This window comes from Pseudomonas sp. RIT-PI-q, assembly GCF_001297125.1.
GTDB lineage: Bacteria > Pseudomonadota > Gammaproteobacteria > Pseudomonadales > Pseudomonadaceae > Aquipseudomonas.
The window spans coordinates 341,217-398,887 of record NZ_LHPC01000017.1; the positions used below are offsets into that span (position 1 = coordinate 341,217).

General features: G+C 60.7%; 49 protein-coding genes (1 of these 49 only partly in view). 30 read left to right on the forward strand and 19 right to left on the reverse strand.

Features of this window, described 5'->3' with window-relative positions; genetic code table 11:
• Nucleotides 1-313: 313 nt before the first annotated feature.
• Nucleotides 314-967, forward strand: coding sequence for a type 1 glutamine amidotransferase (locus tag AEQ67_RS05450; protein ID WP_059402866.1), 654 nt, complete (start codon nucleotides 314-316; stop codon nucleotides 965-967).
• A gap of 150 nt (nucleotides 968-1,117) precedes the next feature.
• Here the strand turns inward: AEQ67_RS05450 and AEQ67_RS05455 are convergent, their stop codons facing one another.
• A complete protein-coding gene (locus AEQ67_RS05455) occupies nucleotides 1,118-1,552 on the reverse strand; it encodes a rhodanese-like domain-containing protein (protein WP_059402867.1) in 435 nt (144 codons plus the stop codon).
• A gap of 101 nt (nucleotides 1,553-1,653) precedes the next feature.
• On the opposite strand from AEQ67_RS05455, the gene ftrA reads away from it, so the two are divergent.
• Complete coding sequence (ftrA, locus tag AEQ67_RS05460) at nucleotides 1,654-2,682, forward strand: transcriptional regulator FtrA (protein WP_059402868.1); 1,029 nt, start codon at nucleotides 1,654-1,656, stop codon at nucleotides 2,680-2,682.
• 64 nt (nucleotides 2,683-2,746) lie between these two features.
• Here the strand turns inward: ftrA and cobF are convergent, their stop codons facing one another.
• Complete coding sequence (gene cobF, locus AEQ67_RS05465; RefSeq protein WP_059402869.1) at nucleotides 2,747-3,502, reverse strand: precorrin-6A synthase (deacetylating); 756 nt, start codon at nucleotides 3,500-3,502, stop codon at nucleotides 2,747-2,749.
• Complete coding sequence (locus tag AEQ67_RS05470) at nucleotides 3,502-4,074, reverse strand: histidine phosphatase family protein (protein WP_059402870.1); 573 nt, start codon at nucleotides 4,072-4,074, stop codon at nucleotides 3,502-3,504. The genes cobF and AEQ67_RS05470 overlap by 1 nt, the downstream gene beginning before the upstream one ends.
• Nucleotides 4,075-4,649: 575 nt before the next feature.
• Here AEQ67_RS05470 and AEQ67_RS05475 point away from each other — a divergent pair.
• The 3 genes from AEQ67_RS05475 to AEQ67_RS05485 all read left to right on the forward strand — a co-directional run bounded on the left by AEQ67_RS05475 (nucleotide 4,650) and on the right by AEQ67_RS05485 (nucleotide 8,086).
• Nucleotides 4,650-5,663, forward strand: a complete 1,014-nt coding sequence (locus tag AEQ67_RS05475) for an arginine N-succinyltransferase (RefSeq protein ID WP_059402871.1) — start codon at nucleotides 4,650-4,652, stop codon at nucleotides 5,661-5,663.
• Nucleotides 5,664-5,724: 61 nt separating this feature from the next.
• Nucleotides 5,725-6,759, forward strand: a complete 1,035-nt coding sequence (gene astA / locus AEQ67_RS05480) for an arginine N-succinyltransferase (RefSeq protein ID WP_059402872.1) — start codon at nucleotides 5,725-5,727, stop codon at nucleotides 6,757-6,759.
• 457 nt (nucleotides 6,760-7,216) lie between these two features.
• Nucleotides 7,217-8,086, forward strand: a complete 870-nt coding sequence (locus AEQ67_RS05485) for an isocitrate lyase/PEP mutase family protein (protein WP_059402873.1) — start codon at nucleotides 7,217-7,219, stop codon at nucleotides 8,084-8,086.
• 159 nt (nucleotides 8,087-8,245) lie between these two features.
• On the opposite strand, the gene AEQ67_RS05490 is transcribed toward AEQ67_RS05485, so the two are convergent.
• Together AEQ67_RS05490 and AEQ67_RS05495 are read right to left on the reverse strand one after the other, a co-directional pair.
• Nucleotides 8,246-9,487 carry a M20/M25/M40 family metallo-hydrolase gene (locus tag AEQ67_RS05490; protein ID WP_059402874.1) on the reverse strand — a complete coding sequence of 414 codons (1,242 nt, stop codon included), beginning with the start codon at nucleotides 9,485-9,487 and terminating at the stop codon, nucleotides 8,246-8,248.
• 202 nt (nucleotides 9,488-9,689) lie between these two features.
• Complete coding sequence (locus tag AEQ67_RS05495; protein WP_059402875.1) at nucleotides 9,690-10,763, reverse strand: diguanylate cyclase; 1,074 nt, start codon at nucleotides 10,761-10,763, stop codon at nucleotides 9,690-9,692.
• A gap of 275 nt (nucleotides 10,764-11,038) precedes the next feature.
• Here AEQ67_RS05495 and AEQ67_RS05500 point away from each other — a divergent pair, with 275 nt between their 5' ends.
• The 3 genes from AEQ67_RS05500 (at nucleotide 11,039) to hglS (ending at nucleotide 15,185) form a co-directional block, all read left to right on the forward strand.
• Complete coding sequence (locus AEQ67_RS05500) at nucleotides 11,039-12,493, forward strand: flavin-containing monooxygenase (protein ID WP_059402876.1); 1,455 nt, start codon at nucleotides 11,039-11,041, stop codon at nucleotides 12,491-12,493.
• Nucleotides 12,494-12,515: 22 nt separating this feature from the next.
• Nucleotides 12,516-13,457, forward strand: a complete 942-nt coding sequence (locus AEQ67_RS05505) for an alpha/beta fold hydrolase (protein WP_059402877.1) — start codon at nucleotides 12,516-12,518, stop codon at nucleotides 13,455-13,457.
• A 348-nt stretch (nucleotides 13,458-13,805) separates the two neighbouring features.
• Nucleotides 13,806-15,185: a 2-oxoadipate dioxygenase/decarboxylase HglS gene (gene hglS, locus AEQ67_RS05510; RefSeq protein ID WP_059402878.1), complete on the forward strand. Its 1,380-nt coding sequence runs from the start codon at nucleotides 13,806-13,808 to the stop codon at nucleotides 15,183-15,185.
• A 157-nt stretch (nucleotides 15,186-15,342) separates the two neighbouring features.
• On the opposite strand, the gene AEQ67_RS05515 is transcribed toward hglS, so the two are convergent.
• Nucleotides 15,343-16,020 carry a type 1 glutamine amidotransferase domain-containing protein gene (locus tag AEQ67_RS05515; RefSeq protein ID WP_059402879.1) on the reverse strand — a complete coding sequence of 226 codons (678 nt, stop codon included), beginning with the start codon at nucleotides 16,018-16,020 and terminating at the stop codon, nucleotides 15,343-15,345.
• A 135-nt stretch (nucleotides 16,021-16,155) separates the two neighbouring features.
• Here AEQ67_RS05515 and AEQ67_RS34805 point away from each other — a divergent pair, with 135 nt between their 5' ends.
• Nucleotides 16,156-16,395, forward strand: a complete 240-nt coding sequence (locus tag AEQ67_RS34805; protein WP_152974803.1) for a hypothetical protein — start codon at nucleotides 16,156-16,158, stop codon at nucleotides 16,393-16,395.
• 68 nt (nucleotides 16,396-16,463) lie between these two features.
• Nucleotides 16,464-16,985: an Hcp family type VI secretion system effector gene (locus AEQ67_RS05520; protein ID WP_059402880.1), complete on the forward strand. Its 522-nt coding sequence runs from the start codon at nucleotides 16,464-16,466 to the stop codon at nucleotides 16,983-16,985.
• A gap of 471 nt (nucleotides 16,986-17,456) precedes the next feature.
• Here AEQ67_RS05520 and AEQ67_RS05525 read toward each other — a convergent pair whose 3' ends face one another.
• From AEQ67_RS05525 to AEQ67_RS05545, 5 genes are all read right to left on the reverse strand, one after another.
• Nucleotides 17,457-18,041, reverse strand: coding sequence for a hypothetical protein (locus tag AEQ67_RS05525; protein WP_059402881.1), 585 nt, complete (start codon nucleotides 18,039-18,041; stop codon nucleotides 17,457-17,459).
• A gap of 134 nt (nucleotides 18,042-18,175) precedes the next feature.
• On the reverse strand, nucleotides 18,176-18,418 hold the full coding sequence (locus AEQ67_RS05530) for a hypothetical protein (protein WP_059402882.1): 243 nt from the start codon (nucleotides 18,416-18,418) through the stop codon (nucleotides 18,176-18,178).
• A gap of 189 nt (nucleotides 18,419-18,607) precedes the next feature.
• Complete coding sequence (locus AEQ67_RS05535) at nucleotides 18,608-19,678, reverse strand: lipocalin-like domain-containing protein (protein ID WP_059402883.1); 1,071 nt, start codon at nucleotides 19,676-19,678, stop codon at nucleotides 18,608-18,610.
• On the reverse strand, nucleotides 19,668-22,139 hold the full coding sequence (locus AEQ67_RS05540; RefSeq protein ID WP_059402884.1) for an ABC transporter permease: 2,472 nt from the start codon (nucleotides 22,137-22,139) through the stop codon (nucleotides 19,668-19,670). The genes AEQ67_RS05535 and AEQ67_RS05540 overlap by 11 nt, the downstream gene beginning before the upstream one ends.
• A gap of 1 nt (nucleotide 22,140) precedes the next feature.
• Entirely contained in the window at nucleotides 22,141-22,809 is a 669-nt protein-coding gene (locus AEQ67_RS05545) for an ABC transporter ATP-binding protein (RefSeq protein ID WP_059402885.1), read from the reverse strand.
• A gap of 137 nt (nucleotides 22,810-22,946) precedes the next feature.
• On the opposite strand from AEQ67_RS05545, the gene AEQ67_RS05550 reads away from it, so the two are divergent.
• Nucleotides 22,947-24,920 (forward strand): alkyl/aryl-sulfatase, encoded by a 1,974-nt coding sequence (locus AEQ67_RS05550; RefSeq protein WP_059402886.1) that lies wholly within the window; start codon nucleotides 22,947-22,949, stop codon nucleotides 24,918-24,920.
• A 637-nt stretch (nucleotides 24,921-25,557) separates the two neighbouring features.
• On the opposite strand, the gene AEQ67_RS05555 is transcribed toward AEQ67_RS05550, so the two are convergent.
• The 5 genes from AEQ67_RS05555 to AEQ67_RS05575 all read right to left on the reverse strand — a co-directional run bounded on the left by AEQ67_RS05555 (nucleotide 25,558) and on the right by AEQ67_RS05575 (nucleotide 32,716).
• Nucleotides 25,558-26,943 (reverse strand): DUF1254 domain-containing protein, encoded by a 1,386-nt coding sequence (locus AEQ67_RS05555; protein ID WP_059402887.1) that lies wholly within the window; start codon nucleotides 26,941-26,943, stop codon nucleotides 25,558-25,560.
• On the reverse strand, nucleotides 26,940-28,289 hold the full coding sequence (locus AEQ67_RS05560; RefSeq protein WP_059402888.1) for a DUF1254 domain-containing protein: 1,350 nt from the start codon (nucleotides 28,287-28,289) through the stop codon (nucleotides 26,940-26,942). The genes AEQ67_RS05555 and AEQ67_RS05560 overlap by 4 nt, the downstream gene beginning before the upstream one ends.
• A 157-nt stretch (nucleotides 28,290-28,446) precedes the next feature.
• A complete protein-coding gene (locus AEQ67_RS05565; RefSeq protein ID WP_059402889.1) occupies nucleotides 28,447-29,784 on the reverse strand; it encodes a DUF1329 domain-containing protein in 1,338 nt (445 codons plus the stop codon).
• A gap of 11 nt (nucleotides 29,785-29,795) precedes the next feature.
• Entirely contained in the window at nucleotides 29,796-31,622 is a 1,827-nt protein-coding gene (locus tag AEQ67_RS05570; RefSeq protein WP_059402890.1) for a DUF1302 domain-containing protein, read from the reverse strand.
• 254 nt (nucleotides 31,623-31,876) lie between these two features.
• Nucleotides 31,877-32,716, reverse strand: a complete 840-nt coding sequence (locus AEQ67_RS05575) for an AraC family transcriptional regulator (RefSeq protein WP_059402933.1) — start codon at nucleotides 32,714-32,716, stop codon at nucleotides 31,877-31,879.
• Between the two features lie 94 nt (nucleotides 32,717-32,810).
• Here AEQ67_RS05575 and AEQ67_RS05580 point away from each other — a divergent pair, with 94 nt between their 5' ends.
• Nucleotides 32,811-33,734, forward strand: a complete 924-nt coding sequence (locus AEQ67_RS05580; RefSeq protein WP_236710276.1) for a LysR family transcriptional regulator — start codon at nucleotides 32,811-32,813, stop codon at nucleotides 33,732-33,734.
• Between the two features lie 128 nt (nucleotides 33,735-33,862).
• Here AEQ67_RS05580 and AEQ67_RS05585 read toward each other — a convergent pair whose 3' ends face one another.
• Complete coding sequence (locus AEQ67_RS05585) at nucleotides 33,863-34,777, reverse strand: LysR family transcriptional regulator (RefSeq protein WP_059402892.1); 915 nt, start codon at nucleotides 34,775-34,777, stop codon at nucleotides 33,863-33,865.
• A gap of 71 nt (nucleotides 34,778-34,848) precedes the next feature.
• On the opposite strand from AEQ67_RS05585, the gene AEQ67_RS05590 reads away from it, so the two are divergent.
• Nucleotides 34,849-35,892 (forward strand): AraC family transcriptional regulator ligand-binding domain-containing protein, encoded by a 1,044-nt coding sequence (locus AEQ67_RS05590; protein ID WP_059402893.1) that lies wholly within the window; start codon nucleotides 34,849-34,851, stop codon nucleotides 35,890-35,892.
• 124 nt (nucleotides 35,893-36,016) lie between these two features.
• On the opposite strand, the gene AEQ67_RS05595 is transcribed toward AEQ67_RS05590, so the two are convergent.
• On the reverse strand, nucleotides 36,017-37,714 hold the full coding sequence (locus AEQ67_RS05595; RefSeq protein ID WP_059402894.1) for a sulfatase-like hydrolase/transferase: 1,698 nt from the start codon (nucleotides 37,712-37,714) through the stop codon (nucleotides 36,017-36,019).
• A gap of 389 nt (nucleotides 37,715-38,103) precedes the next feature.
• On the opposite strand from AEQ67_RS05595, the gene AEQ67_RS05600 reads away from it, so the two are divergent.
• From AEQ67_RS05600 to AEQ67_RS05680, 17 genes are all read left to right on the forward strand, one after another.
• Nucleotides 38,104-39,456 carry a UDP-glucose dehydrogenase family protein gene (locus AEQ67_RS05600; protein ID WP_059402895.1) on the forward strand — a complete coding sequence of 451 codons (1,353 nt, stop codon included), beginning with the start codon at nucleotides 38,104-38,106 and terminating at the stop codon, nucleotides 39,454-39,456.
• Nucleotides 39,453-40,511, forward strand: coding sequence for an NAD-dependent epimerase (locus AEQ67_RS05605; RefSeq protein ID WP_059402896.1), 1,059 nt, complete (start codon nucleotides 39,453-39,455; stop codon nucleotides 40,509-40,511). The genes AEQ67_RS05600 and AEQ67_RS05605 overlap by 4 nt, the downstream gene beginning before the upstream one ends.
• Nucleotides 40,508-41,254 carry a sugar transferase gene (locus tag AEQ67_RS05610; RefSeq protein WP_059402897.1) on the forward strand — a complete coding sequence of 249 codons (747 nt, stop codon included), beginning with the start codon at nucleotides 40,508-40,510 and terminating at the stop codon, nucleotides 41,252-41,254. Before AEQ67_RS05605 ends, AEQ67_RS05610 begins: the two co-directional genes overlap by 4 nt.
• Complete coding sequence (locus AEQ67_RS05615) at nucleotides 41,255-41,902, forward strand: CpsD/CapB family tyrosine-protein kinase (protein ID WP_059402898.1); 648 nt, start codon at nucleotides 41,255-41,257, stop codon at nucleotides 41,900-41,902.
• A gap of 22 nt (nucleotides 41,903-41,924) precedes the next feature.
• Nucleotides 41,925-42,953 (forward strand): polysaccharide biosynthesis/export family protein, encoded by a 1,029-nt coding sequence (locus AEQ67_RS05620; RefSeq protein ID WP_059402899.1) that lies wholly within the window; start codon nucleotides 41,925-41,927, stop codon nucleotides 42,951-42,953.
• A gap of 17 nt (nucleotides 42,954-42,970) precedes the next feature.
• A complete protein-coding gene (locus tag AEQ67_RS05625; RefSeq protein WP_059402900.1) occupies nucleotides 42,971-44,563 on the forward strand; it encodes a GumC family protein in 1,593 nt (530 codons plus the stop codon).
• Nucleotides 44,548-45,648, forward strand: coding sequence for a glycosyltransferase family 4 protein (locus tag AEQ67_RS05630; protein ID WP_442965626.1), 1,101 nt, complete (start codon nucleotides 44,548-44,550; stop codon nucleotides 45,646-45,648). Before AEQ67_RS05625 ends, AEQ67_RS05630 begins: the two co-directional genes overlap by 16 nt.
• On the forward strand, nucleotides 45,645-47,012 hold the full coding sequence (locus AEQ67_RS05635) for an O-antigen ligase family protein (RefSeq protein WP_059402901.1): 1,368 nt from the start codon (nucleotides 45,645-45,647) through the stop codon (nucleotides 47,010-47,012). Before AEQ67_RS05630 ends, AEQ67_RS05635 begins: the two co-directional genes overlap by 4 nt.
• Complete coding sequence (locus AEQ67_RS05640; protein WP_059402902.1) at nucleotides 47,009-47,977, forward strand: glycosyltransferase family 2 protein; 969 nt, start codon at nucleotides 47,009-47,011, stop codon at nucleotides 47,975-47,977. Before AEQ67_RS05635 ends, AEQ67_RS05640 begins: the two co-directional genes overlap by 4 nt.
• On the forward strand, nucleotides 47,970-49,106 hold the full coding sequence (locus AEQ67_RS05645) for a glycosyltransferase (protein WP_059402903.1): 1,137 nt from the start codon (nucleotides 47,970-47,972) through the stop codon (nucleotides 49,104-49,106). The genes AEQ67_RS05640 and AEQ67_RS05645 overlap by 8 nt, the downstream gene beginning before the upstream one ends.
• Before the next feature lie 11 nt (nucleotides 49,107-49,117).
• On the forward strand, nucleotides 49,118-50,119 hold the full coding sequence (locus AEQ67_RS05650) for a polysaccharide deacetylase family protein (RefSeq protein WP_059402904.1): 1,002 nt from the start codon (nucleotides 49,118-49,120) through the stop codon (nucleotides 50,117-50,119).
• A complete protein-coding gene (locus AEQ67_RS05655; protein ID WP_059402905.1) occupies nucleotides 50,116-51,420 on the forward strand; it encodes a lipopolysaccharide biosynthesis protein in 1,305 nt (434 codons plus the stop codon). The genes AEQ67_RS05650 and AEQ67_RS05655 overlap by 4 nt, the downstream gene beginning before the upstream one ends.
• A complete protein-coding gene (locus AEQ67_RS05660; RefSeq protein ID WP_059402906.1) occupies nucleotides 51,417-53,336 on the forward strand; it encodes a hypothetical protein in 1,920 nt (639 codons plus the stop codon). Before AEQ67_RS05655 ends, AEQ67_RS05660 begins: the two co-directional genes overlap by 4 nt.
• Nucleotides 53,337-53,422: 86 nt before the next feature.
• Nucleotides 53,423-54,112: a GNAT family N-acetyltransferase gene (locus AEQ67_RS05665; RefSeq protein WP_059402907.1), complete on the forward strand. Its 690-nt coding sequence runs from the start codon at nucleotides 53,423-53,425 to the stop codon at nucleotides 54,110-54,112.
• A 4-nt stretch (nucleotides 54,113-54,116) separates the two neighbouring features.
• Entirely contained in the window at nucleotides 54,117-55,346 is a 1,230-nt protein-coding gene (locus AEQ67_RS05670; RefSeq protein ID WP_059402908.1) for a GNAT family N-acetyltransferase, read from the forward strand.
• Nucleotides 55,318-56,109 carry a ChbG/HpnK family deacetylase gene (locus AEQ67_RS05675; RefSeq protein ID WP_059402935.1) on the forward strand — a complete coding sequence of 264 codons (792 nt, stop codon included), beginning with the start codon at nucleotides 55,318-55,320 and terminating at the stop codon, nucleotides 56,107-56,109. The genes AEQ67_RS05670 and AEQ67_RS05675 overlap by 29 nt, the downstream gene beginning before the upstream one ends.
• Nucleotides 56,110-56,223: 114 nt before the next feature.
• Complete coding sequence (locus AEQ67_RS05680; RefSeq protein ID WP_059402909.1) at nucleotides 56,224-56,916, forward strand: GNAT family N-acetyltransferase; 693 nt, start codon at nucleotides 56,224-56,226, stop codon at nucleotides 56,914-56,916.
• Nucleotides 56,917-57,342: 426 nt separating this feature from the next.
• Here the strand turns inward: AEQ67_RS05680 and AEQ67_RS05685 are convergent, their stop codons facing one another.
• A protein-coding gene (locus AEQ67_RS05685; protein WP_059402910.1) for a class I SAM-dependent methyltransferase crosses the window boundary here: on the reverse strand, nucleotides 57,343-57,671 show its 3' portion. It continues 478 nt past the right edge of the window; 329 of the gene's 807 nt are visible here — the last part of the coding sequence; its start codon lies off the right edge, out of view; its stop codon occupies nucleotides 57,343-57,345.

Genomic DNA, 57,671 nt, shown 5'->3' on the forward strand with positions numbered 1-57,671 from the left:
GCTTTTATTGGCAGCGTTCGATTATCAGCGTTCGGTCGGTAGCTTGTGGCTGGTAAAGACCGAAGTGGCCGGCAGTCTAGAGGGGCTGCTGGAGGGCAAATTGCGTTTAAGCGACAAATACTTATAGAAAAGAGGTGGTTGTATGGCGCTGTTTAGAGGCGTGCGCCATGGCGGTGCAAGGAGTGTCAGACAATCCCTGATTTCAGACAAAACCTACAAGGTTTGGGGTGCTGATCCGACTGACGAGTCGCGCTGGCGATGAACCATTTTTTGCGGCACATTGCCCTCCTCCCAGCCCCACAAGAGAAACGTGATGCCCACGTTGAACCTGATCCAGCACCACCCTGCCGAAGGACCTGGCGCCATTGCCGAGTGGGCAGCGTCCCGAGGCCTGGCGCTGAACATCTTTCGCGCAGACCTTGGGCACTTGCCGCCAGTGGGTGCGGCGCCGGTAGTGCTGTTGGGCGGACCTTATGAATCCAATGCCGGGCCGGCGTGGCTGGAGGCCGAACGCCAGTGGCTGGCAGGCAGCCTCGATCAGGGCGCGCCGGTGTTTGCCATTTGCCTCGGCGCGCAGTTGTTGGCACTGGGTCTGGGCGGCAATGTGCGGCGGATGGCTCATACCGAAACGGGCTGGACCACCGTGACGTTCATTGAGGGCCAGACGCTGAAGGTGCTGGAGTGGCACGAAGACGCGATCGATCTGCCACCGAACGCGCAATTACTGGCTAGCAGTGATCAATGTGACCAGCAGATGTATAGCGTTGGTCCGACGCGAGTGGGATTGCAGTTCCATCCGGAGTGGAATGCCGAGTCGGTGGCCATTCTTAATCAACACTTTGCCGATGAATCGCCGTTGCCACGGGGTCAGCCGGACAGCGCCGCCTGCGCAGCCGTGTTCACGTGGTTGCAGGCGACACTGGATGAATGGTGGGCCGCTTCATCCCTGAAAACACCTTCCCTGTAACAGCTGGCGAAGCCTGCATTCGGCTGCGAAGCAGTCGTAAACCCGACTTGCACGGTTTTCCTGATGTACCGCGAGTGCTGATTTTGCGACTGCTGCGCAGCCGAACGCAGGCTTCGCCAGCTGCTACAGGTTATCGGCGCATGTCAGGACTTAGCATTCGCAACCTATGGGCGCCTTGGCGGGGTGTGCGGCTGCGACACTCAACTCAAACCCTTCATCCAGCCACCCGGTTACTCCACCGATCATTTCCTTGACCGGGTAACCCAGCGCCGCCAGCTTCACCGCGGCCTTGTTGGCACCGTTGCAGTGCGGACCGGCGCAATAGACCACGAACAAGCTGGTTTTCGGATAGGCCGCCAGACCTTCAGCGGTCAGCAGTCGTCCCGGAAAATTAATCGCTCCCGGCACATGGCCACGCTCGAACGCGAGCGGACCGCGCACGTCCACCAGGACAAAATCGACCTCATCGGCCTGTTGGCTGCCATAGACGTCGGAACAGTCGGTTTCGAAAGTCAGGCGGTTGCTGAAATGCATCAGGGCAATGGCCGATGGGGCTGCGGGAATTTCGCGGACCAGGCTGGTCATGGGTCGTACTCCAAAGTTTCGGTAGGTGTGAGAAGACTTTATCCGCCCGTCGCTTGACGCTACAGTGGCGTACCAGACACCCACCGGGAACTTTCCGCCAAATGCTGCCCACCCCTGGATTGGTCGCGATTCTGGCCTATGACGGCCTGTGTACTTTCGAATTCGGCATCGCCGTGGAGATCTTTGGCCTGGCGCGGCCGGAGTTCGATTTCCCGTGGTACGAACATCGGATCGCCGCTGTCGATCAGGGCCCGATGCGCGCCATGGGCGGCATTCACGTGCTGGCCGATGGCGGCATGGAACTGCTCGATCAGGCCCGGACCATCATCATCCCTGGCTGGCGCGACCGCCGTGCGCCGGTGCCCGAAGCCCTGCTCGCGGCCCTGCGCCAGGCCCATGCCCGCGGTGCGCGGTTACTGTCGATCTGCTCGGGCGTGTTCGTGCTCGCGGCCACCGGATTACTCGACGGTCACGGCGCCACCACGCATTGGCGCTATGCCACCGAACTGTCCGAACGATTCCCGAACATTCTGGTGGACCCGGACGTGCTCTACGTCGACTCGGGCCAACTGATCACCTCGGCCGGCAGTGCGGCAGGTATCGATGCTTGCCTGCATCTGGTCGCGCGGGACTTTGGCACCCAGGTGGCCAACGCGGTGGCGCGGCGCCTGGTGATGTCGCCGCAACGCACCGGCGGCCAGGCACAGTTCATTCCGACCCCGGTCAGTCCTACGCCGCGCAGCGATCTTTCGCGCGTGATGCAGTGGGCGCGCGAGCGCTTGCATGAACCGCTTGAAGTGCGCGAACTGGCCAGCGAGGCGGCTATGAGCGAACGAACGTTCCTGCGTCGTTTCACCGAAGCCACGGGCATGCCGCCCAAGGCCTGGTTGCAGCATGAGCGCCTTGGGCGAGCGCGTGAGTTGCTGGAGAGCACGAGCCAGAATACCGACCAGATTGCCGAGCGCTGTGGTTATCGTTCGGTGGAGAGTTTCCGGGTGGCGTTTCGTAGCGTGGTCGGGGTGCCGCCATCGGTGTACCGGGAGCGGTTTGGGCGGGAGGTTAAAGCGATTTTTTTAAGTGACTTTGCGGGCCCCTTCGTGGGCAAGCCCGCTCTCACAGTGATTTTGTGAACACTGGAGATCCAATGTGGGAGCGGGCTTGCCCGCGATGAGGCCAGACCAGACGCCGATTTTCTCAAGGTTTACGCAACAGATAGGTATCCATAATCCACCCATTCGCCAGCCTCGCAGCCTTGCGTACCCGCTCGATTTCATCCGCCACATCCTTGAGTTTGCCGCTGATGAGGATTTCATCCGGCGTCCCCAGGTAAGCCCCCCAGTAAATCTCTGTCTCCTGATCCGCCACTTGATGGTAGGAATCTTGCGCATCCAGCATCACCACCAAGCTGTCGGCATCGCTCACCTGCCCCGCCGCCAGTCGCCGGCCAGTGGTGATCTCGATCGAGCGACCGATGCGATTCAGCGGCACTTTATGCTGAGCCGCCAACGCCTGAACGCTGGTGATGCCGGGGATCACTTCAAAATCGAAGACGCAGCGACCTGAAGCCAGAATCGCCTGCAAGATCCGGATGGTGCTGTCGTACAGCGCGGGATCGCCCCACACCAGAAAACCGCCGCACTGGCCGTCAGTCATTTCCTCATTGATCAGCCGTTCGAAGGTCAATTGCTTGGCAAGGTTCAGATCTTCGACACTGCTCTTGTAGTCCACATCCCCGCGCTCGCGCTCCGGGCTGTGGGCTTCGACGAAGCGGTAATCGTGATCGGTGATGTAGCGCTCACAGATCTCGCGACGCAGGTCGATCAGCTTGTCTTTGCTCTGGCCCTTGTCCATCAGGAAAAACACGTCGACGAGGTTCAAAGCCTTCACGGCCTGCATTGTGATGTAGTCGGGGTTGCCGGCGCCGATGCCGATGACCAGAAGTTTTTTCATCAACATGTTCCCTCAGGGTCCGTACCCAAAAAGCGTAGCCGCCAGCGGCCGTTGAACCGCAATTCGATGGCCGACAGCGGTTCAACGTCGATAAGGTTGAACGCCGGGCTTTGCAGCACCTGCATCAGCGCAGCGCGCATGACAAACGGATGGGTGATGGCAACGACGTGCCCCGGTGTCGCCGTCAGTGTGGTCAGCCACGCGGCCACGCGTTCAGCGAGTTGCGCCACCGACTCGCCGCCGTGGGGCGCCGAATTCGGGTCATTGAGCCAGGCCTGCAGCGTTTCCGTTTCGGTTTTTTGCACATCGTCGATCCGCAGACCTTTCCAGCGTCCGAAATCGCAGTCACGCAGCGCCGCTGCAATCTCGACTTCGCTGCCAAACAATTCGGCGGTTTGCCGGGTCCGCAGTTCCGGGCCACACACGAGGCGTGGTGCCCCCTTGAATTGGCGACTACGGGAATTCTTTGCCGATAGCCAATCCATCTCCAAAGGCTCATCCGTAGGAAAACGCGCCAATTTTTGTGCGACGGTTCTAGCGTGGCACATCAGGGTCAAACGGGTTGCCTGCACGAAAGATCACTCTGTTGATAGGACGGGAAACCGGCATGCCGTCGATAATCGGGCAATTGTGCCGTAAGAAGCGCTGTTCAGGGGTGTTTCGTTTCAAACGGCAAGTCTGGCTCTCAAACACATTTCATCCGAGATAAAAGGCTAACTCCGATACCCCTATAGGCGATGGCCTACAAGCTCTGTCGACATGCGTGTAGCCCCCGTCATACGGGCATTTCGCCCCATTCCGGGGCCAAAAAAAAGCGCACAAAAATTCACTAGACATGGAGCGGGCGTTAAATAAATACTGGTTAAACGGAACATGAATCGAAACGACACACCCATCCAGCAAGGAGCCCGGATGCCCTCTCTCAGCGATATCGACCACGACCTCCGTTCTCCCAGAGCCAGATACCAGTCCGACCAGCACCTCAATAACCTGAGTGCGAGCATCGTGCTGCCCGTCTCAAATAACGACTGACAAAAAAGAGTGGCGCCTGACCCGTTCAAGCGACAGCCGATTCAACGCGTGGAAACCGACAGTGATAGTCAGGTTCGGAGCTAACCGCCGGACCCTTTGATACAGGAGTGCATCCATGCTGGCTTTACGTCCAGTCGAGTTAACCGACCTGCCCCAGTTGCAGCGGCTTGCTCGCGAAAGTCTGGTAGGCGTCACGTCCTTGCCGGACGATACCGAACGCCTACGCGAAAGAATTCTCGATTCCTGCGCCTCTTTCGATAAGGACGTCCAGGGTCACGGCCCGGAGAATTACTTCTTCGTGCTGGAAAATCTGAGCACCCGGCACCTGGTGGGTTGCTCGGAAATCCTTGCCACCGCCGGTTTCAGCGAGCCGTTCTACAGCTTGCGCAATCGGCATTTCACCAGCGCCTCGCGGGAACTGAACATCGAGCACGGCGTGCCCGCGCTGTCGTTGTGTCACGACCTCAGTGCTCACACCTTGTTGAGGGGGTTTCATATTGACGCGGCGTTGGTGCGAACGGCGTTTTCCGAGTTGCTGTCACGGGCACGACTGTTGTTCATTGCCGCTCATTCGCAGCGCTTCGCCGAAGCAGTGATCACCGAGATCGTCGGTTTCAGCGACGACGGGCGGTCGCCGTTCTGGGACGCCGTGGGCAAGCATTTTTTCGACCTGCCCTACGCCGAAGCCGAGCGGCTCTGCGGTCTGGAGAGCCGCACGTTCCTCGCCGAACTGATGCCGCAATACCCGATCTATGTGCCGATGCTGCCCCAGGCCGCACAGGACTGCATCGGCCGAATCCACCCCGATGGCCAGGAAGCCTTCGATATCCTCGAACGCGAAGGCTTTGAGACCAATAGCTATGTCGACCTGTTCGACGGCGGGCCGACGTTGTATGCGCGCACCTCCAACATCCGCTCGATTGCCCGCAGCCAGACCGGCACGGCACAACCGGGTTCGCCCATCGATGCCCGTGGCCGCTATCTGGTGAGCAACGACTCGCTGAAGGACTATCGCGCCATCGTCGCCGAACTGGACTACAACGCCGGGCAAAGCGTGGCGCTGAGCGATGAAATGTGCGCAGCCCTTCACGTGACCGACGGCAGCCCGATCCGGCTGATCGCCCTGTGAGCATCACCCGGCCCCGTGCCCAACGACGGCGCCCGAGCAGGCGCAAAGAAGGAGCTGCATCATGATTGTCCGCCCGGTTCACGTCACCGACCTGCCCGCCCTGCTGGCACTGGTGCGGCAGGCCGGTCGCGGGTTGAGCACCCTGCCGGCCAGCGAAGAACGCCTGGCCCACCGGCTGCGCTGGGCGCAACGGACCTTCGCCGAACAGGTCGAACGTGCCGATGCCGATTACCTGTTCGTGCTCGAAGACGACGATCAGCAAGTCGTGGGTGTCAGTGCCCTGTCGGGGGCGGTTGGCCTGCGCGAGCCCTGGTACAACTACCGGGTCGGGGTGACGGTCAGCTCGTCACCGGACCTGGGCATCCAGCGGCAAATCCCGACGCTGTTCCTGAACAATGAAATGACTGGGCAAGCGGAAATCTGCTCGCTGTTCCTGCGTCCGGATCAACGCCAGGGCAGTAACGGCAGGTTGCTGTCGTTGGCGCGCTTGTTGTTTGTTGCCGAGTACCCGCACCTGTTCGGCGACAAACTCCTCGCCGAACTGCGTGGCAGTGCCGGCGAACAAGGCTGCTCACCGTTCTGGGACAGTCTCGGCCGGCACTTTTTCAAGATGGATTTCAGCCATGCCGATCACTTGTCCGAGCTGGGCAACAAATCATTCATCGCCGAACTGATGCCACGCCAACCGCTCTACACCTGCCTGCTCACCGAACAGGCCCAGGCGGTGATCGGCAAGGCTCACCCCACCACCGAACCGGCCCTGAAAATCCTCACTGCCGAAGGTTTTGCCCACAAAGGCTACATCGACATCTTCGACGCCGGCCCGGTGATCGAAGCGCCGATTTCGAAAATCCGCACCGTACGCGACAGCCAGCCCCTGGTGCTGGCCATCGGTACACCAGACGACGAGGCGCCGGTGTGGCTGATCCACAATCGACGCCTGGAAAACTGCCGCATCACCGCCGCACCGGCGCGACGGGTGGGCTACAGCCTGATCGTCGACCGCCTCACCGCCAAACGCCTGCAACTGCAACCCGGCAACTCGGTACGCGCCGTGCCGCTGCTCAATCAACAGCAGCAAGCCGTGGCGGCGTGACATGTAACCGCTGCCGAAGCCTGCGTGACATGTAGCAGCTGCCGAAGGCTGCGTGACATGTAACCGCTGCCGAAGCCTGCGTGACATGTAACCGCTGCCGAAGCCTGCGTGACATGTAACCGCTGCCGAAGCCTGCGTGACATGTAGCAGCTGCCGAAGGCTGCGTCCGGCTGCGCAGCAGTCGTAAAACCTGACAGCCCGGTCTCTCAAACTGAAATCTGATTCCCTTATGCGCACTGGATTGCGAGCGCTGCGCACTCGAACGCAGCCTTCGGCAGCTGCTACATAGGGCGGTGTAATGGTCGGGATTTGCGTCAATTGTGTTAGAAAGCATCGTTGGCGATGAGGTTATTTTGTTAAATTCGTCATCATTCTCCCCCCGTCCACGTGATAGCCTTTTGTTCCTTCGGCGTTGACACTTTTGCTCAAGCCCTTCCATTCCATTGGTGGAACTCATATGTCCAGGCTTTCTCATCAAGATTTGCGCCGTAACTTTCGCGAGTTGTTTGCTTCCAACGCCTGCTACCACACGGCGTCGGTCTTCGATCCGATGTCGGCCCGCATTGCCGCCGATTTGGGTTTTGAAGTGGGGATTCTGGGCGGCTCGGTTGCGTCGTTGCAGGTTCTGGGCGCCCCCGACTTTGCCTTGATTACCCTCAGCGAGTTCGCCGAACAGGCCACCCGCATTGGCCGTGTGGCGCAATTGCCGGTCATCGCCGACGCTGACCACGGCTACGGCAATGCGCTCAACGTCATGCGCACCATCGTCGAACTCGAACGCGCCGGCATCGCCGCCCTGACGATTGAAGACACGTTGCTGCCGGCCCAATTCGGCCGCAAGTCCACCGACCTGATCGGGGTTGCAGAAGGTGTCGGCAAGATTCGTGCGGCGCTGGAAGCCCGGTGCGACTCGGAAATGGCGATTATCGCCCGCACCCACGCGGGGATTTTGCCGGTCCAGGAAATCATCAGCCGCACCCAGCAATATCAGGCGGCGGGCGCGGACGGCATCTGCATGGTGGGGATACAGGACTTCAATCATCTGGAACAGATCGCCGAGCACCTGAGCGTGCCGCTGATGCTGGTCACCTACGGCAACCCAGCGTTGCGCGACGACAAACGCCTGGCCGAACTGGGCGTGCGGGTCACCATCGATGGGCACGGTGCGTACTTTGCGGCGATCAAGGCGACTTACGACAGCCTGCGCGAGCAACGGCAGATTTTTACCGAAGCATCGGATTTGAGCGCGACCGAACTGACGCATACCTATACCCAGCCTGAGGATTACATCCGTTGGGCGGAAGAGTTTATGCGTGTTAAAGAGTGATGGTGCAGCAGGTCTAGCTGTGTTGGCTGACAGGACGCCATCGCGGGCAAGCCCGCTCCCACATTTGATCAATGGCGCACTGAAGATCCAATGTGGGAGCGGGCTTGCCCGCGATGGCGCCAGTCGCTACGCCGCTAAAACTTTGCCTAGACGCTTCGTTTACTTCTTCGCCAACTCCATAATCATCCGCGACAACAGATAAATCCGCGGCGCCACGCTCTCAACCTCGGCATATTCCTCGGGCGTATGAATATTGCCACCCACAATGCCAAACCCATCCAGCGTCGGCGTCCCCACACCCGCAGACAGGCTCGCATCCGCCGCCCCACCGCTCCCTTCCTCGGTCAACTTACGGCCAATCTCGCCATAAATCCCCTGCGCCATCGCCATCAACCGATCCGATTCCGGCGTCTGCGGCATCGGCGGCAAGCCGCGCTGAAGGGTGGTGGTGACTTCGGTATCGGCAATCAACTTGTCCTTCGAAACCCGCGCCAGATCCTTTTCGATCCGGTCAAACTCTTCCGGCACCGCCGCACGCACGTCGGCCTTGGCCGTGGCCTGGTCAGGAATCACGTTGGTCCGGTCGCCAGCCTTGATCACGGTAAAGTTGATGGTGGTTTTCTTCGCTTCATCGCCGAGTTTGCCGAGCTGCAAAATCTGGTGCGCCGCCTCCATGGCTGCGTTGCGACCCAACTCCGGCGCCACACCGGCGTGCGCAGCCTTGCCTTTGACTTCCACCACGGCGGTGGCGCTGCCTTTGCGCCAGACCACCAGGCCATCCGCCGGACGACCGGGTTCGAGGTTGAGGGTGACGTCGTGAGCCTTGGCGGTTTTCTTGATCAGGTCGGTGGCGACGTCCGAGCCGGTTTCTTCGCTGGCGTCGAGCAGGAAGGTGATCTGCGCGTAGTCCTTGAAGTCGAGGTTTTTCAGGACTTTCAGCGCATAGATCCCGGCGACGATACCGCCCTTGTCGTCCATCACACCCGGGCCGTAGGCGCGGCCGTCCTTGATGTGGAACGGCCGCTCGGCGGCGGAGCCTTCCTTGAACACGGTGTCCATGTGCGCCATCAGCAGGATTTTCGCCTTGCCGGTGCCTTTCAGGGTCGCGATTACATGGCTGCTCTTGTCCGGAGTGTTGGGCACCAGTTCGATGGTAAAGCCGAGTTTTTTCAGTTCATCGATGGCGATGTCGCGGACTTGAGTCAGGCCTGGCTCATAGCCGGAACCGGAGTCGATGTTCACCAGCCGTTCCAGCAGCTTCAGGGCTTCGCCCTTGTATTGCTCGGAATCGGCGAGGACTTGTTTGTGCGGTTCGGCGAAGGCTGCGGGAGCAAAGGCACCGAGGGCGAGGGTCAGGCCCAGACTGGTGGCCAGCAGGGAGCGAGGGAGTTTGAACGTCATGAATCGATCCTTGTTTCGTGTCGGGGAGTTCAAACCCTACATGACTGCGCCGGTCGGCTCTATACCGAAAGCGACGCATACAAACCTGATTGATCGAAGATCCCTTTGTAGGAGCTGGCTTGCCAGCGAAGGCGGTGTGACATTCACCATTGATGTCGCCTGAGATTCCGTCTTCGCTGGCGAGCCAGCTCCTACAGGGGGCTCAGACCGGATCGAGCAATTCGTGATGGGGCATGCCGTCGCCGCAACAGATGACCCGGTTGCGTCCGGTGGATTTGGCTTCGTACAGCGCCTGGTCGGCATCGTTGAGCCACAGGGTCGCGTCGGTGTGGGCCGGGTTGAAGGCGGCCAGGCCGATGCTCAGGCTGACTTTCAACGCCGGGTTTTGTTCGTAGCCCAGCGTGGCGAAGCGATCACGCAGGGCATCCATGGCGGCAGCGGCGCTATTGAGCGGAAGGTCCGGGAGGATCACGCAAAACTCATCACCGCCATAGCGGCCGGCGACATCGGCCGCCCGCAGGTTCTGCTTGAGCATCTTGCTCAACTGACGCAAGACAATATCCCCGGCGACGTGGCCGTAGGTGTCATTGATGGTTTTGAAATGGTCGATGTCGATCAGCGCAATCGCCCCGCCCTGATGCTGGCGTTGGCAACGCTGGAACTCGACTTCCAGTTGATCCTTCCAGGCGCCGTGGTTCAGCAGGCCGGTGAGGCTGTCGGTGCGGCTCAGAGCCAGCAATTCACGCTTTTGCCGACCGAGCATGTGCGCCTGGCGAAAGCAGATCCAGCCCAGCGCCAGCGGATACAAACCCATCAAGGGTAAACAGGCGTACAGCTGCAGTTGACTGGTTTCAGGAATAAACAGTGGAGTAAAAATCAGCCAGCCGACGCCGACTCCAAGAATCTGCGCGGCGGTGCCCGCCAGCAGGAACCGCACACCGCCGATGGCCACATTGTTCATCGCCAGCATGGAAATGGTGGTCGCGCTGGGCAGCGGATTGAAATGCATGGCGGCGACCCAGAAGCCACCCAGAAACGCATCGACCAGCAAATTGCGGTGTTCGGCGTGATAGGGAACCTTCGCCCGGCGCGCCCATTGATAGGCCAGGTGTGGCCAGATAAAGGCGTTGAGCAGCATCACCACCCACACCCACGGTGCCGGGTTGAGCGGGTACATCGCCGCGCCCACACAGAGCAGCCCGAGGGCCAACCCCAGGGTTCGCGATGTATAGAGCCTCCTGGCCAATGAAAATCCTTTTCCTCCGGTTTTTCCCATAGGGCCTCTGTGCCACTGAACGGAACCTGATAACACCGGGGCTGCGTGTGTGCTGGGAAGTCTATCAGGGCAACGTTAAATAGCCATCACCGGCCAGCAGTCTGAATACCGCGCTATGTGTAGGAGCGAGGCTTGCCCGCGAAGAACGATAACGCGGTCCCCCTGATAAACCGCGTTATCGTTCTTCGCGGGCAAGCCTCGCTCCTACAAAAGCAACCGCATCTTGGCTATACATGAAGAGAGGGTTCGATCAACAACGATGACAAAGGAAGCCCATGCAAACCTTTCAAGTGTTGATCATCGGCAGCGGTTTTGGTGGTCAGTGCGCGGCGATCAATTTGCTCAAGGCCGGCATCGGCGATTTTCGCCTGCTGGAACGGCGGGATTTTTTTGGCGGCACCTGGTGCCAGAACACCTACCCCGGCGCCGCGGTTGATGTGCCCTCGCCGCTCTATTCGCTGTCCTTCGCCCCCTACCGCTGGACGCAGATGTTCGCCGAACAGGCCGAACTGCACCACTACACCCAGTACGTGGTGGAGCGATTCGGCCTGCGCGACAAGGTGGAACTGGAGGCCAATGTCGAGCGCATCGAATGGGATGACGAACGCAAACACTGGGCAGTCCATACCGCCAGCAAAGGCACGTTCTACGCCCAGTTCCTGATCAATGCCACCGGGCCGCTGAGCCAACCGGTAGTCCCACGCTTCGAGGGTCAGGAGCGGTTTCAGGGCAAGACTTTTCACACCAACAACTGGGATCACGCCTACGACTATCGGGACAAACGCGTGGCGATTGTCGGCAGTGGCGCCAGCGCGGCCCAGGTCATTCCGGTGATTGCGCCGCAGGTCAAGCACCTGCATGTGTTCCAGCGCACACCGCATTGGGTATTGCCTCGCGCCGACCGTACGTTTGGTCGCTTCCAGCGCTGGCTGCTGGGCCTGAAACCGGCCTACACGCTGCTGCGCTGGATGATTTACTGGCAGTGCGAAAGCCGAGTCATTGCTTTCAAATACTCGAAACCGGCGATCCGCATCGTCCAGGGACACGCCTTGCGGTTTCTCAAACGGCAAGTGCCCGACCCGGCGCTCAGGCGAAAGCTGACACCGGATTACGCCATTGGCTGCAAACGAATCATCCTCTCGAACACCCTGTACCCGGCCCTCGGTCGCAGTAACGTGACGCTGCATAGCCGCGAGCAAGGCATCGCCTCGATCGATGAAACCGGGATTTTCACGCTGGACGGCCAGCACATCGACGTCGATCTGATCGTCTGGTCCACTGGTTACGACGCCACCGACGGGGTAATTTCCTACCCTGCCAGCGGAAAAAACGGCACCCGGCTCAAAGACGTCTGGGCCCAGTACCCGCGGGCCTATCTGGGCACCAGCCTGCCGGACTTCCCCAACCTGTTCATCGTCACTGGCCCGAACACCGGCATCGGCCACACATCAGCGCTGTTCATCATCGAATCCCAGATGAATTACATCCTCGATTGCATCCGTACACTGAAAGATCAAGGTTTGCGCAGTATCGAAGTACGCCCCGAAGCGGAACGTACCTACACTGAGATGATCCACCGAGAGATGAAACGCACGGTGTGGAAGTCCGGAGGCTGCCACAGTTGGTATCAAAGCAAGAGCGGTCATGTGATTGCCATATTTCCGGGGTTCAGTTTCAGCTATCACCGGTTGACCCGGGCGCTGAAACCCGCCGATCACATTTTGTCCTGATCTCGTAAAAGGAAGACGCCTGATGCTTGTGTTGGTTGTCGCAATCGCGGTATTCGCGGCCTGGAGCTGGTTGAGTTACCCGGCCATCGGGCATTGGCTCTATGACCTGAATATGGCCGTGGAGGCCAAGCTGTACCGGCTGCACAAGATTGTCGTGCCGATCGCTGAAATGACCGTCTCCACTTGGCAAGGCGGGCCCTACGAAGCTTCCAGCAGTGTGCTGATGCTCCACGGTTTCAGCGCCGACAAGAACATCTGGCTGCGCTTTGCCCGGCACTTTGTCGGCAACTATCGGGTGATCATCCCCGACATCGCCGGCCATGGCGAAACCGGCTTCAAGGCGGGCGGCGGCTACGACATTCCTTTGCAGGCCAAACGAATGATCCAGTTGCTCGACGTCTGCGGCGTCGAGAAAGTCCATGTGATCGGCAACTCCATGGGCGGCTACATGGCGGCGTGGCTTGCGGCCACGTACCCCGATCGCATTGTTTCGGTGGCCCTGATCGACCCGGCCGGTGTCACGGCCCCGGAAGCCAGCGACCTGGAGCGACATCTGGCCAAGGGACATAACCCGTTTTTGATTAACTCCCGGGAAGAGTTCCGCCGTTTCTACGCCATGACCATGGCTGAACCACCGTGGGTGCCAGGCGTGGTGCTGGACGCTATTGCCCAGCGTTATGAACAGTGCCGCGATGAGCTGGAAGAGATTTTCAACGACATCCGCAGCAGCCCGCCGATGGAGCCGAAACTCCCCGACATCAAGGCCCCGGCGCTGTTGCTGTGGGGGCACAAGGATCGCTTGATCGATGTCAGCAGCGTGGCCATCTGGAGCAAAGGCATCGCCGATCTGCGAGTGGAAGTCTGGGACCATATCGGCCATATGCCGATGGTCGAACAGCCGACGAGCACGGCACGCTTGTATCGGGAGTTTTTGGCATCGCTGCGTTCGGAACTGCCCGTGTAACCCTGTAGCAGAGCCTGCGAGGCTGCGATCGGCTCTGTAGGAGCTGTCGAGCTTGCGAGGCTGCGATCGGCTGCGCAGCAGTCGTGAAATCAGGCAGCGCGGTGTGTCAGGAAAACCGCGTGCTCAGGGTTTACGACTGCTGCGCAGCCGATCGCAGCCTCGCAGGCTCGACAGCTCCTACAGGTGATCGGTGATCGGTGATCAGGTGTTCAGGTGTTCAGGTGATCAGGTGTTACATCCAGCAGTCCTTCGCAGAATGAAGTCCGTCAGAAACTTCGTTTGTCGGCGCCGCTGAAGGCTGCGATCTTTTCCCACATCCTTTACGTCACCGCGCCAGGAATTTTTTTCATGAGCCACCCGAACTTCGTCAGCCCTGACCTCATCCGCCAACGCTTCTCCAAAGCGATGTCCGACATGTACCGCGAAGAAGTGCCGCTGTACGGCGCGCTGATGGAACTGGTGGAACAGACCAACCGCCATGTGCTGGAAAGCGATCCGCAAGTGGCTCAACAGTTGAACAGCACGGGCGAAATCCAGCGCCTGGACCTGGAACGTCACGGCGCTATTCGCGTCGGCACCGCTCATGAACTGGCAACCCTCGCGCGACTGTTCGCCGTCATGGGTATGCAACCCGTGGGTTATTACGACCTGACCCCGGCTGGCGTACCGGTGCACTCCACGGCTTTTCGCGCCGTGCATGAAGCGGCGCTGCAAGTCAGCCCGTTCCGCGTCTTCACCTCGCTGCTACGCCTGGAACTGATCGAAGACCTGGAACTGCGGTCCTTCGCCCAATCGGTACTGGATAAACGTTCGATCTTCACCCCCACGGCGCTGATCCTCATCGAACGCGCGCAAACCCAAGGCGGTCTCACCGAACAAGAAGCCGAGGATTTCGTCGTACAGGCGTTGGAAACTTTTCGCTGGCATCACAGCGCTACCGTTACCGCCGAGCAGTACCAGAAACTCAGCGCCCAGCATCGACTGATCGCCGACGTAGTGGCGTTCAAAGGCCCGCACATTAACCACCTGACCCCGCGCACACTGGACATCGATATCGTCCAGGCGCAAATGCCGGCCCACGGCATCACCCCCAAAGCGGTAATCGAAGGCCCACCCCGCCGCCAATGCCCGATCCTGCTGCGCCAGACCAGTTTCAAGGCGCTGGACGAACCGATTGCCTTCACCGATCAAGCCCAGACGCGTGGCAGCCACAGCGCCCGCTTCGGTGAAATCGAGCAACGCGGCGCCGCCCTCACACCCAAAGGCCGAGCGCTGTACGACCGTTTGCTGAATGCCGCCCGGGACGAACTCAAGGATTTCCCCAACGAAGCCAACGCCGAGCGCTACAACACGCTGATGGCCCAGCACTTTGGCGAATTCCCTGACACTTACGAAGGCATGCGCCGACAGGAACTGGCGTACTTTCGCTACTTCGTCACGGAAAAAGGCCGGGCGGCGGAAGAACTGAAAACCTCGTCGCTGGAAGACTTGCTCAGCGGCGGCTATTTGCAGGTTGAACCGCTGGTGTACGAAGATTTCCTGCCGGTCAGCGCGGCCGGGATTTTTCAGTCGAACCTGGGCGATGCGGCGCAAACCCACTACGGGGTGCATTCGAACCAGCAAGCATTCGAGAAGGCGCTGGGCCGGCCGACCATTGACGAGTTGGGGTTGTATGCCGAAACACAGCGGCGCTCGATCGAGCAGTGTTTCGCCGCATTAACCGCCTGAGACATAGCACGACTTGTAGCAGCTGGCGCAGCCTGCGTTCGGCTGCGAAGCAGTCGTCATATCGGCCCCTGCGGTCTTTCAGACAAACCGTGTTTGCCGGTTTTACGACTGCTGCGCAGCCGAACGCAGGCTGCGCCAGCTGCTACAGGTCCGGTGGTTAGCCGAGTTTGGCCAGGAGGGCTTTGGCGGTGGCCTCCGATGACGCCGGATTCTGCCCCGTCAGCAGCAGGCCATCAGCAACCGTGTAACTCACCCAATCCTCGCCCTTGGAGTAAATCCCGCCCTTCTCCTTAAGCATGTCCTCCACCAGGAACGGCACGACCTTCGTCAGTTGCACCGCCTCTTCCTCAGTGTTGGTAAAACCCGTCACACGCTTGCCTTTGACCAACGGCTGGCCGTCCGCAGCCTTGACGTGACGCAGCACGCCCGGCGCATGACAAACCGCCGCGACCGGTTTGCCGGCCTTGTAGAGCGCCTCGATCAGGGCGATCGAATTTTTGTCCTCAGCCAAATCCCACATCGGGCCATGGCCACCCGGATAGAAAACCGCGTCGTAATCTTCGGCTCTCACGCTGCTCAACAGAGCGGTAGATGCCAATGCTGACTGCGCGGCGGAGTCTTTGCGAAAACGCTCGGTGGCGGCCGTTTGAAAGTCCGGCTCGTCGCTTTTCGGGTCCAGCGGTGGCTGGCCACCTTTGGGTGAAACCAGTGTCAGCTGAGCACCCGCGTCCTTGAAGACGTAATACGGTGCGGCGAATTCTTCCAGCCAGAAGCCGGTTTTCTTGCCGGTGTCACCCAATTGATCGTGGGACGTTAGAACCATCAGAATTTTCATGTCGGGCTCCTTGAGTGCGGGGATGTTTGGTCATCTCGGGCTAACTTTGACCGCCAGGCTGCTCTGTTCGTTGCACCTGACAACATAGTCGTTCTGCGACTGTTTTTTGGTCATTGAGACGATTGGTCACTCGGTGTGACGGTTAATCCCCTTGATGCGCAAGAAGTTGCTGGGTGGGATCTGCGAAACGCTCTGTGCCACGGCTGGACACCCGGTTATGAGGCGCTTCAGCCGGGTGCGCAAGAAGTTGCGGGTGATGCGCAGGTTCTTGCGCATATTCAGGGAGATTTGCTGCGTAAATCTTTACAACAACAAAGAAAAACGTCTCAAACTACTGATTTATATAGCTTTAATCGATTATGGCACGAGCCTTGATAACAGTTAGGCACCCACCGGGCGATACCGGCCCCGGGTCCCTCACTTATTAAGCAAGGAGCGCATTCATGGCTACACCAGCGTATATGTCCATTACTGGCGAGAAACAAGGTCTGATCACAGCGGGCGCCTTCACCGCCGACTCTGTTGGCAATACCTACCAGATAGGTCACGAAGACCAGGTGATGGTTCAGGGGTTCAGCCACGAAGTGACCATCCCGCGTGATCCGCAGTCCGGCCAACCGACAGGTCAGCGCGTTCACAAACCTGTGGTGATCACCAAGGTGTTTGACAAGGCGTCCCCACTGTTGCTGGCTGCCCTGACGTCGGGCGAGCGTATGACCACAATCGAAATCAAGTGGTACCGTACCTCGGCTCAAGGCACCCAGGAGCCTTACTACACCACCACACTTGAAGACGCGATCATCGTCGACATCAAGGACTACATGCATAACTGCCAGGACCCGGCGAACTCGCACTTCACCCATTTGGAAGACGTGCACTTCACCTACCGCAAAATTACCTGGACCCACGAAGTTTGCGGTACTTCGGGTTCCGATGACTGGCGCACCCCGGCCGTAGCTGGCTAAGCTTTCGAAACCTTTTCAACCATCGACCAGTGTTGCTGGTCGATGTTGTTTTTGCGCTTTCAACCTGAATTAGCGGATTATTGCCATGACGATTCTCTCCGCTAAAAAGAAAGTCCTCCTTGCCGGCAGGTTTAATCCAGACAAATAAAAAATGGGCGACTTCGACGGTCGCCCATTTTTATGTCTGAAACTTTAAACACAGCGCTTCAGAGGAGGTGTTCGCCCAGTGTAATGGCCTGGCAATCCATGCACCGGTAAAGAGCCCTGACACTGGGCGAACGGGAGGTATTTTAATAGAAGTTGGCGGATATGTCCGTAGCACGAACATGAAATTTATCGACATCATGTTTAACAAAATGTCGGTCGAAATATCATTTCGATTAACTTTTTAAACCCACCAGTTCGACCATCAAAACTGATTGTTCTTGTACCAAAAACTGTACAAGAACAATCAATACGTAGAACTAATGATCAGCTTTCGTGCTGACTGGTCACTTTCAATATGTCGGTGTAAGTCACCACAACACTCTGCCCTACTTTCAGGTCTTTCAATTTCGCCTGAACTTCAGGCTTTTCGACGTTGACGACTTTGGACTGGCCAGCCGGGTTTTCGAAGGTCAGCTGGTTTTTCTTCAGGTCGATGTGGGTGATTTTCAGCTGCACCTGCACCTGACGGAAGGCTTCACCGCCGGGGTTCGGGTTGTCTTTGGTGGCACGAATGTCGCCGGCACGTTCGGTGGAGCCTGGCAGACCTTTGTCGACGTCGGTGTCGAGGAATGCTGCGACCGAATGGATGACCTCAACGTTGACCTTGTCACCGACTTTCAGGTTACCCAGGTCTTTGGCTTTGTCTGTCAGTTGTACGTGGACCTGCTTGCCTTCCGGCCCCTCAAGGACGACCTGATGGTTGGCGGCGTCGACCGCCAGGACTTTGGTGGTGACCTGATCGGCTACCACGACGCCAGACAGCGGGATGTCCGCAGCCATGGCGCTGAGGCTGGCGGTGGACAGCAAGGTAGCGAGGGTGATGGCTTTTGTCAGTGCGTGGAGTTTCATTGGCAATACATTCCCTGTGAATTGATGGCAGCAGAAGGCTCTGGCCCGAAGGTCAGCGCCGACTGTGCCGATGAGCATAGACGCTGTTCAGGGAGTGTTCGCGGTTTCTGGCGCGGTGGCTTCGCCGCTTCTGCTCACGCTTCGGGATCATCGACTTCCTGGGCGACATTCACCTCAGGCGAGTCTTTGTGCGATTGCTCCGCCTGGGTCTTGAGGGCCTGCCACTGTTCGAGGTCGATGGCGCCCTGCCCCAACAGATCGTCGGCCACCCGCAGCAATTCGCTGTAATGGGCGTCGGGGGATTGCTGCCAGTAGGCCTTGTCTTCGAACAGGCGCTGCCACGAAGCAAGGTCGGGTGGTTTGAGGTCGTCGCTCATCGAAAGGCTCCTGCGAGGTGTTCGTACGGTAGAGGCTTGCCCCGCGTGTGGAGTTCCGGTGTTTTCACCCCCCTGTAGGAGCTGGCTTGCCAGCGAAGGACGTTAACGATGACGCGTCTTGACAGGATAAACGTGGCGTATTTGAGATCTTCGCTGGCAAGCCAGCTCCTACAGGGGATGTGAGCGGCATTAATACCCGGTCATTTCCAGATAACCCTGCCCGCCATGGCTGCCGCTCAATTGCACCGGCCCTTCCCAATAAGGAATGCGCAAATCCATCCATGCCTTGGGGTTGAGGGCTGTGATGTTGATGTCGAGGTGCTTTTCGGGAATTTTGATCGACCAGCGTATGGGCATCGAGCGACCGGCAACGTTGGCGGTGTCTTGCGGGGTGAGGCTGATGTCGGCGGCGTGCAGTAACTGCGTCTGGCCCCGGGCGTCGATCCATGTACCGGTGAGGTACGGCGCGCCGTCCTTTTGCCGCATGCGGTAGAGCATCACCTGTTCGCCACTGTCCAGGTGCAGGGAAAACCAGTCCCAGCCTGACTGGTTGGCGGTCAACGGCTGGCTGCTCCACTCCCGGTCGAGCCACGCCGGGCCGCTGACCTGATAAACCTTGCTATCGATTTCCAGCGACCCGCTGGCCTGGAAAAACGGCTGGCTGTAGTAGTACGACGCCTGGCCCTGTTCGGACTTCTGGCTAAAACCCTTGTCGCCCTGAAGCACCAGTGGACGTGTCGAGGTCAGGTGCAATTGATAGCTGAAATGCTTGTCGCGGGCGCTGAGTTGCAGGTCTGCCAGAGGGTTCGCATCAGGTCCCTGACTGCTGAATCGCCAATCGTCGATCCACGCATTGAACGGCGCCCGGCTCACCCCGGCCTGCCCGATGCCACCACGGGCATAGCGCTCAGCGGCGTGATGCACCGTCGCCGACGTCACGGCCGCGTGACCCAGCCAGATCGTTTGATTACCCCAACCCGCCACCTCGGGAAGCGCTTTCAAGGCGCTGCGAAACAATGTCCATTGCACACCAAACTCGCGTCCCTGATCGTCCTTGAGGTTGGCAGTGACGTACCACCACTCGATGCGAAACCCGTCGTGAGGCCCGTGATCCGCCGGAAAGCTGAACACCCGGCCGGGCACCACCGGCGTAAACGCAGCGGCCTGATTGCCGAGCCCAGCGAAGCCTTTTTCGACAGGTGCCGAGTTGTCGCAGCCGCTCAACACGGCCAACAGCAATACACCGAGCTTAATCCTCATGAGCAAACGTCCTCAGCAGGTCGGCCGGTCGGGTGCGATACAACGTGTACAACGGCCACGCCGACGCCAGCAATGTCGCGAGCAACGCCAATCCCATCAACTGCAACAACTGCAACGGAAACACCCGCAACGGCAGGCGCCAGCCGAAGGCCTGGACGTTGATCACCGTGTCCAGGCACCACGCCAGCGCGATGCCCAACGGCAACGCCAACACCAGGGTCAGCACCGCCAGCAGCCAGGTCTGGCCGAGGTTGAGCAGCATCAATTGCCGTCGCGTCACGCCCAATGCCCACAAGGGTGCCAGTTGCCCGAGACGGCTCTGGCTCTGGGTCAGCAGGCTGATGAATAACGCCACACCGGCGACGGCCAGGGTCAGGCTGTTGAGCGCGGCGGTTGCGGCGAAGGGCCGTTCAAACACTTGGGTGGACCAGCCCTTGAGCCGGGCCTGATCGACCATGCGGCTGGCGTCCAGAGCAAAGCGCGACTGCAACGTCGTCACGAACCCGGGGATCGACGCCGGGTCGATGCGCAGGGTGAAGCGGTTCGGCGTCAGCTGCGGCCAGCCGCGCAACAAGTGGTTGCCGTTGATCAGCACGTGACCCTTGGGATTGCCGTAGTCAGCGTAGATTCCGACGATCCGCGGCGACCACGGCCCGCTCGGCGTGGGAATCGTCAGGTGGTCACCGAGGCGCACTTTCAACCGCCGGGCCAGTTGTTCGCTGAGCATCAGCGCATCGTCCTTGGCCAACCGGTCCCAAGGGTTGTCACCCAGGCTTTCCAGCAGCGGCCAATGCTGGCGATAGGTCGGGTGATCGATCACGCCGAAGACCTCCGTCGGCCACCCCTGCAACTGGATCGACACTTGCCAGTTGGGCAACACCGCCGTGAGTTGTGGTTGCTGTTTGAGCCAGGCGTAAAGCTCTCTGGACTGGGCTGGATTTTGTGGCGTGAGGTAAAGCTCGGCGGTCAGGCGGTGGTCGAGCCAGTCGCTGAAGGTCTGGCGAAAACCGGCGGTCATGCTGCCGGCACCGATGTTCGCCGCCAGGGCCAACAGCAGCGCCATCAGCGCCAGGCTCAGCGCCGGCAATTGCTGTCGGCAATCGGCGAGAAACCATTGGCCGAGCACCGAACGACTGCGATGCAGCACCAGGTTCAGCACGGTGTTCAACACCACCGGCAGCGCCAGGGCGGCGCCGAGCAACAGCGCCGCCATCAGCACGAAACCGCTGGCCAGGCTGTCGCCCCAAATCAATGCCAGCAACGCGATCACGGCGGCAATCGCCGCGACCCAGCCCTGACGTCGCAACCAGCGCGCGTGGGCCTGATGCCAGGCCTGCGGGTCGGCCAGCGCCAGCAACGGCAAACGCGCCGCTCGCAATAAACTATTGGCACCGGCCAGTAACGCGCCGAGCAAACTCAGGCCGATACCGCTGAGCCACCACCACGGACGGAGGCTCAACTGCCCCGCCACTTCGGCGCCGTACAACCCGCGCAGGCTGGCGGCGACATCCGGCAACAGCTCGCTGGCCAACAGGTAGCCGCTGACCACCCCGGCGAGTCCGCCGATCAACGCCAGGCCGCCCAGTTCAACAGCGAGGCAGGCAATCAGCATCCGCGCACTGACCCCGCAGGCACGCAGGGTTCTGAGCAAGCCCCGGCGCTGCTCCAGGGCCAGGCCGATTGCCGCATGGACGATGAACAGGCCGACCACGAATGACAGAAACCCCAAGGCATCGAGGTTGAGGTGAAAGCTCTCGGTCAGGCGCGACAGGTTGTTTTCTTCACCGCTGCTCTTCAACTGGAGCTGGCCTTTGAATTGATCGGGCAACGGCGCGGTGAAATCCTTGGGCAACAGCAGGCGCGACAGTTGCTCCGGCAAACCCAGAATCTGCTGAGCGAAACCAATGTCGACCAGCAACACGCCGGGCGCCATATCGGTTTGAACATGCAGCGGCGGCAGTGCCACACCGCTCAAACTCAAAGGCGTTTCACCTTCGCGCAAACCCAACGCTTGCAAGGTCTGCGGCGAAATCCAGGTACTGCCCGGCGGACTGAAAAACTCGACAATCTGCTCGATCGCCAACGCCCGCCCCGCCACCGCAGAACCGGTCGGCAGCGACACCGGCTCGATGCCCATCAACTGCAAGCGCTGGTCTTCATGCCCCTTGAGCACCACCCGACCTTGCAGCACCGGCGACACCGGCCAGCCGGCGCGGCGCAGGTCGACAAACAAGGCCTGGGAAAATGTCGCACCATTCGGCGCACTGAGGCTGGCCTGGGGTTCGCCGCCGATCAACTGACTGGCCCGCGCATAGCTTTCCCGCGCCTGGCTATTCAGCGCCTGCACGCCGGTCAGCAGGCTGGTGGCGAGCCAGAGCCCGGTCAGCACACTGAAAAACTGCACAGGGTGCTGTCGCCAATGACTGAGCAGCGCGCGCAATGTTTCGCCAAAGACTCGCACTTCAGCGCTCGACCGCGCCAGTCAGGCGGCCACCGTGGAGCACCACTTTTTCCGCCAGTCGCGCCGCAACCCGTGGGCTGTGGGTGACCATCAACAACGTGGTGGGGCTGTCGTCGAGCAGTTCCAGCAACAACTTCAACACCTCATCGCTGGTGGTTTCATCGAGACTGCCGGTGGGCTCGTCGGCCAACAGCAATTTTGGCTGCGAGGCCAAGGCACGTCCCAGTGCAACCCGTTGCTGCTGGCCGCCGGATAACTGCTCCGGATACCGCCGCAGCAAATCACCCAGCCCCAGACGCCGCACCAGATGCGCTTGCCAGCGCGGATCGTGGCGCCCGGCCAGTCGCGCCTGAAACGCCAGGTTGTCCTCCACACGCAAGCTGCCGATCAGATTGAACTGCTGGAACACCAGGCCGATTTCAGTCCGCCGCCAGTTCGCCAATTGCCCTTCGTTCATCTGCTCCAGCCGATGTTCGCCACTGCGGATGCTGCCGCGATCGACCTTGTCCAGCCCGGCGATCAGGTGCAGCAAGGTGCTTTTGCCACTGCCCGACTCGCCCATCAGCGCCAGGCTGCTGCCGGGTTTCAACGTCAGGTCGACGCCTTGCAACACCGGCAGCGGACCTTGCGCAGTGGCGTAGCTTTTGAAGACGCCGTGGACTTCAAGCATGGGAAAACCTGTTCGATGAGCGTGGGGCAAGGATAGCGGCCCTGAATGGTTTTTGTCCGTTGACGATTGCCGAACCGCCCGGCCGGCGCCCTACCCTCAAGGATGGTCTAACCATAACGATAAAAAACGGAGACGCCATGCCTCGTTTCACTTTGAGCCCTCGTGGCCTGTTGGCCTGCCTGATCACGGCGTGCCTCGCGCAATCGGTCGCCGCCGCCGATGCACCGGTCGCGGCCAGCGCACAGACCGCTGCCAGCAACGCCGCCGTGCTGCAACAACTGCCCTTCAGCGATCGCACCGATTTCGAATCGGTGAGTCGGGGTTTGATCGCGCCGTTCAAGGGCCAGGTCAAAGACGCGACCGGCAAGGTCATCTGGGACGTCCAGGCCTATGACTTCCTCCTCAAGGATCAGGTACCCGACTCGGTCAACCCGAGCCTTTGGCGCCTGGCCCAGCTCAATGCCCATGCCGGCCTGTTCGAAGTCAGCCCGAAAATTTACCAGGTGCGTGGTCTCGATGTGGCCAACATGACCATCATCGAAGGCGATGACGGGCTGATCATCATCGACCCGCTGACCATGGCCGAAACCGCCAAGGCAGCGCTGGACCTGTACTACCGGAACCGTCCGCAAAAACCGGTGGTGGCGGTGATCTACAGCCACACCCACGTCGACCATTTCGGCGGTGTACGCGGTGTGATCGACGAGGCCGACGTCAAGGCTGGCAAGGTCAAGGTGTTCGCCCCCGCCGGGTTCATGGAACATGTGATGAGCGAAAACGTGTTCGCCGGCAATGCCATGAGTCGCCGCGCGCAATACCAGTTCGGCAGCCTGTTGCCCCGTGGCGAAAAAGGCCAGGTGGACGCGGGGTTGGGTAAGAGCACGCCGAGCGGCGGCACCATCACCTTGATTGCGCCGACCGACCTGATCGACAAGGAACTGGACACCCGCACCATTGCCGGTCTGGAGGTGGAGTTCCAGCTCACCCTGGGCACCGAAGCGCCGGCGGAAATGAACCTCTACCTGCCACAGTTGCGCGCCTTGTGCATGGCCGAAAACGCCACGCAGATGATGCACAACATTCTCACCCCACGCGGCGCGCAAGTGCGTGACGCCAAGGCCTGGGCGCAATACCTCGACAACAGTCTGGCGCGCTATGGTGACAAGAGCGACGTGTTGTTTGCCCAGCACAATTGGCCGACTTGGGGTGGCGAGCGGATTCGCACCTTCCTCGCCGATCAACGCGACATGTACGCCTTCCTCAATGACCGCACTTTGCACCTGATGAATCAGGGCCTGACCCCGGTGGAAATCGCTGACGCGATCAAGAAACTGCCGGGTGCGCTGGATCAGAAGTGGTACACCCGCGGCTACTACGGTTCCTTGAGTTTCAACGTGCGGGCGGTGTACCAGCGTTACCTGGGTTTCTATGACGGCAACCCGGCCAACCTCAACCCGCTGCCGCCGGTGGACACCGCCAAGCGCAGCGTCGAAGCGATGGGTGGTGGCGTAGCAGTGGTAGAGAAGATGCGCGCGGCGATGACAAAGGGGGATTATCGCTGGGCCGCGCAGTTGGGCAATCAACTGCTGTTTGCCGAGCCGGAAAACGGACCGGGCCGCACGGCCCAGGCTGAAGCGCTGGAGCAGTTGGGCTATCAAAGCGAGAACGCCACCTGGCGCAATATGTACCTGACCGGGGCGATGGAACTGCGTAATGGCGTGCCGCAACATGCCGGCAGTACGGTGTCGGTGGACATGGTGCGGGCAATGACGCCGGACATGTTTTTCGACTTCCTGGCGATTCGACTCGACAGCGACAAAGCCGCCGGCCATGACCTGACGCTGAACTGGACGTTCGAGGACCAGCACAAGGATTTCAACCTGACTTTGCGCAATGGTGTGCTGACACACCGTGCGGGGCTCAATCCGGCGGCGGATGCCAGTGTGAGTCTGAGCAAGGCGACGCTGGAGCAGATCAGCCTCAAGCAGCTGGATTTCCCGACGGCGATGCAGAAGGGCTTGATCAAGGTGCAAGGGGACGGGAAAAAGCTTGCGCAGCTGATGGGCAGCCTGGATAGCTTCAGTCCGCAGTTCAATATCGTCACGCCGTAAACCGCGGCGCGCCCATCGCGGGCAAGCCCGCTCCCACATTGGATTTGTGGTGTTCACCAATCCTTGTAGGAGCGGGCTTGCTCGCGATGACGGTGTGTCAGGCAATGATGATGTTGAAGCTGATGGCCTCATCGCGGGCAAGCCCGCTCCCACAGGGGTTTAGGGTGTTCACAGCATTTGTGGACGACACAGATCCAATGTAGGAGCGGGCTTGCTCGCGATTACGGTGTGTCAGGCAATGATGATGTTGAAGCTGATGGCCTCATCGCGGGCAAGCCCGCTCCCACAGGGGTTTAGGGTGTTCACAGCATTTGTGGACGACACAGATCCAATGTAGGAGCGGGCTTGCTCGCGATTACGGTGTGTCAGGCAATGATGATGTTGGAGCTGATGGCCTCATCGCGGGCAAGCCCGCTCCCACAGGGGTTTAGGGTGTTCACAGCATTTGTGGACGACACAGATCCAATGTAGGAGCGGGCTTGCTCGCGATGACGGTGTGTCAGGCAATGATGATGTTGAAGCTGATGGCCTCATCGCGGGCAAGCCCGCTCCCACAGGGATTTAGGGTGTTCACGGCTTTCGTGGACGACACAATTCCTTGTGGGAGCGGGCTTGCCCGCGAAAGCGGTCTATCGGGTTACGCTGAAATCACTTCAACCACTGGCATCTGCCATCGCTGCTCGATCACCTGCCGCTCGGGCCCGTATAAGCGCAGGACCAAGGTGAATGGCCCACTCTGCGGTGCCGGTAGCCAATTGCGCTGATCGTCCGGGGCCGAAGACTGCATCAGCAGCGTCAACCCACCGTCTGCGTCCGCCTGCAAACGATCGCGACTGCTCAGGCAATAGCGGTCGATGGGATTGGCCACCAATTGCCGGTCCGGCAGGTCATAGAGCGTCAACGACCAGAACTCGCTGGCCGGCGGCAATTGCCCCGGCGCGAAGCGCAGTCGATAACGACGCCCGCCCTGCAACGACTGGCCCTGATTGTCCAGTCGGCTACCGAGGTAAAAAGCCTCTTCGACACTGTTGCCATAAATGCCAACGGCCGCGGCGATGGCGCGGTTGAGGTAGTTTGCGTGCAGCACCTCGCGAGTGCCGAACAGGCCCAAGGTATTGCGCACCTTTCCAGTACCCGCTTGCAGTTGTGCCTGAGCATCCTGAATTCCGGCGATCAACGCCTGGCGCGTTTCCACCGGCAAGGCGGCGACATCAAAGCCCTGACCTGGAACAATGCCGATGCGCGCGAACCGCCCGCGCAACGCTTGTTCGGACGGATGCGTCGGGCACAGCGTGAGGATTTGATTGAGCACCGGGATAAAACCCGGCCCCAATCCGCTCTTGCTGTCCCAGGCCGGCCATGCAATCGCCGGTGCTGCGATGGGCGCCGGACCACCGGTGTATTCATGCAACGCGCGCAAGCGGTATTGCTGCTGCAGCGCCCGCACGGCTGGCAGATCATCGGCATTTTTCAGGCCGGTGCGCCCGAGCACCATGACGATTTCAGTTTCACTGCGCAGCACGCCCTTGATCCCGGCCGGGGTCGACCCCTGCCAGTTAGGCCCGGCGATCAGGTAGTCCCCCGCTTCGCGCCCGGTGCTGAGCACGCCGACGTAGGCAAAGTTGTGGGTGTACTGGTCCACCAGTTGGTGCACGTAGTAACGATCATCGGCGACCGCTGGCACGCTCAGCACCTGCGGTTCACTGCGCAGATCGAGCCAGGCCCAGGAGTACGGCGTGTCGTTGTTCGGCGTGACGACCTCGCGGTTTTTCGGCGTGTAGAGTTCGCTGTAGTGACGGAAACGATTGAAGCCGCCGACGTACTCCGCTGCGTCGGGATTGAGCACCTGCTTCTCCATGGTCTGGTAATGCATCAGCATTGGGTAGGCGTAGATCCACGCTTCCTGCGCAACGGCCCGGGTGTCATCAGCCTCAGCGGCCAACAACCCGCGTGGAAACATCAGACTCCCGCCCAGTATCCCCATGCTGCCGAGCAAGCGGCGGCGGCTGAACATCAGGTTCATGGTTCGATCCTCGCAATAGTCGGCAATTGATAGCTGCCATCCAGCGCCCCGGCTTTGGGCAAGTACAAACGCAGCAGCAGGTTGAACGGACCTGCCGGCGTCGGCAGCCAATTGCTCTGCGGTGCCTGGGCCGGCGCATCGGGTTGCAGCATCAAGGTCAGGCCGCCGTCAGCGTCGTAGTGCAGGTCGGGGCTGCGGTCACCCAAGGCATATCGCTGGATCGGGTTGGCCGCCAGCAATTGGGTTTTGCCGTCATACAGGGTCAACGACCAGAAGGCGTTCACCGGAGGCAGTTGCCCGGCGGGGAAATGCAGGCGATAGGTTTTGCTGCCATCCAGCGGTTGACCCTGGGCATCGTGCAACGCCATCGGGTACACCGCTTCCACTGGGTCGTTGGCGTAGATGTAGCGCCAGGCGACGGCGGCACGGGTCAGGTCATCGTCACCGAATTTGCCGACATTGGTCGGCGAACGGAACCAGCCCCGCTGCTCCACCGACACCTGGCTCGACGCCGCCCGCACCTGATCGCGACCGGCTTCGGCGCCTTGGGCAATCGCATCGCTCAGGTCTGCTGGCGGCTCGAAGGCCTGGCCGGGTTTCACCCCGATGGCGGCGAAACGCTGCAGTTTCGAGCGCTCGGTCGGCGTCCACTGATGCAGCGGCGCCAGGGCATTGAAACTGCCGAACAACGCCTGTGCCGGTCCTTGCTTGGTGTCCTGATACAGCGGCAATTGCAGCGGTGCCAAGGCAGCCGGCGCCGCGCCAGCGCTGACCTTGGACAACGGCTGCAACGCGTAGCCCATCAGCACTTTCGCCGCGTCCTGCTGATCGGCTTCGCCCTTGACTTCGGTGCGGCCGAGCAAAAATACCAGGCGACTCGGCGAGCGGATCACGCCGTCGAAACCGTCCGGCAGCGCGCCTTGCCAATCCGGTCCGGCGATCAGATAACGTCCTGTCTGATTGCCGGTGGCGCGGGTGCCGATGTAGTCGAGGTTGTCGGTGCGCATATCGACCAGTTGAAAGCTGTAATAGCGCCCCTGCACGGCGGGCACTTCCAGCACCATTGGTTCGCTGCGCAGATCGAGCAAGGCTCGGGAGTAGAAGGTGTCGTTGTTCGGCGACACCACTTTGTTGTCCTGCGGACCGAGCAAACGCGGCTCGCTGTAGAGCCGGTTGAACGGCAGTTTCGCGGCGATGGCGGTGAGCACTTTATCGTGCTCGGCGGTGGCGTAGGCGAACACGTAGGCTTCTTGCGCCAAGGCTTTTGCCTCGGAGGGGTCGAGAGTTGCAGCGTGAACGGTGCCCAGGCTTGCGCCCAGGGCCAGAGCGGATATCCAGTAGCGCACGGCAGATCTCCTGATCGATAAACGTCGGCACACTCAGATCCCTGTGGGAGCGGGCTTGCCCGCGATGGGGTCGGGTCAGTCTCATCAATGTTGATTGACCCACCGCCATCGCGGGCAAGCCCGCTCCCACAGGTGAATATGCCGGGACTAAAAAGGGTTACTTGGCCCAGCGCCGCAGGTCCGATGGGGTGTAGTCGTCGGTCTTGGCGGCGAAGCCGACGCGCATCGGTTCGGTCTCTTCGTTGGCCAGGCCACCGGCGTAGTAGCGGCCGGAGATCAGGTCATACGAGGTTTCCAGCACGTTGTAGGTGAAGCCATGGTCGTACTGCTGAATCGCGTGCAGTTCGCCGCTGCGCCAGAGTTCGCCACGGCTGTCGTACTGGTCCGACTGGGCGATCTGCCAACTGTCCTCGTCCACATAGAAGCGGCGCTTGGCGTAGATGTGCCGGGCGTTCGGCTTGAGGGTCGCTTCCACTACCCACACCCGATGCTTCTCGTAGCGGGCCAGGTCCTGGTTGATGTGATTGGGCTTGATCACGTCGTCGTACTTGAGGCCGTGGCTGCCGATCTTGTAGCTGTTGTAAGGGATGAACAGCTCTTGCTTGCCGATCAGTTTCCAGTCGAAACGGTCCGGCGCGCCGTTGTAGCCGTCGATGTTGTCGGCGGTGATCAGACCGTTGCTGTAACGGGCGCTGTTGTCGTAGGCAATCATCGGCGCGCGGCGAACGCGACGCTGGCCCGGCAGGTATTGCCAGGCCGAACGCGGCTCGGCCACCTGATCGATCGGCTCGTGCACCAGCACCGCTTCACCGGACAAGCGCGCCGGTTCCAGCACCCGGCTCTTGAACATGAACAGGATGTTGGAGCCTGCATCCAGCCCGCCGACGGTGTCGGCGAAGTTGATCAGCGACTGGTTGCGCACGTAACTGGTGGCGCCGTTTTCACGCACCAGCGCCGAACTGCTGATGCGCTCGTAGCTGCCGCCGCGATAACGGGTCATGTGGTTCCACATCACCTCCAGCCCTTCGGTGGGCAATGGAAACGGAATGCCCCGCGCATAGTCATGCAAGCCGTTGCCGCCATCGGCCATGCTGGTCTTGGCGACGTTGTCGCGGCTCTGCGCCAGTACATCCTTGGGCAGGTTGGCGCTGCGATGAGTCGGGTAGATGTTCATCTTGTAGCTGTCGGGAAAGCGCTTGAACAAGGCGATCTGACCGGGGCTGAGAAACTTCTGGTACTGCGCGAGGTTTTTCGCATCGATGGTGAACAACGGCTTTTCCGCGGCATACGGATCGCTGTAGCTGCCCTTGCTGTCGACGGTGCCGGCGTTGCTCGCCAGGCCACCGGTCCACGCCGGAATGCTGCCGTCGGCGTTGGCCGCCATTTCCGAACCCATGGGGGTCAATGTCTTGCCGAGGGCGGCCGAATCGGTGCCTTTGGCCTGGGCCAGGCCGACGGTGCAGGCCAGCGCCAGCACGCACAATTGCATACGCATTTTGGTTCTCCTTAGAAGTCTGCCTTGAAGCTGACGGACGCGAAGTCGCGGTCGTCGAGGGTGCTGTATTTGTTGGAGCCGAAGAACGCGTTGTAGGCCAGCTCCACGCTGTAATCGTTCATGTAGACGCCGGTCATGCTCACGCCCAGGGCTTGCTGGCCTTCCTGGAACGGCCCTTGCGGATCGTAGGAATAACCCTCGACGTCGTGCCGCCAGTTGACCGCCGGAATCAGGTTGATGCCGGGCAGCACATCGCTGTATTCCAGGCTGGCGCGCAGGCGATAGCCCCACGACCAATCGGTGGCGAAACCCTTGTCGGTGCAGTACTGATTGGTCACGCCGGAGGCCACGGTGTTGCACGGCGTGCCGTTGCGTGTGGAACTGCGGCCGAACGCGGCGTTACGGCCCAAACGCTCGTCGCCGAGGTCGTCGATGTGCACCACGCCCGCCTCGCCGAACAGGCTCAGGCGGGTGGCGCCCAGCACGTTGTCGAAGGCCTGGGTCGCCGAGCCGGTCATCTGCCAGACGCCCTTGCGCACCCAGCCGTCGTAGCGGTCGCCACGGTTGATGTTGAATCCGGGTGGCAAGTCGATCCATGAGCTGCCGCTCGGCCCGGAAATCACCGCGACGTTGACGTCCGGCGCGTTGATCGCCAGCGGCATGTTCGGCCGATAACTGATTTCACCGGCCAGGGAAATCCCGCTGTTCGGTTCGACGCCATTCAGGCTGATGCCGTACAGGCGAATGTTCTCCGGGAACGCCGCCGCGTACGTTGGGCCCTGAATGCCGCCGGGGAAGGTGCCGCGCAGGCTGGTGTTTTTTGCATCGAGGGTGAAATACGGCAACCGCGAGTGATAGTTGATGTAGTAGATCGCCGCTTCGGCATCGTTCAGCGCCGGGATCATCTGGCGCAGGGCGAAACCGAACTGACCGTTATCGGACGGCGACTCGTTGCCCCGCGACGTAGCGTACAACCCCGCTGCCTGCATTTGATCGTCAGTTTGCACCTGGCTCAAATACAACGGCCCGCAGCCCTTCTGGATCGCATCGCTGGTGGCGAAGAACGTGCCGCAACCATCAAGGACGCTGGGGCGCCAGTTGTACTGGTAGAAGCCTTCAAGGTTGGTGGTGTCCGTGAGGCCGAAGCTGAACGAGACCATCTCCACCGGCAACTGGCCTTCCTTGATCTCGACACCGGGGCGGTTGAACGCCGAGACGTCGAGCGGGTTGATCACGTTGATGCCGTTCTGGATCAGCAGCGATTCGCCCCAGGACAACACCTGGTTGCCGACTTTCACGTTCAGCGGATGCTCGGCCACCTGGAAGTCTTTCCAGACGTAGGCGTCGAGCGCCTCGAAACCCTTGAACTTCGACAGGTCGTCCCAGCCTGAATCGTCGAAATCCTTGAAGCGGCCGTTGCGGGTTTCGTAGGCGTGGTCGTACCAGTATTTGAAGCGAATGAACGCGCCCTGGCCCTGGCCATCGAGGCTGAAATCGGAGAGGCCCTTGAAGACCTGCGAAATGGGGTCGCCGCGCTCGAAGTTGAGCCGGTTATCGTCGGCGCTGACGCTGGTGCCATTGGCGTGTTTGCCTTGGGCTTGCAGGGCATTGGCGCGAGTCATCAGGCTTTTTTCGGGGTTTTGCGTCGACCAGCTACTGCCCAGGGTCAGGGTGGTTTTGGTCGACAGGCTCCAGTCTTCGTTGAGGTCAAACGTGGTGGCGTAAGTGGGGCTGCTCAAGACAGCCAGCATCGCCAGCGCAAGGGGTTGTGGGTGGGTGTGGCCAAGCCGGTGTCGTCGTGGGAGGACAGTGGCGGTGGCCGAGCATTTTCTTATCATTATTGGGCTCCGGTCAGGGTTACTCAGCCTGGGTACGGTGCCCAACAATTGGTTTTGACACGCAAGCGATGGCCGACAAAAAATAATCATCAGGGTGATTGGGGGCGGTGTCCCCCTGTAGGAGCTGGCTTGCCAGCGAAGGATTCGAATGCGCCACGTTTATCCTGTTGAAAACCGTCATCGTTGACGACTTCGCTGGCAAGCCAGCTCCTACAGGGAGGGTGAAACCAATATCAGCCGCAGATCAGCCCCCATCAAAGCCCCAACCGAAACTGCTTAGGCGTAATCCCGAACTGCTTGCGAAACGCCCGAATAAAATTGCTCGGCTGCCGATACCCCAACCGCTCGGCAATCCGCTCAATCGGCTGATCCCCCGCCGTCAACCAATGCCGCGCCATCTCCAGGCTGTCGCTGCGCAGATACTGCGCCGCCTCGGTTTGCCAGTGCCGCAGCATGCTCTGATGCAAAAACGCATTAGCCCCCAGCAACGGTTCATCCAGACTGCCCAGTGGCAATCTCAGACACGGATGCGCTCCCTCCTCCACCTCGATACCAACGCCACGTAACCACTGGCCAGCCGCCTGTCGCGGCGTCAGCCTGACACCGACAAACACCTCCCCCGGCGCCCGCCCCATACGCCGCGAAATATTGCGCACCAGGCTCAACGTCGCCGCATCCAGACCGAAAAAGTGCGGCAACACATCCGCCCCGCGCAAATGCAATCGTGCCTCTGCACCCGCCTCTTCAAGCTCTGCCACCACGTAATTGGTCACCCGTGGCAGGAACTCGACAAAACACCCCAGGCTCGCCCGCAACGTCGCGGCGGAATCGAGCAAGATGTTCAAACCTTGCAGACAGGTCGTCGCCATGCCATTAACCAGTTCACAGCCAAACGTCGGCCCCGCCCCCAGGCGTTCGCATTCATTCCACAACTGTTCAACCAGGTGCGCGGGAATAGGCTGCCCCTGCCCATCCAGCCACGACAAACTGATACCGGCGCGCGCAAGCAACTGCTCCTGACACAGGCCGGATTGCTGGGCATGACTGAGAATGGTGCGAGTAAAAGCGCTGGAAGCGAACGATTGAGGGGTCATGGCGAACTGCAACGAGAAGACAGGGTTGTACTTATGCCAGCCCCTGTGATATCGATCAAATGCATTAAAAGTATCCGCAGAATGCAGGAGACGCATGATGGACTTACGCCAGCTTCGCCACCTCGTCGCCCTGGCCGATTACCGCAGCTTCGGCCGGGCCGCCGAGGCCATCAACCTCAGTCAACCGGCCTTCAGTCGCAGCATCCAGACCCTGGAACGCGACCTCGATTGCGCATTGGTTGAACGCAGCAGTCGCGAGTTCCGCCTGACTGGCCAAGGTGAATTGGTGCTGCAACACGCCCGGCGCCTGCTCGCCGGCAGCCAGGCGCTGCACAACGAATTGACCCAGTACAACGGCCTGACCGGCGGCGAGCTGCATTTCGGCAGCGGCCCTTACCCGGCGCAGTTGCTGGTGCCTGAAGCGCTGGCCGAATTCATCCAGGCGCATCCGAAGATCCGCACCAGCTTCCACCTCGGCGACTGGGAACAACTGGCGCTGTGGCTGCGCGAGCAACAGATCGAGTTCCTGGTGGCCGACGCGCGCTATTTCACTGGGGACCCGCAGTACCGGGTGCAACTGCTGCGACCACGGCGCGGGCGGTTTTTCTGCCGCATCGGCCACCCATTGGCGGCGCGCGAAAACCTCTCCTTGCGCGCCCTGCTTGACTACGCCGTGGTCGGCACGCGAATTCCACCGATGATCCGCAAGATCCTCGCCGATGTGCAGGGCGAGCCGGACTTCAACCCGAGCGTCGAATGCGCGCAATTCGACGCGATCCGCCGCGTGGTCATGCACTCCGACGCCGTGGGCATCGCGACCCTGGAAGCCCTCACTGAACTGGCCGATCAAGGACTCATCCGCCTGCTGGATTTTGTCGACGTGCCCAGCGATGACCCCGGTTTGCAGCTGCATTACGGCATCGTCAGCCGCGCCGGGTACTCCCTGACACCGGCAGCGCTGGCGATGGTCGATGCGATTCTGGCGGTTGATCGCCGTTTGCTGGCAGTCTCGCAATGACTCGGACCGTGCAGGAGCTGCCGCAGGCTGCGATCTTTTGATCCTGGCAGTCTCAGATCAACAAAGATCCAGGTCAAAAGATCGCAGCCTGCGGCAGCTCCTACATTGACCGTGTTCAACTCAAGCGCCTACGCACGTCGTGCAAGCGCCTGCAACGTTCGCGGCTCACCCAGCGCGCGCAGCAGGCAATGCATTGCCTCTTCACGGCTGCGTTCGAAGCGATAGCGGGCCTCGATATACAACGCCAGTTTCAGCTCCACCGGCTCATCAAGCGGCAACGGCGCTTGCTGCAAACCCAGCACACTGGCGACGCGACTCGGTAGACTCATGCCTAACGGTTGCCGATCGGCAATCAGTTTGGCCGCCAGCGGGCTTTGTGTATTCACCGCTACGGTTCGGCGCAGCCCCTTGAGGCCGAGGTGCAAGTCCACCGGACTGAGCCCGTCGCGGCGGCTGGACACTTGAATCTGTGGCTGCTCCAGATAGGCCTGCAAGGTCCGCGGCGGTTCCGCCAGCGCACTGCCATAAGCGAACACGTAATGGTCGGCCGGTAACACCTGTTTATGCAGACCGGCGAGCCCGGCCAAAGGTTGATCAAGGTCGATCAGGATGTCCAGTTTGCCACTGGCCAACTCCTGCAAGGCATCACGACGCCGAGGCTGGAAGTAGCGCACCTGCCAGTCGGCATGCGGCGATTCGAGCAACGCGTCGAGCAGCACCGGTTGCAGGCAGTCCAGGCAACTGATGCGCAGCAACGGATTGTTTTGCCGTGCCGCAGGGATCATGCGCAAACCGTCGCGCAACGACTCCAGGGCAGCACGCACGTAATCGGCCAGACGGTGCGCTACCAAGGTCGGTGTCACGCCGAGACGACTCTTGATGAACAGCGGATCACCGCACAAATCGCGCAGGCGTCGCAGGGCATTGCTCATGGCCGGTTGCGACAGGCACATCACCTCGGCGGCACGGGTGACGCTGCGCTGCTGGTAAATCGCATCGAAGGCGAGCAGCAGGTTCAGGTCGAGCTGGCGTAAATCAAGCATAGTCTTGCTCCGGCAAATCGCTTAACGTCGGGCAGCCTAACCAGTGTCCCGGAACATGCTGTGAGCCCTACATGACAAAAAGCGATCAGCCACTGCCCCAGCAACCACTGCCCAATGCGTTCTATGCGCCGACCTTGCTGCCGGCCATCGAAGAACTGCTGGCCCGAGGCATTGCCCGGGAAACCATCGAAGGCCTGTTTCGCCGCAGCCTGTTCGAACTGCGCACGCCGTTCATGCGCGTGCCACTGTTCCTCTCGCGGCGCTTCTGGGCGTTTGCCCTGGAGCAAACCGGCGACCCGCTGATTGGCCTGGCGGCGGGACGACGATTCGTCTCCACCGCCACCAATGGCCTGACGTACCTGTTCGATGTGGCGGTGACCCTGGAAAGCGCCTGCGAGTATTTCCAGCGATTCTTCCCCTTCTTCAACGGGCACTTCCAGGCGCAAATCGTCCACAGCGCGGACGGTGTCGAGTTGCGTTTGCTCGACTGCGCCAGCCTGAAAGCCGACGCGGCGACCACCGATTACATCCTCATCAGCCTGTGCAGCATGCTGCGCCGCAAATTTCTCGCCAGCGGCCTGGAGCGCGATCCAGTGCTCGGGGTCAGTCTGGCCTGGTCATGTACGCCTGATCCGCAGGCGCATGAACAGGCATTTCGTGCGCCGGTGCAGTGGGGGCAGGCGCACCATTCGATTCGCCTCGATCCGCAGTTGTTTCTGGCGCCGTTGACCCCCGGCAACCACGAACTGGAACACACCCTGGTCGAGTTGCTGGAGCAGACCCGCCGCAACAGCGAGCCGACGTTGCTGGAAATGGTCAGCGACCATCTGGTTGCAGACCTGGCCGCAGCCAACTGGCAGCAATTTTGCGCCGACCGCCACTTGCTTGAACGCACGGCGGCACGACGGTTGAAGGCGCTGGGCGGGCGCTTTTCGGAATCGCTGGATGAGTGCCGCCGATGCCGGGCGGAAGATTTGTTGCAGGCGCTGGATCTGGAGTTGGTGGAGATTTCCGACCGGTTGGGCTACAGCGATGTGCAGAGTTTCAATCGGGCGTGTTTGCGCTGGTTCGGGTGCGCGCCGGGGGTGTATCGGACACGGTGGGCGCAACCTTAAGATTTGTGTTGATAGAACTGACGCCTTCGCGGGCAAGCCCGCTCCCACAGGGTTTAGTGAGCGCCGCAAATCCACTGTGGGAGCGGGCTTGCCCGCGATGAGGCCCGCTCAAACAATCGAGATCTTACTGCCCCGCCGCCACGCTGGTAGCCGCCTGCGAGGGTGTCACGATGCTCTTCAGGTCAATATGCTTCCACTCAGGCTTGGCCCCCAGCCGCGCATTGAACCGATAGTTAAAGGTGAAATCGTCGGCCGTCGGCACACTCAACGGCTTGCCGTACACCGCCTCGACGCCCGCCAGGTCATAGCCCATCAACTGCAGCAATGTCGGGAAGATGTTGTAGTGGCTGGAGCGATCCTTGTTACCGGCCAGTTGCGCCTGCCAATCCAGCGTCTTCAAATCGCGGCCCTGGATCACCACCAGCGGCACCAACCCTTCCTCCTCCACCGGATCGCCGCCACAGTGCGTGTTCAACCCCGGATTGCCCCGCTCATGCAGGTCTTGTCCATGGTCCGAGGTGTAGATCAGCAACGCGTTGTTCAAATTCGCCTGAGCGAACACCCGTGAGAAAAACTCCCCGACATTCCACAACAGCGTGTTCTTGTAGGCATTGCGGTACAGCACCCAATCATCCGGCTGGCCATTGAAACCATCACGTTTGCCGGTGTCCGCCACCTCGACAAACTGCCCGCGAGGCAGGGTCGGACGATAGGCCATGAACGCATCCGGGTATTTGTCATGCACCGGAAAATGCGCGCCGACCTTGTTGATCACCACCAACTGCGGTGTGTCGTCATTCAGCAGTTCGATCAATTTCGCCGCCGCCGCCATGTCGCGGTCACGCACGCTGGTCTGATCGAATTGCACAAATTCATCGATGTCTTTTTTCTCCGCGTCGTTCATCAGGTTCTGCAAGTTGCCGGCGGTGCGCTGTGCATCGATATAGACGGTGCGCAGGCCGGCCTTTTTCGCGTACTGCCAGATCGACGGCAGCGTGCTGTTGATGCGTATGTAATCGGCGCGCGTGCCGCCGTAACGCAAGGTGACGTTGGTATCGGTGCTGCAATTGGCAATGGAGGCAGCGTAGCCATAGTTGAAAATCTCGACGCCGGGGCGCGGCTCTTTGAGATTGCTGTGCACGCCGAACGGCGCGTTGATGTCCAGGTAATTGCCGGAAATGCTCTCGTCGATGATCAGCACGATGTCATGGCCCACCGGTTGCTCGGCGCGCGCCAGTTTCACCGGTTCACGGGGGCCGACGGTGTTGTGCAGGGCTTCATAGGTAAACAGATTCAGATACGCCAACGGCGTGTACATGATCGGCAGACCTCGTGCGCCCTCACCCGCCCGCACAAACAGCACGGCACTGAGCAGCAGCACCCCGAGCACCGGCGCCGCCACCAGCAGCGCACCCGGCAATGGCAGCCGTCGACGTGGCTTGAGGCCGATGCCGAACAGCAGCAGCAAGCCACCGACCGCCCCACTGATGAGCGCATTACGGTACTGGTAGGCCGCTTCCTCAATGAATCCGCCGGAATACACCAGCGACACGAAGCTGCTGTACGTCAGGTAGTCAGCCGTGACCCGGGTATAGACGTCGAAAAACACCGCCGAGACAAACATCGCCACTGCAAACAGATGGCGGATCAAGGTTTGGCGGATGTACGCGGTCATAAAAAGCGCCGCCGTCAGCACAATAAACATCCCGGCAAACAGCATCACCGAAAAACCGATGCCCATGGCACTCAGACGTTCGAGGTAATAGTCGTAATTCTTCAGTAGATAGACAACTAACAGCAATTCTTTGAGATATCGAATCATAGTATTTGCACTACTCGCCGAAGGCTTTTGGCCAATAGATTGTCGGCCATTTCTTGACACTAGCACCGGGCCATCAGAGCGCAAGAAATGTCGGACTTTTCCTCAAAGCGTCAAAAAAACGTTGACTCAAAAATGACACACTCAAGTGGCTGAAGGCCTTGTATTTCAGGGCCTACGACCGTTTATCGATTTCTTTTAAATGTGAAAAACCCGTCAAAACCGCGGCAAAGCCATCTACGACAAGCACTTGATGGCCATTCGCCCCCAAAAACGGGGATGTCAAACCAGAGCAACATGTCATTTTGCTGACACGGTTTGCCACGGCTGGGCTATACCCCTTTTGACAGTCTTATTTCACATCTCTCCACCGTCTTACGAGGCACGCCAAAATGGACGTGAGCGTATTTGGTACGGGCTACGTTGGCCTGATACAAGCAGCGGCACTGGCCGATGTTGGACATCGAGTCCTGTGTGTTGATATCGATCCCAACAAGATAAAACAACTGCAACAAGCCGTGCCGCCGATCAGCGAACCAGGGCTTTCCGGGACGCTGGAAGAGAACATCAAGGCTGGCCGACTGCTGTTTACCACCCAGGCCAGCGATGCGGTCGAACACGCCGAGCTGATTTTCATCGCGGTCGGTACGCCCGCCGACGAGGACGGCTCCGCCGACCTTAGCCATGTACTGAATGTAGCCCGACAGATCGCCAACTTCATGGAGGCCGATCGCACACTCATCATCAAGTCCACCGTGCCGGTCGGCACGGCGGACCAAGTGGCCGCCACCGCCAACGAAGAACTGCAGCGTCGGGGCAAGAGTGCGCTGAAGGTGCGGGTGGTGTCCAACCCCGAGTTTCTCAAGGAAGGCAGTGCCCTCGCCGATTGCATGCGCCCGGACCGGATCATCGTCGGCACCAACGACGACGAAGCGCGCAGCCAGCTCAGCGACCTCTACGCCCCGTTCTGCCGCAACCATGAAAAGCTCATGTTCATGGACAACCGCAGTGCCGAGTTGACCAAGTACGCAGCCAACGCAATGCTCGCCACCCGCATCAGTTTCATGAATGAACTGGCCAATCTCACCGAGTTGCTGGGTGCCGACATCGAAGCCGTGCGCAAAGGCATCGGCTCCGACCCGCGCATCGGCTACCACTTTATCTACCCCGGTTGCGGTTTCGGCGGTTCGTGCTTCCCCAAGGACCTGCGCGCCCTGCTGCACACCGCCGAACACAACGGCATGCCATTGCGCCTGCTGCGCAGCGTCACCGACGTCAACGACAGCCAGCGCCACATCCTGTTCAGCAAATTGAAAGCGCAATTCCCAGGCGGGCTGGCGGGCAAATCCATCGCAGTCTGGGGCCTGGCGTTCAAGCCCAACACCGATGACATGCGCGAAGCGCCAAGCCGCTACCTGATGGAAGCGCTGTGGGCCGAAGGCGCGAGCGTGCAGGCTTACGATCCGGAAGCCATGTCCGAGTGCCGGCGCATCTACGGCTACCGCAAGGACCTGCACCTGTGCGCCACCCGCGACGACACCCTGGAAGACGCCGACGCGCTGGTGATTTGCACCGAGTGGAAAAACTTCCGCGTGGTCGACTTCGACCTGCTGGCAAGCAAACTGCGCTCACGAGTCATCGTCGACGGGCGCAACCTCTACAACCCGGAACAGGTCGCAGCGGCTGGTTTGCACTACAGCGGCATCGGCCTGCGGCACATCGCTCCCGAGGCGCCGCGCCCATGAAAATACTCGTGACCGGAGCGGCCGGATTCATTGGTGCCCACTGTGTGTTGCGGCTGTTGCGCGACGGGCACCAGGTGTGCGGGCTGGACAACTTCAACGACTACTACGACCCGCAACTCAAACACGATCGCGTGAATTGGGTGCAGGAGCAGGTCGGCCCTTTCCAGCTCGACTCGGTTGACCTGGCCGATGCCCCGGCCATCGAAGCACTGTTTGCCCGCGAACAACCGGAGGTGGTGATTCACCTCGCGGCCCAGGCCGGGGTGCGCTACTCGCTGGAAACCCCCCGGGCCTACCTCGACAGCAATTTGAACGGATTCCTCAACATCCTCGAAAGCTGCCGTCAGCACCCGGTCAAGCATCTGATCTACGCCTCGTCCAGTTCGGTGTACGGCGCCAATCAACACACGCCTTACTCGGTAACGGATGGCGTCAATCACCCGCTGTCGCTGTACGCCGCGACCAAGAAAGCCAACGAACTGATGGCCCACAGCTACAGCCACCTGTTCGGCATTCCTTGCACCGGGTTGCGCTTCTTCACGGTGTACGGTCCCTGGGGTCGGCCGGACATGTCGCCGATCCAGTTCGCCCGGGCGATTGCCGAAGGCACGCCATTGAAGCTGTTCAACTACGGCGAGCACCAGCGCGATTTCACCTACATCGACGACATCATCGAGAGCATCGCCCGACTGATCGAACGCGCGCCACACGCCAATCCTGAATGGGATCGCGAACAACCGGACCCCGCCAGCAGCATGGCGCCGTGGCGGATCTACAACATCGGCGGCCAGCACCCGGTGGAGCTCAAGGATTACCTGGCATTGCTGGAAAAACACCTTGGACAAAAAGCCGTGGTCGAGTTGCTGCCCCTGCAACCCGGTGACGTCCTCAACACCTGCGCCGATGCCAGCGACCTGGCTCGGGCAACCGGATTTCAGCCTTGTATCGAGCTGGATGTGGGACTCGGGCGTTTCATTGCCTGGTTCCGCGATTACTACCCACTGCCTATCGCCCACGCGCCGCTCGCGGCTGAACTTCAGCGGAGGATTCTATGACTGGACATGAAAAAGGTGTGCCACTGCAACAGATGCGCCGGGACAAGCGTCTGGACCCCGAGCACAGAATGCGCCTCGATACGGCTATCCACCGGCAAGGTCGCGGCTGGATAACCGGCCGTGACGGCGGTCGGCCATGGACGCTGTCGCGCACCAACCGGGTAATCGCCTGCCTGGGTGCGTTGCTGATTCTGGTGCTGATCTCGCCGGTGCTGCTGGGCCTGGCGCTGGCGATCAAGTTCAGCAGTCCTGGGCCGGTGATGTTCGTGCAAAAGCGCACGGGCTACCGCGGTCGGAAATTCGGCATGTACAAGTTCCGCACCATGGTGGCCAACGCCGAGGAGCTCAAGGAGTCCCTGCGCCACCTGAACAAGCACGGCGCCGACGCCATCGACTTCAAGATAGACAAGGACCCGCGCATCACCGGCATCGGTGGTTTCCTGCGGCGGAGCAGCCTTGATGAGTTGCCCAACCTGTTCAATGTAGTGGCCGGCGACATGCGCCTGGTCGGCCCCCGGCCGACCTCGTTCAACGCCTATCGCTACAAGGACAGCCACCTTGCACGCCTGAGTATCTACCCCGGCATGACCGGCCTTTGGCAGATATCCGGGCGCAGCAATATCGACTTCGACCAGCGCGTTGAGTTGGACCTCAGCTATATCGCCGAGCAGAGCCTGTTGCTCGATCTGAAGATCCTGTTGAAAACCCCCTTCAAAGTATTCAGCGGCCACGGAGCGAGTTAAATGGACGGTTCATCAGCCAAAAGCCTAAGCATTGCCAACCCGAGCGAGTCCAACCTGACGTCGACCGTGCTCGATCAAGATCTGCGGATCCTCTTTCTGACCGCCGCCAACCCCGGCGCAGGCACCACCACCAGCGCTCTGGTGCTGGCCAGCCAACTGGCGCAGATGAGCAGCGGCCAGGTGCTGCTGGTCGACGCCAGCCAGTCGGCGACCAACCTCACGCAACAACTGGGGCTGACGAAAGAACGCGGCTTCCGCGATCTGCTGTTCAACACCCAGAGCCCGCCATTGTTGCAGGACTGTGTGATTGACGTGTCCAGCCTGCCCTTCCACGTCCTGCCCAACGGCCGGTATTCGCGGGGCGTCGAGCACCTGACACCCGAACGCCTGAGCCCGTTGCTCGATCAACTCGGCAGTCAGTATCGCTTCGTGGTGATCGACGGCGATGCGGTGTATTCGGCCGCCGACACGCTGGTCATCAGCACTCAGGTAGACGGCGTGATCATGGTCGTGCGCTCCGAAGACACTCGCTGGGAAGTGGCCCAGGCCGCGGTTCAGCGCCTGACCCAGGCCGGCGCGAAACTGGTCGGCAGCGTGTTCAACCGACGCAAATACTACATGCCCAAATGGCTCTACAAAAACCTGTAAGCAATCAGAATAGGATGACGACATGAACGCCAAGATGCTTGTCCTGCTGTTGCTGCCGCTTGCAGGTTGCTCCAGCACTTCCGAAACCCAGAACATGCCGGTGAATATCCTCACGGCCTCGCCGGCCAACGCCCAGGCCACCGACATGCCCAAGGTCGAACAGACTTTGCGGCCTCAGGATGTGCTGGACGTGATCTTCCACATCAGCACCAGTGGCTCAGACGCCTATCGCATACAGTCCGGTGACCAGATCGGCCTGAACTTTACGGCGGCGAGCCAGCTCAACGGCAGTCAACTGGTGCTGCCCGACGGCACCATCGAACTGCCGGGCGCCAACACCTCGGTGAAAATCGCCGGGCTGACGTCCGAAGACGCACGTCAGGAAATCCAGCGCGCCTATCAGCGCAAACAGCTGTTCCAGCCTAACCGCAACCAGCTGTCCGTGCAGGTCATCAGCCCACTGAGCAACGAGTCGAACCTCAAGAGCGCCCTGAACCACCCAGGGACTGGCATGAGCCGGGAGATCACCGTGGGCACTGACGGTTATGCCAGCTTCCCGGAAATCGGCGCCGTGCCGCTGCAAGGCATGACCGTCAATCAACTGGAAACCTTCCTCAACAAACGCTATGCGCAGCTGCCGGGACGGATGACCGTCGATGTGCTGCTCAAGTCCACCGCGGGCAACGAAATCTATGTACTGGGTGAAGTCGGCCAACCGGGCTCCTACCCGATCCGCCGGCCGGTCTCTGTGCTTGAAGCGCTGACCCTGGCGCGTGGCAGCAACACCAAGGCGCGGCTCGATTCGGTAATGATCATGCGTCGTAACGGCAATCAGGTTCAGGCCGTGCGCTATGACGTTGAAAAAGCCCTGGCCGGCGATGCGTCGCAAATCGCCTACCTGCAGCCGGACGACATGCTCTACGTGCCCAAGACCAAACTGGCCAGCGCCGGTGAGCTCGCACGGCAACTGGCTGACGTGGTGTTGTTCCAGGGTGTGGGCTTCAGCTTCGGCTACCGCGTCGACAACAAAGACAGTAATAACAACAACTGACTCTCAGGTGACCTGTCATGAATCCAAAGGAAAACTACCTGCATGAGTTCTTCAGGATCTTCTTCGCCAACAAGCAGATGGTGAAGCGCGTCTTCCTGATCTTTGCAGTGATCGCCCTGGTCTTGCCGTTGATGCTCAAACAGAGCTTCGATATCACCGCCCAGGTGATCGTGCAGTCCAAAAAACTGTCCCAGGGGGACGCCACAACCTCCCTCAACCAGGAGAACGCCTCGTTCATTCCGCCGTCCCTGGCCGACATGGAAACCGAGAGCAATATCCTGCGCTCGCCAGCCCTGATCCGGCAGACCATCAGCGAACTGCGGGACAAGGGTGAATACACCCCGCCACCCAGCGTGTTCAACAAGCTGGTGACCCAACCGTTCAAGCACTACGTCACTACGCCGTTGCGCGAGAATGTGATCAACCCGTTGCGCGATAAGCTCGGGCTTGAGACCGACCCCGTGCGCGACACCGCGCTGGATGCGCTGACCCAACAGGCCATCGATAGCTTGAAGATCGAAACCCTGCCGGGTTCCAACGTGATCTCGATCATCTACAGTTTTGGTGATCCGGCCCAAGGCACCAGGTTTGTCGCGGCGCTGCTGCAAAACTACCTGGCCAGCCGTCAGGCCCTGCAATCGATTGACTTGCCACAAAGCTTCTATGAAACCAAGAAGACCCAGTATCAAGTACGCCTCGATGGCCTGGAAGGCAATCGGCTGGCGTTGCTCGAAGCGGTCGGTTCGTCCGATCCCAGGGAAGAAATCACCTTCCGCCTCAACGCCATCAACACCGAAGAGCAGGCGCTCAACCTGTATCGCGACCGCCTGCTGCAAAGCCAACGCTGGCTTGAGTACCTGAAAACTAGCCTGGCCGCCGCCAGCAATTCCAAACTCAACGACTACACCTTCCCCTACACCTTCACCACCACCGTGGACAACGTCGCCTTTGAAGATCGCGAGATCAAACAGATGGGCGAGGCACTGACCACTCAGGTCAGCCGCTACATGAACGACCTGGCGATCTTCCAGCCGAGCAGCGAACCGATGCTGCTGACCCGCGAGCAAATCGCCCGCACCCGCCAGCAGTTCTTGAAAGTGGTCAGCAACCGGATTCAGGAACGCACCACCGACCTGGCAGTTGTCAGCTCGGTGATCGACCAGAAGACTGCGCGCATTGCCGAGTTCAAGAACCGTATCCATCAGTTGCAGGAAACCCAAAGCAAGCTGCGGCAGATGGACACCGAGATCAACGCCTTGCATGCGGCGTTCGCCACCTACGCTCAGCGCTTCGCCGAAAGCAGCAGCGCTCGCTCGCTGGACAACGACCTGTCCAACGCCCGGGTGCTCAGCCCGCCGTACGAACCGACCGAAGCAGCGTTTCCCAAACCGATGCTGATCATTCCGTTCGGGCTGTTCACCGGTCTGCTGCTGGCGATTGCCCTGGTCTACGTGCGTGAGTTCTTCGATCACCGCTTCAAGCATCCTGCGCAAATCACCCACGAACTGGGGCTGCCGGTGCTGTTGGTGATCAACGATCAAAACGTCGAGCTGACCAATCCGCACAGAAACATGTCCGTACGTGGCATTGCGCATTGGGTGCGCAATTGAACGCGCCGCTCAACCCTACCCTGCCGATCATTCATTTGCTCAGCAGTGGCGGCTTTTACGGGGCTGAGCGGATGTTGCTCGACCACTGCCTGGCGACGCCGGGGCAGCATCAGGTGCTCTTTCTTGATGCGCCCTACGCGTTGCTCGCGCGGTTTCGCGAAGCCGGCGTGGACTGTCGCGGCTGCACGGGGCTGGGGGCGTTGCTGGCGCATTTGCGTCAGCGGCGGGCCGGGCGGCCACTGATCAATACGCATAACTTCAAAGGCCTGTTGTTTGGCTGGGTTGGCGCAACGCTGTTGCGCCTGCCACTAGTGATTACGCAACACGGCTTCACACCGCGCAGTCGCAAGCAGAAGTTTTACACCTGGCTGAGCCTGCAACTGTGCCGCACGGCATCGGTGGATCGCGTGGTTTGCGTCGCCGAAAGCATCGCCGCACTGTGCCGCCAGGCCAGCGTCCGCGCGGAGAAGCTGCAAGTGATCCCCAATGGTCTGCCGGCCGCGACCGGTGCGTTGCCGCTTCGCGTGGATCGCCAGCGTTGGCTGGCCGGTTACGTCGGACGGCTGAGCAGTGAAAAGGGTCCCGACCTGTTTCTCGATGCGCTGATTCCGCTCTGCCAGCAACACCCGCAACTGGACGCCGTGATGCTCGGTGACGGCCCGGAGCGGGAAAGCCTGTTGGCACGAATCAGCGCCGCGGGTTTGCAGGAGCGCATCACGCTGCCGGGTTATCAGACCGACATGAGTGTGTGGTGGCGGCAACTTGATGCGCTGGTGATCAGCTCGCGCACCGAAGGCACGCCGATGATTCTGCTCGAAGCCATGCAGGCCGGCGTGCCGGTGGTGGCTTTCGGTGTCGGCGGGATTCCCGATGTGCTGGCGGATCGACACAACGGCCTGCTGGCGACACCCGCTGACAGCGCCGCCCTCGCCCGCCAGATCGGCACCTTGCTGACGGAGCCGGCATTGGCTCGCGAGCTGATCGACAACGCAAAACGTACACAACAGGATCGCTATGACCTAAAGGCCTTGGCCGAACGCTGGTCGCAGCTTTATATCCGTACTGCACGGGAGGCACGCGCGTGATCTTTCCGCTCTCGATCGTCAGTTTGCTCGGCCTGGTCTGCCTCGGTTTGCTGGCCAGCCCTTATCCGTATCTGGCGCCGGGGGCGGTGCTGGGCCTGGTGGGTGTCGCGCTGCTGTATCGCAAACCCACCTGGGGTTTGCTCGGCATCGCCGCGCTGGTGCCGTTTGAAGGGTTCTTCAAGGACAACGCGTTGTCCGGCACCAAGTTCCTCGGCGCATCCCTGGCGCTGATCCTGATGCTGCAACTGGCGATTCACCAGCTTCCATCCGAACGCCTGCGCAGCAACATCTGGCGCTACCTGATCTGGTTCATGCTGTTGTACCTGTTGAGCGTGTTCAATACCGATGACATGGGCATGTCGATGGGGCATCTGCGGGAACTGAGCGTCGGCCTGATTCTGTTTGTGATCACGCTGTTGATCGGCCGTGAGTTGAACCTGGACCTGTTCGCCAAACTGGTGACTGTCAGCGTCACGATGACCTGCGTATTGGCGATGTTCTCCAGCAAATATCAGGACCAGGGGCGCGCCTCCGGCCTGCTGGAGGACCCGAACGCCTTTGCCATGCTGATCGCCTTCGCCGTGCCTCTGGCGCTTCTGCTGGTGATCCGCAGTCGTATAGTTCTGCACCGGTTGTTCTGGCTGGGTTGCTTCATTTTGCTGCTGGGCGGCATGACCAAGACTGAATCCCGTTCGGGGCTGGTGGTGTTGTTCCTCAGCCTGATGATTGGCGCCTGGCACTACCGCGTCGAGCTCAAACGCATCCGTCCGCGGCATCTGGGCTTTGCCATGCTCGGCATGGCGATCGTGATTCCGCTGGCCATTTACTCGATGCCGCCCGGTTACATCGAACGCATCCAGTCCTTGAGTATCTTGAAGGCCGGTGCCAAGAGCCAGGACGAATCCCTCGGTCGTCGCGCTTCGTACATCGTGGTCGGCAGCCAGATGATCCGCGAGAACCCGCTGCTGGGCACTGGCCCCGGGACCTTTCCGCTGCACTACGCCACCACCGGTTACGCCAAGGCGTTTTCGGCCAACCGCAAGGTCGGCGACCTGTACCGCCGGGCGCACAACACCTATCTGGAAATTTTCAGCGAGCTGGGGATTCCCGCCGGCCTGCTGTTCGTCGGCATGCTCGCCCTCGGCTTGTACAACCTGGTGCGTGCCCGTCGCATCTGGATGCAACGAAACAACCGCGAGCAGGCTGATTTGCTGACGCACCTGAGCATGAGTTTTCTGTCGTTGACCCTGTTTTTGATGTTCCTCAGTGCACCCAACCAAAAGTACGTGTGGATCATGCTCGCCCTGACCAGCGTGCTGCGCCTGAAAGCTGAAGAAAGCCCACTCACGGAGGCCAAGGCATGAGCCGCATCAGTATCGTCATCCCGATGTACAACGAAGCCCGGCATATCACACGGACCTTGCTCGCCGCACAACACGCCGCCGACGCGGCCGGCATCGAGTGCGAGTTAATCGTGGTCGACAACGGTTCCGACGATCTGGGTCCGCAGATTGCCCGTCAGTTCGGTGCCCAGGTGCTGAGCATGCCCGGTTTGCTGATCGGCGCCCTGCGCAATCGCGGGGCCGCCGTTGCCACCGGCGACTGGCTGGCGTTCATCGATGCCGACATCGAGATGCCCGAGGACTGGCTCACGCTGTTGATAAAAATCCAGACCGCGGTGCAGGTCGACATTCTGGGGCTGGACCTGCACACCCCGGCCGAAGCTCCGTGGTATGCCAATGCCTGGCAACGCCGCATGCTGCGCCCCAGTGCCGAGACCGTGCAAACCGTGCGCTGGCTGCCCAGCGCCAACCTGCTGATGCGCCGTCCCTGGTTCGATAAGGTCGGGGGCTTCGATGAAAAACTGCGCACCGGCGAGGACAAGGATTTCACCATGCGCCTTTGCCATGCGGGCGCACGCCTGTTGTCGGTCAACCAGAGCGTCGCCCTGCATTGGGGTTATGAGGGCAGTTGGCGCGAATGGATGGGCAAGGAATTCTGGCGTCAGGGCAGTCACCTGCAGTTACTGCGCAGCAACGGAATGAGCCTGCGTTTGCTGCGGTTCCCGATGCTGTCGATTGCCGCCTGGGTGCTGGACATCGCGGCGATTTTCGCCCTGTTCAACGGCCAGGTTTATCTGGCGCTGTTCCTGTTGTTTCTGACCAGCCTGCCCGCGCTCGCCCTGAGCCTGCGCCAGACCCTGAAACACCACGACCCGGGCCTCACGCTGCAACTCTGGGGCCTGCATTGGGTACGCCTGCAACTGGCCGGTGCCGCGTTCATTCTCAGTCTTTGTCATTGGAATGCCAGGAGGCCCGCCCGTGGCTGAATTCATTTTCTGGGCATGCCTGTTGCTGCCGGTCTACGCCTACCTCGGTTATCCCCTGCTGCTGACGCTGTTGGCGCCGTTCTTCGCTGCGCGCCATCATGGGCCGGCAGAACCGATGGACGTGAGCATCGTCATTGCCGCGCACAACGAGGCACGGCATATCGAAGAAAAACTGCGCACCGTACTCGCCCAGGATTATCAGGCGCGCTCGCTGCAGATCATTCTCGCCAGCGACGGCTCGACGGACGACACCGTGGCCTGCGCGCAAAAAGTCATCGACTCGCGCATCACCGTGCTCGACCTGCCTCGGCAGGGCAAGGCTGCGACCCTGAACGCCGGCGTGGCGTTGAGCACCGGCGATATTCTGGTGTTCACCGATGCCGACAATCAATGGTCGACCGACACCCTCGGCCACTTGCTCGCACCGTTGGCAGATCCTGCGGTGGGCGCCTGCGCCGGGCACATGGTGATCCCGGTCACAGGCCGTGGCCTGAGCATCGGTGACAGCCTCTATCGGCACTACGAAGGCTGGCTGCGCAAAGTGGAGAACCGTACCGGCTGCATGGTCTCCGCCGACGGCGCCCTGCTCGCCTTGCGCCGCGAGTTGTTCCAGAACGTGCCGGCGGAGGTCAACGATGACTTCTTCATCAGCACCTGCGCGCCGGTGGCGTTCAAGCGAATTGTCTACGTGCCCCAGGCGCAGGTGATCGATCAAGGCGTCGATGAGGCCGACAAGCAGTTCCGTCGCCGTCAGCGCGTCACCGTTGGCGGTCTGCAAAGCCTGGCCCAGCGCAGCGAACTGCTCAACCCAATGAAGCATGGCTTGTATGCAATTGCGCTGATCAGCCACAAGTTGATCCGCCGTCTGGCGCCGATCCTGCTGCTGCCGTTGTTGCTGAGTAATTTCTGGTTGTGGCAAGCACACGGCTTCTATCGCCTGAGCCTGATCGCACAACTGCTCGGTTACGCAGTGGCGATCGTCGGCCTGCTGGATTCGCAACACCGTTTGCCCAAACCCTTTCGCCTCGCCGCGTTTCTTCTGGTGACCCTTGCCGGCATGAGTATCGGTCTGTGGCAGTTCCTGCGTGGTCAGCGGTATGCCCAGTGGAACCCCGAGCAAAATCGTTGAGAGGACGTGCCATGGCGATCAAACAATTATTAAAACGCACCAGTGGCTGGCTTTATCTCAACTCGCCGGTAGGGCGCAATCAACTGCAGGGTGCCGGCGTGATCCTGATGCTGCATCGGGTACTGGCCAACGACCGCGCCGCTGAACTGCCCCACCGCAATGAACTGTGCGTCGGGCCGAAGGCTTTCGAGCACTTGCTGGTTTGGCTCAAACGGCATTTCGATTGCGTGCCGCTGATGGACATCCTGCAGCCCGGCGCGAAACGCTCGGAGCGGCCGAAAGTGGCGCTGACCTTCGACGATGGCTGGCGTGACAACGCCTTGAACGCCTTCGCGCTGCTGCAAAAACATCAGGTGCCGGCGAGTATTTTTCTTTCCACCGATTTCATCGGCAGCCGCCAGCGTTTCTGGTGGGAAAGCATCGGCGAAACCCTGTGGCACAGCCATGGCGAACAAGCCCGGATGGATTTGATTGAATGCCTGCAACAGGTCGGCCGGCCGCTACCGGCGCTGCTCGATGATCCAGATGAGCAGCGTCGCAGCCTGGCGCTTTTGCATTTCCTGCAAACCCTGAAAACCCTGTCCCCGCAAGACCTCAATCGACTGACAGATGCGTGTCCGCAGGAATCGTTGCCGCAAGCGCTGGACTGGCATCAGGTGCGCTCGCTGGAAGCGTCCGGCCTGGTGCGTTTCGGCCCACACGGGGCGAGTCACGCAATCCTCACCGGCCTCGACGATCAGCGCCTCGATGAAGAACTGAGCCGCAGCCGCGATGCATTGCTGAACGGCTGCAACCGCCCGTTGCCGGTCTACTGCTACCCCAATGGCGACAACGACGCGCGAGTTCGTCAGCAGGTGGCCGCACATAAATTCCCGTTCGCCCTGGGCACCGGCACGGGGATCTATCGTGGCACCGACAATCCATTGGCCTTGCCGCGTTTTGGCGTCAGTCAGCGCACCGCACGCAATCCGGAGTTGCTGTCCTGGCGCATCTACCGTGGGGCCCGTCCATGAGCCGCAGCCACTACCTCAAGCACTTGGCCCTGAGCATGGGCACCAAACTGGCGATGATCGCCCTGCGTTTGCTGCGCAACGTATTGCTGGCGCGGATTCTCGGGCCCAGCGAACGCGGTTTGTTTGCCCTGCTCAGCACCCTGCCCGACCTGATCAGCGCCGCCACCAGCGGCGGGCTGAATTCGGCGGTGGGTTTCCAGGCTGCCAAGCAACGGCCCATGGGGTTGCTGCTGAGTCAGGTGCTGGTGTTCGGTTGTCTGCTCGCCGGGTTGCTGACCTTGCTGGTGGTGGCATTGACGCGCGAATTCGGCAGCGCACTGGACATCACCACGCAACTGGGTTTGCTCGCCTGGCTGTTGCTGCTGGCGGTGCCGCTGACCGTGCTCAAAAGCGGGCTGCTGACGTTGCACAACGCGTCGGGCGGCGTGGTAGCGTTCAATGCCTTGCGCCTGGTGGAATCCCTGGCGCCGCTGCTGCTGTTCCTCGCCTTGTTCTGGATGTGGAAAACCGCCGCCCTGGAAGCCGCGTTGATCAGCTGGCTGGCGGGCATCAGCCTGGTGGTGCTGGCCGGTTGGGTCTGGCTCAAACGCGATCAGCCGTTGACGCTGCAATGGGATCGCGCGAGCCAGAACGAACTGCTGCGCTACAGCGCTCGCAGCCATCCGGATTTGCTGTTCCAGCAAGTGATTCTGCGTTCCGATTACCTGTTCATCGGTGCCCTGCTCGGCAGTACCGCTCTCGGTCATTACGCCATGGCCAGCGCCGCCGCCGAGTTGCTGCTGATCGTCCCGGAAGCCGTGACCACGCCACTGATGAAACGCCTGCTGCAACAGGAAGAAGGCATCGACAAAGTGACGCCACTGGCCCTGCGCCTGACGGCCACGGTGATGCTCGGTGCCTGCCTGACCATGGCCCTGATCGGTGAATGGCTGATCGTTACGCTGTTCGGCGTCGCCTATCAGCCGGCCTATCCGGCCTTGCTGGCCCTGCTGCCGGGTCTGCTCGGCCTGTGCTACGCGAGCATTCTGCGCCTGGACCTGCTGGGCAAGAACCGCCCCGGCACGATTTCGCTGTTGATGGGCATGAGTGCTTTGTTGAACCTGGCGCTGAACCTGGTGTTGATCCCCACTTACGGCATCGTCGGCGCGGCAGCGGCGTCTTCAATCGCCTACCTCGCGGTGACCGTCGCGCTGCTGGTGATGTACTGCCGGCTGAGCCACGTCCCGGTCTGGCAAACCCTGATCATCCTGCCCAGCGACGTGGCGCCGATGCTGCAAATGCTGCAACGGAAGTCGGCATGAAACGCCTGGCCCTGCTGTTGAGTCTTGGCCTCTCGCTGAGCGCCGCGGCTGCGCCCATGCGTTGGGCCGACATTCGCGACGGCAGCCTGTATCTGCAAGCGGACCGTCCTGACACGCTGACCATCCGCTGGGTGCCCGCATGGCAGGCGGATGCCAACGAAGAGCGCCTGTACCTGCTCGACGGCCAGGGCAAACTGCAAGGCGAACGCTTGATCGCGGCCAGCGAATCCCGGGGCAGCCAAAGCTGGCCGCTGGCCCCGAGCGCCGCCAGCTATCGGCTGGAAATTCCCGGCTACAGCTTCCGCCGCTATACAGTTGAACACGATGAGCGCACGGTGGCGCTGTTCGCCCCGGCCAAGGTGCATTTCAGCGCCGAAACCCGTGACGGTGACGAGCTGTATTTCAAGGTCGCGGCGGGTGAACACGCGGTGCTGGCCGGCAAGTTCCACGGTGGCGTCGGCGCCCTGCAAGCGCAGCGGGTGGCTGACGGGAAACGGCTGTCGTTGGCTCTCAAACCCTACCCTGCGTATTGGCAGTTCGATCAGGTCGAACTGCCTGTCGCCGACGCCGACCAGGTCTGGCGCCTGCACCTGCAAGGCAGCGGCAAAGTGGCGTTCTGGCTCGACGGCACGGCCAACCTGTTTGCGCAGAACCCGCAGCAGCTCAAACCCCTGCGCGAGGACGACGGCCAGACGCGTTTGACCCTGCATCAAAAAGTGCTGGGGCCAACCCCGAACCTGGCCATCGCCCTGCCCTACACGAAGCCACCGGAATCGAGTTTTGCCGTGCTCGACGCGCCCAAGCCACAAGCCGGGACTTACTACAGTTTCGTCGACATCACCGCGAAGAGACCGCACTACGAAGACGCGTTCCGCCAGCTGTACCAGGAACGTTTCGGTATCACTCAAGACATCACCCTGTTGGCCGGCAGCCAGCGTCAGGCTGACCTGCGCGCCGACACCATGAGCAACGCCGGCCTCGACGCCTGGCTCGCCACCACGCGCGCCCTGGGCGGCAAAGGTACGCATTACATCGGTTTTGCCGACGAGCCGAATCTCAACTACCCCGATTACGCCAACTACCAAAGCATCTTCAACAGCATGGCCCGCCAGGTCCGCAGCAATCCTGACAACGCCAAGGCCGGCGTGCGCATTGCCATGCCCGCCAGTTCGAGATTGATCAACGGCCCGTTCGCCGACAACGCCGCCGACAAGCGCGGCATCGACTGGGCCAGGCGCTTGCTGGCGGAGTCGGGTGACCAGATCGACGCACTGGCCTGGCACGAATGGATGATTCGCGACCTGCTGGCGACCCGGGTTTATCGCGACAGCGTGCGCCGCGCCGCCGATCTGGTGGGTCTCGACGACAAGGGGCGGCCACGCAAGGCCTTGTTGCTGGACCAGACCAACATGTCCAGCGGTTCCAGCCTGAGCCCTTACGATCAGGAAACCCACTTCGCCTCGTTGTGGTGGGCCTCGGTGGTGATCAACTCGTCGCAGGACGGTTTGCTGGAGATGCTCGGTTGGTTCCAGGCCGCCGACGAGCCCAACTACCCCAAAGGCATGTTGCGCGTGCTCGGCGACGATCACTTCGAACTCAAACCCGTGGGTCTGGCGCAGCAGTTCATCCAGGAGCATTGGCTGCAAAATGTGATGTTGCTGGAGAACGACGCTTTCGAGGTCGACGTCCTGGCCATGGCCGGCGACCTCAAACACGGTCTGCTGGGGGTCAACAAAGGCACGCGCTTGCAACGTGTGGATCTGACCGGGGCCGAGTGTCCGTTGGCCAACGGGTCATTACGCTATTTCGGCGCCGATAACCGCAGCCGCGACGCACCGTTCAAGTGCCAAAACGGTCGCGTCAGCTTCGAACTGCCTGGGGAAACCCTGTTCGCCCTGAGCTGGAGCGCCTCATGACCTCGTATCAAATGCTTTGTCACGCGGGCCTCTCGCCGCGCGTTGTACCACTCCACTTACGGTCCATGCCGTCAGGAGTCAATAAAATGAGTATTTTGAAAAAGCTCAGCGAACACATCAGACAAAAAGGCCTGCGCGCCACTGTCAAAAAAGCATGGAAGCATTACGTATTTTCCCACGAAGAACTGATGTGGATGGAGCGCGACCTGGTCAGCCCTATCCCGCCGCACAAACTCCGGCCCTACACGCCGCTGCGCCTGGAAACCATCACCCCGGACAACACCGTGGCGTTCACCCGTCATTTCGGCGATCGCGTGGAAACCATGGCCGAACTGGCCCGCGAGGGTCATACGGGGCACATGTATCTGGACGATAAAGGCGATGCGGTGGCCTTCATCTGGGGCAGCGCGCGCGACTACCACGATCGTCATTACTACGGCTGCTGGTTCCCGGTGAAAAAAGGCGAATTCTTTGAATTCGGCGGCGAGCAGATTCGCGCCTACTGGGGTTCGCTGCTGTCGGTCGACTTTCAACTGAACCTGTGGAAAGCCATGCAGGCTCAAGGCTGCAACAAAGTGGTCGACGTCTGCGAAACCCACAACATCCCGGCCCTGAAGTTGCACATTCGCATGGGGTACAAGGAGCAAGGGCGGATCATGAACGTCTACCATCTGTTTGGCCGCTGGCGCCTCTTCCGCGAAACCCGTTACAGCGAATCGCGTCTGGATGCCTTGCGCAAACCGGCCCGTGAACCTGCTACAGCACCGGTGACCTGACCCTATGGCGGCTCGATTCGAATGGCGCACTTCCCTGTGCGCCGCTGACTTCCCGGCAGCGGCTTATGAAGCGCTGCGTCTGCGTGTGACGGACCACACGCCGTTCAATACGCTGGCCTGGATGGCCGCGTCGGAACAGGCTCTGGCGGCCGGGCAAAACCTCCACGTTTTGCTCGGCTGGCAGGGCAACGACCTGGCCTTGTGCGTGCCGCTGGTGGCTTCAGTGGAACGCTTTGGCGGGCTGCCGTTCCGGGTGCTGCATCACTTGGGTTACCCCCTCGCCGATCGCCTCGCGTTACTCACTTGCCTGGACGCCGAGAACGTGCGCAAGGCGCTGATCGAGATCCGCCATCGCCTGCCCCATGCCTTGCTGCAACTCAACGAGTTGTCTGAACCCACGGGCAAGGAAAATGCCCTGACGCAATGGCTGGCCCAAAGCTCGACCGGTGAACGACGCCTCAGTTGTCGGGTGCCGGTGCACCTGATCAGCGAGGCCGACCGCCAGGAAGTCTCTGGCGATCCACGCTATAAACTGCGCCGCGCCCGCAAACGCATCGCGGCCTGCGGTGCCGAAGTCCGGCGCATCACGCCCGACGCATCGACCATGGGGCCGTTATTGCAGGCCATCAGCGAAGTCGAAGCAGTGAGTTGGAAAGGCGATGAAGGCGTCGGAATTTTTGCCGATGAGCGCCACCGAACATGGATGGATCAAGCGTTCACCGCCCTCGCCGCCCAAGGGTTGGTGCGCGTGGTGGTGCTGGAACTGGACGGACGTTGTATCAGCTATCGCCTCGGGTTGCTGGAACAGGGCCGGCTGTACGATTACAACCTGGCGTTCCTGCCGCAATACGCCGATCTGGGCAGCGGCCGGGTACTGCTCGAAGAGTGGATTCGCTGGGGCCTGGACGATCACTGGCGCTGGATCGACGCGTCACGCGTGAGCCTGGAGAATTCCAGCCATCAACTGCATGAACGGATGACCGGACAACTGGAACACTGGCGCTGGAGTTTCTATTCCTGGCGGCCCAGTGGTCTTGCCCTGGGGTTGGCTTTGCGTCTTTGGCAGCGGCTCAACCCGGCGCTGCAAAAAGGGCGCGCCCGGCGCGCGGCACCAGCCGTTACGCCAACGCCGGTTGCCGCTGCTGTTCCAGCTCCTGCTGCAAAGAAAGTGGCTATGCCCAGCGAAAAAATCATGGAGGGAGAACATGCCTCAACACGTCATAGTCAACGCTGACGACTTCGGTCTCAGTGCCTGTGAAAACGCGGTGATCCTGGGGGCTTTCCAGGCCGGGATCATCAGCTCCGCAACCGCCATGGCCAATATGCCGGCCTTCGAAGCGGCGTGCGTCCTGGCCCGGCATCCGTTGCTTGAGGGGCGGATCGGGCTGCACTTCAACCTCACTTACGGGCGGCCATTGAGTCAGTCGATTCTGGGCCGGCCGACCTTCTGCGACAGCGCCGGCGTTTTCGACCTCAACCTGTCCCGTCATCGCCTCTGGCTCAACCGCCGGGATCGCGACGCCGTGCTGGAAGAACTCGAAGCGCAATGGCAACACTGTCTGGACAATGGCCTGCGTCCCAGCCATGTGGATTCTCATCAGCACGTACACAACATCTGGCCTATTGGCGAGATCGTCGCGCGCTTTGCCGCCCTCCAAGGTGTGGCGGTGCGGCTGGCGCGCAATCTTGGGCAAAACCTGAGCCTGCCCAAGCGCGTGTTCAAGGAACTGCTCAATCGCCGTTTACGCAGCCTTGCCGGCGTCACCGCCGACTATGTCTGCACGCCATTGGACTTGCGCGATACCGATGTGCCGACTGACGGTGTGCTGGAAATCGTCGCCCATCCGACCCAGCTCGGCGCCGATTTCGGCGACGCCTACTTGCCTCCCAGCGAGTCGCTAAGCCACGTGCTAGAGCGGCGTCTTCAAGGTGTGCCACGTATTTCCTACGCGTCTGTCAGCGAGTTTGTGCAGACCGGGGCAGCGGCACTTGAATGAGTTACACAAGTTGCAACACATTCAAAGCTGGCGTTTTGACATGAATTTGAAACCTTGATCTATACCCATCAGAAGCGTCATCAACCACACCCTGGCCCCGGCTAAGGAGAGCATATGAGCGTCATCGACAAGCTTCGCGAACGAATCAAACAAAAAGGCCTGAGCCGCACGTTCAACACGCTATGGAAGCGCTATGTGTTCTTTCACTGGGAACTGTTATGGATGGAGCGCGACCTGGTCAGCCCGGTCCCGCCGCACAAACTGCGTCCCTATTCAGGCTTGCGCCAGGTGACCATCACCCCGGAAAACGCCACGGCGTTTGGCAAACATTTTGGTGATCGCGTCGAGACCATGGCCGAACTGGCGGCCGAAGGTCATACCGGGCACATGTACCTGGATGCTGACGGACATGCTGTCGGATTCATCTGGGGCAGTACGCGGGACTATCACGACCGTCACTATTACGGCTGCTGGTTCCCGGTCAAGCCAGGTGAGTTCTTCGAGTTCGGTGGTGAAATGACCCGCGCCTATTTCGGCACCAGCCTGTCGGTGGATGTGCAAGTGGCCCTTTGGGAAGCGATGCAGGCCCAAGGCTGCAACAAGGTGGTGGACGTCTGTGAAACCCATAACATCCCGGCCCTGAAACTGCACATCCGCATGGGTTATCACGAACAGGGCCGCGTCACCCATGTCTATGGCCTGTTTGGTCGCTGGCGCTTCTACCGCGAAACCCGCTACGAAGGCTCGCGCCTGGACCCACTGCGTAAGCCAGGACGGCCAGTGGTGACGGACGCGGCGAGGGCCTGACGCCTGACAGGGTGACCGAGTCGCCGCCATCGCGGGCAAGCCCGGCTCCCACAGGTATTGTGTTGTGCCGCCTATTGTGGACACACCATCAATCCCTGTGGGAGCCGGGCTTGCCCGCGATGGCGGCGGCACATTTTTGTGTTGTGCCGCCTAGGTGGACACACCATCAATCCCTGTGGGAGCCGGGCTTGCCCGCGATGGCGGCGGCACATTGTTGTGTTGTGCCACCTAGGTGGACGCACCATCAATCCCTGTGGGAGCCGGGCTTGCCCGCGATGGCGGCGGCACATTCGACGTTGAGGTGACTGAAAGAATGCCATCGCGAGCAGGCTCGTTCCCACAGTGGGTCTTCGTCGTACACAAAATCTGCGCTCGACGACGATCAAATGTGGGAGTGAGCCTGCTCGCGATGCAGGCGGCGCGGTTTCAAGCCTTCACCGCCACCCAGGTAAAGCACAACGGCAACTGCGCCTTCTGCTCTTGATACCGATCATAAAGTTCCTCGCGGTTGGAATGCGGGTACTCCTTGAAGTGGCTGATCTGCAGCCCCGCGTCGAGGGCGCCGCTGAAGATTGCGCCCAGGGTGTGGACGAACCAATAGGACGATGCGGACGGCTGTTCGACCTTGCCTTCGTAGACAATCGGCTCGTTCTGCACAAACGGCTCGCTGCGAAAATACGAGCTGGCCAGACGATAGGGATCGGCGGCCTCAGGGTCGAACATTTCCAGGAACGGGTGGGTTTCGTACACCACCA

Excerpts from the sequence above, each read along its gene's own strand:
- ftrA (WP_059402868.1), top strand. The coding sequence starts at position 1,654 with ATGCTGCCCACCCCTGGATTGGTCGCGATTCTGGCCTATGACGGCCTG.
- AEQ67_RS05495 (WP_059402875.1), bottom strand. The coding sequence starts at position 10,763 with ATGGGAAAAACCGGAGGAAAAGGATTTTCATTGGCCAGGAGGCTCTAT.
- AEQ67_RS05525 (WP_059402881.1), bottom strand. The coding sequence starts at position 18,041 with ATGAAACTCCACGCACTGACAAAAGCCATCACCCTCGCTACCTTGCTG.
- AEQ67_RS05605 (WP_059402896.1), top strand. The coding sequence starts at position 39,453 with ATGAAAATACTCGTGACCGGAGCGGCCGGATTCATTGGTGCCCACTGT.
- AEQ67_RS05455 (WP_059402867.1), bottom strand. The coding sequence starts at position 1,552 with ATGACCAGCCTGGTCCGCGAAATTCCCGCAGCCCCATCGGCCATTGCC.
- AEQ67_RS05655 (WP_059402905.1), top strand. The coding sequence starts at position 50,116 with ATGAGCCGCAGCCACTACCTCAAGCACTTGGCCCTGAGCATGGGCACC.
- AEQ67_RS05675 (WP_059402935.1), top strand. The coding sequence starts at position 55,318 with ATGCCTCAACACGTCATAGTCAACGCTGACGACTTCGGTCTCAGTGCC.
- AEQ67_RS05450 (WP_059402866.1), top strand. The coding sequence starts at position 314 with ATGCCCACGTTGAACCTGATCCAGCACCACCCTGCCGAAGGACCTGGC.
- AEQ67_RS05575 (WP_059402933.1), bottom strand. The coding sequence starts at position 32,716 with ATGACCCCTCAATCGTTCGCTTCCAGCGCTTTTACTCGCACCATTCTC.
- AEQ67_RS05650 (WP_059402904.1), top strand. The coding sequence starts at position 49,118 with ATGGCGATCAAACAATTATTAAAACGCACCAGTGGCTGGCTTTATCTC.
- AEQ67_RS05660 (WP_059402906.1), top strand. The coding sequence starts at position 51,417 with ATGAAACGCCTGGCCCTGCTGTTGAGTCTTGGCCTCTCGCTGAGCGCC.
- cobF (WP_059402869.1), bottom strand. The coding sequence starts at position 3,502 with ATGAAAAAACTTCTGGTCATCGGCATCGGCGCCGGCAACCCCGACTAC.
- AEQ67_RS05570 (WP_059402890.1), bottom strand. The coding sequence starts at position 31,622 with ATGATAAGAAAATGCTCGGCCACCGCCACTGTCCTCCCACGACGACAC.
- AEQ67_RS05530 (WP_059402882.1), bottom strand. The coding sequence starts at position 18,418 with ATGAGCGACGACCTCAAACCACCCGACCTTGCTTCGTGGCAGCGCCTG.
- AEQ67_RS05595 (WP_059402894.1), bottom strand. The coding sequence starts at position 37,714 with ATGATTCGATATCTCAAAGAATTGCTGTTAGTTGTCTATCTACTGAAG.
- AEQ67_RS05590 (WP_059402893.1), top strand. The coding sequence starts at position 34,849 with ATGACAAAAAGCGATCAGCCACTGCCCCAGCAACCACTGCCCAATGCG.
- AEQ67_RS05615 (WP_059402898.1), top strand. The coding sequence starts at position 41,255 with ATGGACGGTTCATCAGCCAAAAGCCTAAGCATTGCCAACCCGAGCGAG.
- AEQ67_RS05535 (WP_059402883.1), bottom strand. The coding sequence starts at position 19,678 with ATGAGGATTAAGCTCGGTGTATTGCTGTTGGCCGTGTTGAGCGGCTGC.
- AEQ67_RS05620 (WP_059402899.1), top strand. The coding sequence starts at position 41,925 with ATGAACGCCAAGATGCTTGTCCTGCTGTTGCTGCCGCTTGCAGGTTGC.
- hglS (WP_059402878.1), top strand. The coding sequence starts at position 13,806 with ATGAGCCACCCGAACTTCGTCAGCCCTGACCTCATCCGCCAACGCTTC.
- astA (WP_059402872.1), top strand. The coding sequence starts at position 5,725 with ATGATTGTCCGCCCGGTTCACGTCACCGACCTGCCCGCCCTGCTGGCA.
- AEQ67_RS05640 (WP_059402902.1), top strand. The coding sequence starts at position 47,009 with ATGAGCCGCATCAGTATCGTCATCCCGATGTACAACGAAGCCCGGCAT.
- AEQ67_RS05625 (WP_059402900.1), top strand. The coding sequence starts at position 42,971 with ATGAATCCAAAGGAAAACTACCTGCATGAGTTCTTCAGGATCTTCTTC.
- AEQ67_RS05485 (WP_059402873.1), top strand. The coding sequence starts at position 7,217 with ATGTCCAGGCTTTCTCATCAAGATTTGCGCCGTAACTTTCGCGAGTTG.
- AEQ67_RS05555 (WP_059402887.1), bottom strand. The coding sequence starts at position 26,943 with ATGAACCTGATGTTCAGCCGCCGCCGCTTGCTCGGCAGCATGGGGATA.
- AEQ67_RS05600 (WP_059402895.1), top strand. The coding sequence starts at position 38,104 with ATGGACGTGAGCGTATTTGGTACGGGCTACGTTGGCCTGATACAAGCA.
- AEQ67_RS05670 (WP_059402908.1), top strand. The coding sequence starts at position 54,117 with ATGGCGGCTCGATTCGAATGGCGCACTTCCCTGTGCGCCGCTGACTTC.
- AEQ67_RS05680 (WP_059402909.1), top strand. The coding sequence starts at position 56,224 with ATGAGCGTCATCGACAAGCTTCGCGAACGAATCAAACAAAAAGGCCTG.
- AEQ67_RS05500 (WP_059402876.1), top strand. The coding sequence starts at position 11,039 with ATGCAAACCTTTCAAGTGTTGATCATCGGCAGCGGTTTTGGTGGTCAG.
- AEQ67_RS05505 (WP_059402877.1), top strand. The coding sequence starts at position 12,516 with ATGCTTGTGTTGGTTGTCGCAATCGCGGTATTCGCGGCCTGGAGCTGG.
- AEQ67_RS05565 (WP_059402889.1), bottom strand. The coding sequence starts at position 29,784 with ATGCGTATGCAATTGTGCGTGCTGGCGCTGGCCTGCACCGTCGGCCTG.
- AEQ67_RS05515 (WP_059402879.1), bottom strand. The coding sequence starts at position 16,020 with ATGAAAATTCTGATGGTTCTAACGTCCCACGATCAATTGGGTGACACC.
- AEQ67_RS05490 (WP_059402874.1), bottom strand. The coding sequence starts at position 9,487 with ATGACGTTCAAACTCCCTCGCTCCCTGCTGGCCACCAGTCTGGGCCTG.
- AEQ67_RS05665 (WP_059402907.1), top strand. The coding sequence starts at position 53,423 with ATGAGTATTTTGAAAAAGCTCAGCGAACACATCAGACAAAAAGGCCTG.
- AEQ67_RS05475 (WP_059402871.1), top strand. The coding sequence starts at position 4,650 with ATGCTGGCTTTACGTCCAGTCGAGTTAACCGACCTGCCCCAGTTGCAG.
- AEQ67_RS05545 (WP_059402885.1), bottom strand. The coding sequence starts at position 22,809 with ATGCTTGAAGTCCACGGCGTCTTCAAAAGCTACGCCACTGCGCAAGGT.
- AEQ67_RS05580 (WP_236710276.1), top strand. The coding sequence starts at position 32,811 with ATGATGGACTTACGCCAGCTTCGCCACCTCGTCGCCCTGGCCGATTAC.
- AEQ67_RS05550 (WP_059402886.1), top strand. The coding sequence starts at position 22,947 with ATGCCTCGTTTCACTTTGAGCCCTCGTGGCCTGTTGGCCTGCCTGATC.
- AEQ67_RS05520 (WP_059402880.1), top strand. The coding sequence starts at position 16,464 with ATGGCTACACCAGCGTATATGTCCATTACTGGCGAGAAACAAGGTCTG.
- AEQ67_RS05610 (WP_059402897.1), top strand. The coding sequence starts at position 40,508 with ATGACTGGACATGAAAAAGGTGTGCCACTGCAACAGATGCGCCGGGAC.
- AEQ67_RS05585 (WP_059402892.1), bottom strand. The coding sequence starts at position 34,777 with ATGCTTGATTTACGCCAGCTCGACCTGAACCTGCTGCTCGCCTTCGAT.